The sequence below is a fragment of the Paenibacillus sp. NPDC058174 genome, from assembly GCF_042883865.1.
Classification (GTDB): Bacteria; Bacillota; Bacilli; order Paenibacillales; family Paenibacillaceae; genus Pristimantibacillus.
In genome coordinates, this window is record NZ_JBHVUY010000003.1 from 381,698 (window position 1) to 439,368 (window position 57,671).

The 57,671-nt window shown below is 51.1% G+C and carries 43 protein-coding genes (1 of these 43 cut by a window edge); 33 read left to right on the top strand and 10 right to left on the bottom strand.

Annotation, left to right across the window (positions count from 1 at the left end; all coding sequences use genetic code 11):
* Window positions 1-2,984, top strand: a 2,984-nt coding sequence (locus ACFVVF_RS17870; protein WP_387812392.1) for an S-layer homology domain-containing protein, incomplete at its 5' end; no start/stop codon positions are given.
* Between the two features lie 317 nt (window positions 2,985-3,301).
* Window positions 3,302-7,012, top strand: a complete 3,711-nt coding sequence (locus ACFVVF_RS17875; protein WP_387812395.1) for an S-layer homology domain-containing protein — start codon at window positions 3,302-3,304, stop codon at window positions 7,010-7,012.
* 117 nt (window positions 7,013-7,129) lie between these two features.
* Here ACFVVF_RS17875 and ACFVVF_RS17880 read toward each other — a convergent pair whose 3' ends face one another.
* Both ACFVVF_RS17880 and ACFVVF_RS17885 read right to left on the bottom strand, forming a co-directional pair.
* Window positions 7,130-8,023, bottom strand: coding sequence for an alpha/beta fold hydrolase (locus ACFVVF_RS17880; protein ID WP_387812397.1), 894 nt, complete (start codon window positions 8,021-8,023; stop codon window positions 7,130-7,132).
* Window positions 8,024-8,108: 85 nt separating this feature from the next.
* On the bottom strand, window positions 8,109-8,708 hold the full coding sequence (locus tag ACFVVF_RS17885) for a DUF2239 family protein (protein WP_387812399.1): 600 nt from the start codon (window positions 8,706-8,708) through the stop codon (window positions 8,109-8,111).
* A gap of 150 nt (window positions 8,709-8,858) precedes the next feature.
* On the opposite strand from ACFVVF_RS17885, the gene ACFVVF_RS17890 reads away from it, so the two are divergent.
* The 10 genes from ACFVVF_RS17890 (at window position 8,859) to ACFVVF_RS17935 (ending at window position 26,841) form a co-directional block, all read left to right on the top strand.
* Window positions 8,859-9,956 (top strand): GntR family transcriptional regulator, encoded by a 1,098-nt coding sequence (locus tag ACFVVF_RS17890; protein WP_387812402.1) that lies wholly within the window; start codon window positions 8,859-8,861, stop codon window positions 9,954-9,956.
* Between the two features lie 380 nt (window positions 9,957-10,336).
* Window positions 10,337-11,191, top strand: a complete 855-nt coding sequence (locus ACFVVF_RS17895) for an ABC transporter permease (RefSeq protein ID WP_387812405.1) — start codon at window positions 10,337-10,339, stop codon at window positions 11,189-11,191.
* 13 nt (window positions 11,192-11,204) lie between these two features.
* Window positions 11,205-12,095, top strand: a complete 891-nt coding sequence (locus ACFVVF_RS17900; RefSeq protein ID WP_387812408.1) for a carbohydrate ABC transporter permease — start codon at window positions 11,205-11,207, stop codon at window positions 12,093-12,095.
* A gap of 116 nt (window positions 12,096-12,211) precedes the next feature.
* Window positions 12,212-13,852 carry an extracellular solute-binding protein gene (locus tag ACFVVF_RS17905; protein WP_387812411.1) on the top strand — a complete coding sequence of 547 codons (1,641 nt, stop codon included), beginning with the start codon at window positions 12,212-12,214 and terminating at the stop codon, window positions 13,850-13,852.
* A gap of 77 nt (window positions 13,853-13,929) precedes the next feature.
* Window positions 13,930-16,116: a glycosyl hydrolase family 95 catalytic domain-containing protein gene (locus ACFVVF_RS17910; protein WP_387812414.1), complete on the top strand. Its 2,187-nt coding sequence runs from the start codon at window positions 13,930-13,932 to the stop codon at window positions 16,114-16,116.
* A gap of 224 nt (window positions 16,117-16,340) precedes the next feature.
* Window positions 16,341-21,848 (top strand): S-layer homology domain-containing protein, encoded by a 5,508-nt coding sequence (locus ACFVVF_RS17915; protein ID WP_387812417.1) that lies wholly within the window; start codon window positions 16,341-16,343, stop codon window positions 21,846-21,848.
* 321 nt (window positions 21,849-22,169) lie between these two features.
* Window positions 22,170-23,438 carry a hypothetical protein gene (locus tag ACFVVF_RS17920; RefSeq protein ID WP_387812420.1) on the top strand — a complete coding sequence of 423 codons (1,269 nt, stop codon included), beginning with the start codon at window positions 22,170-22,172 and terminating at the stop codon, window positions 23,436-23,438.
* 131 nt (window positions 23,439-23,569) lie between these two features.
* Window positions 23,570-24,196 (top strand): type 1 glutamine amidotransferase family protein, encoded by a 627-nt coding sequence (locus tag ACFVVF_RS17925; RefSeq protein WP_387812423.1) that lies wholly within the window; start codon window positions 23,570-23,572, stop codon window positions 24,194-24,196.
* 189 nt (window positions 24,197-24,385) lie between these two features.
* Window positions 24,386-26,200, top strand: coding sequence for a flagellin (locus tag ACFVVF_RS17930; protein WP_387812426.1), 1,815 nt, complete (start codon window positions 24,386-24,388; stop codon window positions 26,198-26,200).
* Window positions 26,201-26,307: 107 nt separating this feature from the next.
* A complete protein-coding gene (locus ACFVVF_RS17935; RefSeq protein WP_387812429.1) occupies window positions 26,308-26,841 on the top strand; it encodes a GNAT family N-acetyltransferase in 534 nt (177 codons plus the stop codon).
* Here the strand turns inward: ACFVVF_RS17935 and ACFVVF_RS17940 are convergent, their stop codons facing one another.
* Window positions 26,842-27,396: a histidine phosphatase family protein gene (locus ACFVVF_RS17940; RefSeq protein ID WP_387813139.1), complete on the bottom strand. Its 555-nt coding sequence runs from the start codon at window positions 27,394-27,396 to the stop codon at window positions 26,842-26,844. It abuts the gene before it with no gap.
* 237 nt (window positions 27,397-27,633) lie between these two features.
* Between ACFVVF_RS17940 and ACFVVF_RS17945 the strand changes: the two genes are divergently transcribed.
* From ACFVVF_RS17945 to ACFVVF_RS17985, 9 genes are all read left to right on the top strand, one after another.
* Window positions 27,634-28,326: a response regulator transcription factor gene (locus ACFVVF_RS17945; RefSeq protein ID WP_387812432.1), complete on the top strand. Its 693-nt coding sequence runs from the start codon at window positions 27,634-27,636 to the stop codon at window positions 28,324-28,326.
* The gene (locus tag ACFVVF_RS17950; RefSeq protein ID WP_387812435.1) at window positions 28,323-29,714 is read left to right on the top strand and encodes a sensor histidine kinase; all 1,392 of its coding nucleotides are present in this window, start codon (window positions 28,323-28,325) and stop codon (window positions 29,712-29,714) included. Before ACFVVF_RS17945 ends, ACFVVF_RS17950 begins: the two co-directional genes overlap by 4 nt.
* Window positions 29,715-29,821: 107 nt before the next feature.
* Window positions 29,822-31,006, top strand: a complete 1,185-nt coding sequence (locus tag ACFVVF_RS17955) for a polysaccharide deacetylase family protein (protein ID WP_387812438.1) — start codon at window positions 29,822-29,824, stop codon at window positions 31,004-31,006.
* Between the two features lie 101 nt (window positions 31,007-31,107).
* On the top strand, window positions 31,108-31,674 hold the full coding sequence (locus ACFVVF_RS17960; RefSeq protein ID WP_387812441.1) for a CatB-related O-acetyltransferase: 567 nt from the start codon (window positions 31,108-31,110) through the stop codon (window positions 31,672-31,674).
* A gap of 396 nt (window positions 31,675-32,070) precedes the next feature.
* Complete coding sequence (locus tag ACFVVF_RS17965) at window positions 32,071-33,120, top strand: LacI family DNA-binding transcriptional regulator (RefSeq protein WP_387812444.1); 1,050 nt, start codon at window positions 32,071-32,073, stop codon at window positions 33,118-33,120.
* 78 nt (window positions 33,121-33,198) lie between these two features.
* A complete protein-coding gene (locus ACFVVF_RS17970) occupies window positions 33,199-33,927 on the top strand; it encodes an ABC transporter ATP-binding protein (RefSeq protein ID WP_387813142.1) in 729 nt (242 codons plus the stop codon).
* Window positions 33,905-34,930, top strand: coding sequence for an efflux RND transporter periplasmic adaptor subunit (locus ACFVVF_RS17975; protein ID WP_387812447.1), 1,026 nt, complete (start codon window positions 33,905-33,907; stop codon window positions 34,928-34,930). The genes ACFVVF_RS17970 and ACFVVF_RS17975 overlap by 23 nt, the downstream gene beginning before the upstream one ends.
* Window positions 34,931-35,006: 76 nt before the next feature.
* Window positions 35,007-37,841, top strand: coding sequence for an ABC transporter permease (locus ACFVVF_RS17980; protein WP_387812450.1), 2,835 nt, complete (start codon window positions 35,007-35,009; stop codon window positions 37,839-37,841).
* Window positions 37,842-37,844: 3 nt separating this feature from the next.
* Window positions 37,845-38,726 (top strand): ABC transporter ATP-binding protein, encoded by an 882-nt coding sequence (locus tag ACFVVF_RS17985; RefSeq protein ID WP_387812453.1) that lies wholly within the window; start codon window positions 37,845-37,847, stop codon window positions 38,724-38,726.
* 10 nt (window positions 38,727-38,736) lie between these two features.
* Here the strand turns inward: ACFVVF_RS17985 and ACFVVF_RS17990 are convergent, their stop codons facing one another.
* Together ACFVVF_RS17990 and ACFVVF_RS17995 are read right to left on the bottom strand one after the other, a co-directional pair.
* A complete protein-coding gene (locus ACFVVF_RS17990) occupies window positions 38,737-41,025 on the bottom strand; it encodes an ATP-binding protein (protein ID WP_387812456.1) in 2,289 nt (762 codons plus the stop codon).
* Between the two features lie 226 nt (window positions 41,026-41,251).
* Window positions 41,252-41,758 carry a hypothetical protein gene (locus ACFVVF_RS17995; RefSeq protein WP_387812459.1) on the bottom strand — a complete coding sequence of 169 codons (507 nt, stop codon included), beginning with the start codon at window positions 41,756-41,758 and terminating at the stop codon, window positions 41,252-41,254.
* Between the two features lie 316 nt (window positions 41,759-42,074).
* Here ACFVVF_RS17995 and ACFVVF_RS18000 point away from each other — a divergent pair, with 316 nt between their 5' ends.
* The 5 genes from ACFVVF_RS18000 (at window position 42,075) to ACFVVF_RS18020 (ending at window position 45,945) form a co-directional block, all read left to right on the top strand.
* Window positions 42,075-42,290: a hypothetical protein gene (locus tag ACFVVF_RS18000; RefSeq protein ID WP_387812462.1), complete on the top strand. Its 216-nt coding sequence runs from the start codon at window positions 42,075-42,077 to the stop codon at window positions 42,288-42,290.
* A 139-nt stretch (window positions 42,291-42,429) separates the two neighbouring features.
* On the top strand, window positions 42,430-42,858 hold the full coding sequence (locus tag ACFVVF_RS18005; protein ID WP_387812465.1) for a zinc-ribbon domain-containing protein: 429 nt from the start codon (window positions 42,430-42,432) through the stop codon (window positions 42,856-42,858).
* Window positions 42,859-42,997: 139 nt separating this feature from the next.
* Window positions 42,998-43,744 carry a type I methionyl aminopeptidase gene (gene map / locus ACFVVF_RS18010; protein ID WP_387812468.1) on the top strand — a complete coding sequence of 249 codons (747 nt, stop codon included), beginning with the start codon at window positions 42,998-43,000 and terminating at the stop codon, window positions 43,742-43,744.
* Window positions 43,745-43,804: 60 nt separating this feature from the next.
* The gene (locus ACFVVF_RS18015) at window positions 43,805-43,975 is read left to right on the top strand and encodes a hypothetical protein (protein ID WP_387812471.1); all 171 of its coding nucleotides are present in this window, start codon (window positions 43,805-43,807) and stop codon (window positions 43,973-43,975) included.
* On the top strand, window positions 43,972-45,945 hold the full coding sequence (locus ACFVVF_RS18020; RefSeq protein WP_387812474.1) for a GTP-binding protein: 1,974 nt from the start codon (window positions 43,972-43,974) through the stop codon (window positions 45,943-45,945). The genes ACFVVF_RS18015 and ACFVVF_RS18020 overlap by 4 nt, the downstream gene beginning before the upstream one ends.
* Before the next feature lie 14 nt (window positions 45,946-45,959).
* On the opposite strand, the gene ACFVVF_RS18025 is transcribed toward ACFVVF_RS18020, so the two are convergent.
* Complete coding sequence (locus ACFVVF_RS18025; RefSeq protein ID WP_387812477.1) at window positions 45,960-47,027, bottom strand: YeiH family protein; 1,068 nt, start codon at window positions 47,025-47,027, stop codon at window positions 45,960-45,962.
* Window positions 47,028-47,184: 157 nt separating this feature from the next.
* On the opposite strand from ACFVVF_RS18025, the gene ACFVVF_RS18030 reads away from it, so the two are divergent.
* On the top strand, window positions 47,185-48,090 hold the full coding sequence (locus ACFVVF_RS18030) for a LysR family transcriptional regulator (protein WP_387812480.1): 906 nt from the start codon (window positions 47,185-47,187) through the stop codon (window positions 48,088-48,090).
* Window positions 48,091-48,125: 35 nt separating this feature from the next.
* Here ACFVVF_RS18030 and ACFVVF_RS18035 read toward each other — a convergent pair whose 3' ends face one another.
* Window positions 48,126-49,106 carry an aldo/keto reductase gene (locus ACFVVF_RS18035; RefSeq protein ID WP_387812483.1) on the bottom strand — a complete coding sequence of 327 codons (981 nt, stop codon included), beginning with the start codon at window positions 49,104-49,106 and terminating at the stop codon, window positions 48,126-48,128.
* A gap of 171 nt (window positions 49,107-49,277) precedes the next feature.
* Window positions 49,278-50,147, bottom strand: a complete 870-nt coding sequence (dapA, locus tag ACFVVF_RS18040) for a 4-hydroxy-tetrahydrodipicolinate synthase (protein ID WP_387812486.1) — start codon at window positions 50,145-50,147, stop codon at window positions 49,278-49,280.
* A 145-nt stretch (window positions 50,148-50,292) separates the two neighbouring features.
* On the opposite strand from dapA, the gene ACFVVF_RS18045 reads away from it, so the two are divergent.
* Window positions 50,293-51,180, top strand: a complete 888-nt coding sequence (locus tag ACFVVF_RS18045; protein ID WP_387813145.1) for a LysR family transcriptional regulator — start codon at window positions 50,293-50,295, stop codon at window positions 51,178-51,180.
* A gap of 1,075 nt (window positions 51,181-52,255) precedes the next feature.
* Here the strand turns inward: ACFVVF_RS18045 and ACFVVF_RS18050 are convergent.
* Window positions 52,256-54,247 carry a multicopper oxidase family protein gene (locus ACFVVF_RS18050; RefSeq protein ID WP_387812489.1) on the bottom strand — a complete coding sequence of 664 codons (1,992 nt, stop codon included), beginning with the start codon at window positions 54,245-54,247 and terminating at the stop codon, window positions 52,256-52,258.
* Window positions 54,248-54,548: 301 nt separating this feature from the next.
* On the opposite strand from ACFVVF_RS18050, the gene ACFVVF_RS18055 reads away from it, so the two are divergent.
* Together ACFVVF_RS18055 and yidC are read left to right on the top strand one after the other, a co-directional pair.
* The gene (locus ACFVVF_RS18055; protein WP_387812492.1) at window positions 54,549-54,896 is read left to right on the top strand and encodes a hypothetical protein; all 348 of its coding nucleotides are present in this window, start codon (window positions 54,549-54,551) and stop codon (window positions 54,894-54,896) included.
* On the top strand, window positions 54,842-55,663 hold the full coding sequence (gene yidC, locus ACFVVF_RS18060; RefSeq protein ID WP_387812495.1) for a membrane protein insertase YidC: 822 nt from the start codon (window positions 54,842-54,844) through the stop codon (window positions 55,661-55,663). Before ACFVVF_RS18055 ends, yidC begins: the two co-directional genes overlap by 55 nt.
* Window positions 55,664-55,955: 292 nt before the next feature.
* Here the strand turns inward: yidC and ACFVVF_RS18065 are convergent, their stop codons facing one another.
* Window positions 55,956-56,123, bottom strand: coding sequence for a hypothetical protein (locus tag ACFVVF_RS18065; protein ID WP_387812498.1), 168 nt, complete (start codon window positions 56,121-56,123; stop codon window positions 55,956-55,958).
* A 61-nt stretch (window positions 56,124-56,184) separates the two neighbouring features.
* On the opposite strand from ACFVVF_RS18065, the gene ACFVVF_RS18070 reads away from it, so the two are divergent.
* From ACFVVF_RS18070 to ACFVVF_RS18080, 3 genes are all read left to right on the top strand, one after another.
* Window positions 56,185-56,886: a pirin family protein gene (locus ACFVVF_RS18070; RefSeq protein WP_387812501.1), complete on the top strand. Its 702-nt coding sequence runs from the start codon at window positions 56,185-56,187 to the stop codon at window positions 56,884-56,886.
* A gap of 34 nt (window positions 56,887-56,920) precedes the next feature.
* Window positions 56,921-57,259: a hypothetical protein gene (locus tag ACFVVF_RS18075; RefSeq protein WP_387812504.1), complete on the top strand. Its 339-nt coding sequence runs from the start codon at window positions 56,921-56,923 to the stop codon at window positions 57,257-57,259.
* A gap of 177 nt (window positions 57,260-57,436) precedes the next feature.
* Window positions 57,437-57,671: the 5' portion of a cold-shock protein gene (locus ACFVVF_RS18080; RefSeq protein WP_387812507.1), read on the top strand. 29 nt of this gene lie beyond the right edge of the window; 235 of the gene's 264 nt are visible here — the first part of the coding sequence; the start codon lies at window positions 57,437-57,439; the stop codon falls past the right edge of the window.

Below are 57,671 nucleotides of genomic sequence, written 5' to 3' on the forward strand. Positions count from 1 at the left end.
CTCCTGCAATCACCAGCGTGGACATCAGTCCGAACAGCGCGAGCGTGATGCAAGGAGAAAGCAAGCAGCTGACGGCAACGGTAGTTGCGGTTGGCGGCGCAGCGACAACGGTAACGTGGACGAGCAGCGACAGCAGCAATGTGGCGGTGGACGGCACAGGAAATGTGACGGCAGCAGCGGATGCAGAGCCAGGTGACTACACGATTACGGCAACGTCAACCGTAAACAACAGCAAAAAAGCAACAGCGACAATCACGGTGACAGCAGCGCCTGCAATCACCAGCGTGGACGTCAGCCCGAACAGCGCGAGCGTGATGCAAGGAGAAAGCAAGCAGCTGACGGCAACGGTAGTTGCGGTTGGCGGAGCGGCGACGACGGTAACGTGGACGAGCAGCGACAGCAGCAGTGTGGCGGTGGACGGCACAGGAAACGTGACGGCAGCAGCGGATGCAGAGCCAGGCGACTATACGATCACGGCAACTTCAACCGCTAATAGCAGCAAAAAAGGAACAGCAACGATCACGGTTACGGCAGCCCCGGCAATTACCAGCGTGAGCGTGAGCCCAAGCACCTCAAGTGTAGTTCAAGGAGGCAGCAGGCAGCTCACGGCAACGGTAGCTGCGGTTGGCGGAGCAGCGACGACGGTAACATGGACGAGCAGCGACAGTGCCAATGTGGCGGTGAACAGCACAGGCCATGTGACTGTCGCAGCAGATGCGGAGCCAGGTGATTATACCATTACAGCAACATCGACAGTGAACAGCAGCAAAAAAGGAACGGCGACAATTACGGTTACGGCAGCGCCGACCTACACAATTGCTGCTCTCACGAATCAAACGTTAACAGCGCTTATCGAGGAATATGCACCGGGTACGCAAGAAGTCAGATCGATTCCTGTCTTGAATACGGGCTCAGGAGATTTGACAAACCTGTCCGTAACGATAAGCGGCGTAAATGCTACTGATTTTGTGATCACACAGCCAGATTCTGCCTTAGACAGCGGTGAATCCACAAGCTTTACGGTTGCAGTGAAGGACGGCTTGCCGGTAGGCACGTACAAGGCAACAGTTACGATATCGGCGGATCATATGATCCCTGTAACCTTTGCTGTTAAGCAAGCTGTCAGCTTGCCGAATACGCCTGTTAATCCGCAAAGCCTGACAGCTGCGGGAGGCGACCGTCAGGTTGCGCTCAATTGGAGTACAGTAGAAGGAGCGGCGTATTACAACATTTATATGGCGACGGCTTCAGGCCAATATGCTGAAGATGAGATTGCTACGGTTACTTCTTCTACTTACAACGTTCAAAACCTGATAAACGGCAAGACGTATTACTTTGTAGTGAAGGCTGGCAATGCAGGCGGCTTAGGCGAGATGTCTAATGAGGCAAGCGCAACGCCAGCAACCGTATCGGCAGCACCATCGAATGTGACGGCGACCGTGGGAGATGGACAAGTGACCATTACGTTTACGCCTCCAACAGACAACGGCGGAAGCCCGATTACACGATATGAGGTGACGGTGTCTCCGGGAAATATCGTTGTATCCGGAACGTCGAGCCCGATTGTTATTACGGGTCTAAATAACGGAACGAGCTACACCTTTACGTTAAAAGCGGTTAATGCAGCCGGATCGAGCACATCCTCTGCACAATCAAATGCTGTTGTGCCAGTATCAAGCGGGGGGAACGGTACTCCTTCGCCTGGCAATTCTACGCCGCCAGAGAAACCTGCCAATAGTGTAGATGTTCTTATTAACGGAAAAGTAGAAAATGCGGGAACAGCGACAACAAGCAAGCGGGATGGCCAGAATGTCCTAACCATTTCCGTCGATCAGAAGAAACTGGAGGAGAAGCTTGCGGCAGAAGGTAAAGGGGCTGTAGTTACAATTCCGGTTAATACGAAGTCGGACGTTGTGATAGGCCAGCTCAACGGACAGATGGTTAAGGGCATGGAAAGCCAGCAGGCCGTTGTAGTAATCAAGACAGACAATGCGACGTACACGATTCCTGCTGCACAGATCCAAATTGGAGCTTTAGCGGATAAACTGGGCAAGTCGGTTGCTCTTCAAGACATCAAAGTGCAAATCGAAATCGCCGCTCCTACGGCGGACACGTTGAAGGTTGTTGAGAACGCAGCAGCGAATGGCACATTCACGCTCGTGGTTCCGCCGGTTGATTTTACGATCAGAGCCACTTACGGGAATGCAAGCGTGGAAGTATCGCAGTTCAGCGCATATATGGAAAGAACGATCGCTATTCCGAACGGAGTAGATCCGAAGAAGATTACGACCGGCGTCGTAGTGGAGCCGGATGGAACGTTACGCCACGTACCGACTAAGATCGTTCTGATCGAAGGCAAGTATTATGCTCAGATTAACAGCTTAACCAACAGCACGTACTCTGTGGTCTGGCATCCGATTGAATTCGCGGATGTCGCGAAGCACTGGGCGAAAGCTGCGGTAAACGACATGGGATCGCGAATGATTATTGGCGGTACAGGCAACGGTCTGTTCAGCCCTGACCGCGATATTACCCGAGCTGAGTTTGCAGCGATTCTTGTACGCGGATTGGGACTGAAGCTGGATAAAGGAGCAGCGTCCTTCTCGGATGTGAAGGCGTCGGACTGGTTCAGCAGCGCAGTCAACACAGCTTATGAGTATCAGCTGATTAAAGGATTTGAGGACGGCACATTCCGGCCAAACGACAAAATTACTCGAGAAGAGGCCATGATGATTCTCTCGAGAGCAATGGCGATTACCGGACTGAAGGCTAAGCTGTCCGAACAATCGGTTGAGGCAATACTGCGTCCGTTTGGGGATGCATCCAAACTATCTGTATGGGCACACAGCGGCGTTGCGGACAGCGTGCAAGCTGGTCTTGTATCTGGACGAAGTACAGCAGAGCTTGCGCCTAAGGCGTTCATTACGCGGGCTGAGGTCGCAACCATTGTACAAAGACTTTTGCAGCAATCTGATCTAATTTAAGCTAGATATTTACAAGCAGTGGACTATCATTAAAAGAACCCTTTCCAGCAGCCTATTTCGTTGCTGGGAAGGAATTTTTTTTATGCGCCTGTTCCTTCCTGTATAATGGAATTGATTGAATAAATCAGACCATGGATTACGGCGTGAATGCAAGTAATGGTGAAGTAATCGCTTTAAAAGACTTATAGTTTTGTTAAAGTACCGCGAAGCCTTGATGCTGCGCGGTTTTTCGTGTTTTTTCGCTAAAATTTTTTATTATTCTTTTATCGCCTCCCGCTACAATCAGAGTGATAAGCGAGTAAACGGGAGGCTGTAACATGAATAATAGAAGGTTGAACAAAGCGACAGCGATGCTCATCGTAATCAGTATGATCGCAGGCATCATATTTGGAACCGGCATGCCGTCCGCGGTACATGCAGAAGAAGATTTGACGAACTTCTCAGGCGGGGAGGGTACGCTTGCGAACCCCTATAAAGTATCAAGTGAAAGGGAATTTCGCAATGTGACGATACCGGGCCCGGGCGCGTATTTCGAGCAGACGGGAAATATTGAGCTGTCGGGCAACTGGACGCCGCTTGCGAGCTTTAGCGGCAGCTATGACGGTAACGGATTTGGCATTTACAACATGACAATCAACTCCGGGGATCAATACCTCGGTTTGTTTTCCGCTTTAGCAAGCGGAGCAGAACTGAGAAATGTCAGCTTGATTGATTTCAATACGACTTCAACAGGCATGAATGCATTTGTTGGCGGTCTAACGGGACATGTAAATGCAAATGCAAAGGTGATAGATAGCTACAGCAAAGGCTCGGTTCAAGCAGCATCAGCTAACTATGCTGGCGGATTGGCTGGTGTAAACGAAGGAATTATTGAGGGCAGTTCCAGTCAAGCGGTGATCACTGGGGGCGGTAATGATGTGATTGCCGGCGGTTTAGCAGGAGCTAATACCGGATTGATAACGAACAGCAATGCGAGCGGTTCATTGGAAACTTATTATTACCGTTCTTATGCCGGCGGCCTTACGGGAACCAATACCGGAACGATATCGGGCAGCGGGAGCGGCAGTACAGTAACGGGCGGGGATGCCTTTTCCGGTGGCGGTTTGACCGCCTCCAATCTGGCCAGCGGGGTTATCAATGACAGCTACAGCACGGGCAAGGTGGCGGGTATCAGTGGCGGTGTTGTAGGCGGTTTGGCGGGCAGGAATACTGGCAATATCAGCAGAAGCTTTAGTACAAGCGATGTGAACATCGGAGCAGGAGGAATTGCCGGCGGTCTAGCGGGCTACAAATTTGGCGGGCTGATTAGCAACAGTTACAGCACAGGCAATGTGCTGGGCAGTGGATCTGTCTTCACTGGCGGTCTGGTCGGCATCAATCAAGGTGGAGATGTAACGAACAGCTATAGCACAGGGAGCGCAAGCGGCGGGACGGATGCCAACGGCGGTCTGATCGGGTATAAGCCAGTCGGCAGCGTCTCAAACAGCTTTTATTATAGTGAGGGGGGAGTTGTGTCAGAAGGGGGCACTCCTAAAGATGCGAATGCTTTCATGCAGCAATCCACCTTCACCTCTTGGGATTTCAGCAATGTGTGGAGAATTGCCGAAGGATATGCGTATCCATCCCTTCAATGGCAGCCTTATACCGCGAAGGAATCGACTTATTATGATTACGAGAGCTTGACTTGGGACTCCATTAAAGGGGCGAACAACGTCGCAAATAACGTCACGGAAAATCTTCAGTTGCCGGTTAGAGGAGCCGCAGGCTCATCAATTACGTGGAGCGTATCGCAGAGCGGCTTGATTAATCCTGCGACTGGTACGGTGACGAGAGCGTCGGATGACGACCACGAGGTCACCTTGACAGCGACGATAAGCCGATCAGGAGGTCAGACTCGGATTAAGGATTTTGTAGTAACCGTAATTGAAGCACCAAATAACAAGCCTAATCGCAAAGCATCAGTCAGCGCGTCGGCGAGCGCTAAAGTTACGAAAAATACGGCCTATTCATTGGATTTGTCTACGATCTTTGAAGATGCCGATGGAGATCCATTAAGCTACAACGTATCGGTTAACGGTGCGGCAGCTGCAGCGGCGAATAGAGCATATACCTATACGCCGACGGCTGCAGGTGTGGTTACACTCGCCTTTACTGCAGATGATGGCGAAGATGAGTCGGACGATACGTATACCGTTCAGATTACAGTGAACAATGCTCCCGTTCGGGAATCGAACACAGGGGCTATGACAGAAGCGGTTGTCATGGTGAATACACCTTACATGTTGAACTTGCTTCCGATTTTCGAAGATGAGGATGGCGATGGGCTAACCTACGAGGTGTCCATTAATGATGCAGCGGGAGTAACAGCAGCTGCAAATTATTCGTATACGCCAACGACGGCAGGAGTTGTGACACTCGTTTTTACAGCTAATGATGGAATGGCGGCTTCTACGGACAGCTACACGGTTGAGTTAACGGTCAATACGCTGCCTGTACGCAAGGCTGATGTGAACGCTACGGTACAAGCAGTCGTGACGGTGGACACACCGTATACGTTGGACTTGTCCACGATATTCGAGGATTTGGATGGCGATGACTTAACCTATGCAGTATCGATAAATGGTGCCACAGCAGTTGCTGCGGCAGCAGCCTACACGTATACACCAACAACGGCTGGCACTATAACGCTGGTCTTCACCGCTAATGACGGATTCGTGGGTTCCGCAGATCATTATACGGTTACGCTAACCGTGTCTCAGCCAAACAACGGTAACGGTAACGGTAATGGTAATGGTAATGGAGGCAGCGGCAATGGCGGAGGCACCGGAAGCGGAGCGGGGAGCGGGAGTACAGCCATCGACTATAAGGTTACGGTATCAGGCGATGCAGGAACGACGCTGCCGGTAAAGGTCGATCAAGCGGCAGGCCGTGCAACGGTAGCGATTGGAGCGCTGGCGGACAGCATTTTCACAGGTAAAAAGAAGACCGTATTGACGGTGCCGGATATTCCCGGCGTAAGTATCTATACCATTGAAATCACTGCGCAATCTCTTTCCAGTAATCAGTTGGAGGGTGAACTAATCTTTGCCACTCATGCAGGCAGCATTGCCATTCCATCCAACATGCTGCAAGGCGTGGCGGGTACTGAGGGGAAAGTTGCAGCCATTACGGTACGTACGGGTGATAAAAGCGGCTTATCCGCTTCAACCGCGGCGACCATAGGCAGCCGGCCATTACTGGAGCTCACGCTGACGCTCGATGGAACAAAAATAAACTGGAATAACCCGGCTTCACCGGTGAAGGTCTCGATTCCATACACGCCGACTGCTGAAGAATTGAGAGACTCTGAGCATATTGTCGTGTGGTATATCGACGGCCAAGGCAACGTCATCTCCATCCCTAGCGGCCGATACGACGCGAAGAGCGGAACTGTCACATTTGTGGCGACGCATTTTAGCTCATATGCCGTGGCTTATGTGCATAAATCCTTCGAGGATTTGGACAGCGTAAAATGGGCTAAGCATCCGATTGAGGTTATGGCCTCCAAAGGAATCATTAACGGCACATCGGCAGGGGTCTTCTCACCGGATGCCCGTATCACGCGAGCAGATTTTCTTGTCCTGCTTGTGAACACATTGGGACTGACGTCAAAGTTTGACGGCAACTTCTCGGATGCAGATTCGAATGCCTATTATTATGAAGCGCTGGGTATTGCGAAGCAGCTCGGGCTGGCGACGGGAAGCGGCAACAATGAATTCTATCCGAAGGAGAACATTTCGCGGCAGGATATGATGGTGTTGACGGCCCGTGCCCTGGAGAAATTCAAGGGATTGCCGCCTATGCAAACTTCCGCCGGTCTGGACGTCTACAGCGACCGGAAGGCGATTGCTCCATATGCGGAGCTGAGTCTGGCAGGTTTGGCAGAGGCAGGCCTGATCAACGGTTCAGGAGATAAGCTTAACCCGAGAGGGCTGACTACACGAGCGGAAGCGGCGGTTTTCTTGTACCGGATTTATAACCAATACTAATTGACTAATGTAACCACAAAGCAGACCTGTCCGATACTTGGGCAGGTCTGCTTTGTGGTTTAATTGTCCCGAAGAGAACCGCGGGACTTTGGTGGGTTGCTGTTCGGGAAGTAGATGTTAATTGTGACGGCGAGCTGTCCGCTCTATCCCATCGGCAGTCAATTCGTACAGTTGGTGCGGCAGGTCATGTCCCATGCCTTCAACCAGCATTAGCTCAGCGCCCGGGATAGCAGAAGCTGTATCCTCGCCACACGCCGGGACGAACAGCGGGTCATCCATCCCATGAATGACAAGTGCTGGCACTTTAATGGTCGCCAGCCGCGGACGACGGTCACCAGAGACGGCGATAGCAGCAATTTGTCGTCCGACGCTGCCTGGATCGTAGGATCGCCGGACTTCTTCTAGAATAAGCGCGTGATAAGCGTCCTCTTCAAAAGGATAGCCAGTTCCGGCGACGCGTTTGGCAAAAGCAGTGCTATGCGCCAAATATCCTGCTTCATCCTCAAAGGGGTTCGGAGCCGGTGAAGTCATCATGCCCATGACTTCTTGGGAAGCCTGCGGAAGAGCAGGATTACCGGAACTGGACATAATGGAGGTGAGTGACAATACCCGCTCAGGGTAACCGCTCGCTGCAACCTGAGCAATCATTCCGCCCATCGACCTGCCAACGAAATGTGCCCGGTCAATTGAAAGGGCGTCAAGCAGCCCGATAGCATCGTTTGCCATGTCGTCGAGCGTATAAGGGATGTCCGGCTGCTTCCCCGACATGAGCGCAGCTTCCAGCGCTTCGAAATCCAGCGTCGGATAATGGTTGAAATGCGTCGAGCAGCCGACGTCCCGATTGTCAAAGCGAATGACACGAAAGCCCCGCGCTGCTAATAGCTCACAGAACGGAACTGTCCACCGGATCATTTGGGTTCCAAGACCTGCGATTAGGATAATGGCCTCGTCATTGTCGTTACCGAAACTGTCATAGGCCAATTCAACACCGTTAACTTTCAAAATGTTCATAATCATATTCTCCTTTAATTGCTAGATCGTCATGATGACTCTGTTCACAATTCTTTTTTTTAATTCTTTGCGCCCTTATATGCTTTCATTCATTTTCAGGAAATGCATTAGCGGCTAATTTCTTGACATGGTGTCTAATATCAGGTGCCCAGTCATCGATGAAGTGATAAAAACGAACCCTATCACCGGCATATAGAGCCCGCAGAGCTTCTTCATATTGATGGAAGTCTCCGGCCATCGCTGTCATAAAGTTATAGGCTGCTTCTTGAGATGCTCGGATTGAGCTCTGTTGTTCTCCGGCATGGCGAGCCTCATCAATGAGTTTTCGTAATGTTACTGACGCACCTCCAGGCTGACTCTTGAGCCATTCCCAGTGCCGGGGCAATAACGTAACCTCACCAGATACAACTCCGAGCTTGGGCCGGCCGACCCGTCGTGCAGACTGTTGATTCCATTCTGTACCGGCTGAGCTGCCAAAATGTTCTTCTAGTCTTTGGAGCACATCCTCTGTTTTCCCGCGAAAATCAACATCTATTGGCTTCCCTGTGGAATCGTCAAATATAAGCAGCTGCGTAAGGTCTCTATCATTCAGAGCATCCTTCACTGTAGTAACAACGTGCTGTAATGAACCGCTGGCGACGACTTCTACACCCAAAAATGCCGTGCAGTATAGGGTATTACTCAAATACAGACCTCCTTTCTGGTTGTTTGTCTAATTATACCCGGATAAAAATAAATTATCAATATTACCCGGGTAAAATACACTGTATCACAGAACTTGACACAGTTTGAATGAAAAGTTAAGGTGAAAGAAAAAACGAGGAGATTTCATTTTGTGGCCAAGTACAGTGTTGTTAAACGAGATATTCATAACAGGCTGATAAATGGGGATTGGGCGGAGGGTTTTAGACTGCCATCCAGCAGAGAATTTGCCGAATATTATAATTCCAGTGTAAATACGGTGGAGAAGGCGATTAAAGAGTTGGTCCATGAAGGGTGGCTAATCAGAGATAGCCGAAGAGGGACTTTCATCGATAAACGGAAATTTGCGGTTCAGCAAGACAGTACGAATCTGGTAGCTGCATTGGTTTTTAGCATCGAAAATCCGCTGTGGGCGGCTGCATTAAGAGGAATTGAAGATGTATTGTATATAAAGGGATATCATCTATTAAGTTCAAGTAATGATCGAAATTTGGAAAAGCTGGAGACGCTTGTGAAGGGTGTAGTGGCAAGAAAAGTTGAAGGCGTCATCTTATGCCCCATCTCCGGTCAAGGACATGAAGAGATCAACAATCGCATCTTCTCCCTTCTTCAGGATAACGGAATTAAAGCCGTCTGCCTCGATCGAACGGAACATAACAGCACTATTCCATATGTAACAAGCGACAATATTTCCGGCGCTTATCAATTAACGAAGTTATTAATTGATCAGGGTCATCGTCGTATATTATTTATCCGAAATTCGAACGTTAGTACAATGGATGAGCGGCTGTTCGGATTTAAACAGGCGATGAGCGATTCCAATCTGGAATATTCCGAAGAGTTCGATATGATTATACCGACTCGAATGGAGGACTTTGCTGACGAATTCGACTGGTATTGTGAAGCTCTGGAACAGAAAATGAAAAAATTGAGCTTTACGGCTGTAGTGACAGCAAATGATCAGATCGGGGAAGCAGTCATTCATTCGTTCAAAAAGTTAAATTACAGCATACCTGCAGACGTATCGCTTGTTACCTACGATGCCGATAATTTATCCCGGAAACTCAATATTAATGTGACAGGAATTTCACAGCCTTTTTATGAAATGGGACAATGTGCCGCCGAGCTGCTGCTCAATTTGCTTGACAGAAAAGGCGATTCCTATGATATCGGTATCGTATGCAAATCGAAAATCAATATTGGCGAGTCGGTCAAAAAAATTATGCTCTGATCCAATTCAACACACTTTCAAATAGGCCAAAAAGGTACAGACCTCTCAAATAGAGAGGATCTGTACCTTTTTTTATATTTTAAAATCAAACAAATTCGAAGTCCGAAATGCTCGACTTTAACCCTCTCAAATTACGCAGGTTTACATTTTCTTTTTATCATCTGTATTAAAATATTTAATATATATATAACACAACTAATTATTATAATTGACACAGTTGTCTAAATATTATAACATCCAATTTACCGAAGTGAAATAATGCGCTTACATAGAGCGCTGTTTTGGTGAGCAGAGGCACATTTCTAGAGGGGGAGTGGAGCGGATTGGCAAGTCTGCGTAGTTTTTGGGGGAAATCATGGAATCAGAGATACTTGTTTTTAATGGTCCTGCCCGGTTTTCTCATTGTGCTGGTGTTCAGTTATTTTCCGATGTACGGAATACTGATGGCATTCAAAAAATATAGTGCGACGCAAGGAATATGGGGCAGCGAGTGGGTTGGCTTTAAATATTTCATCCTGTTTTTTAACGATCCAACCGCGTTAAGGGTCCTTAAAAACACGCTGCTGCTGGGGCTTTATTCTTTGCTATGGGGATTCCCGGCCCCAATCATTCTGGCTTTGCTGTTTAACGAAATCAAAAACTCCGTGTTCAAAAAAGTAGTGCAGACGATTTCCTATTTGCCTCACTTTATTTCCACAGTAATCATCGTAGGGATTATTAGGACGTTTACCGAGCGAGAAGGACTGTTTAATAAGATTGTCTCGTTATTCGGATCAGACGCCATCGTATTTCTCTCAGAGCCGAGCTGGTTCAGAACGATATTTATTAGCTCGAATATATGGCAGGGAATCGGATTCGGCACCATCCTATACTTGGCCGCACTAAGCAGCGTGGATCCTACCCTGTACGATGTCGCGAATATTGATGGGGCAAGCCGCTGGAAAAAAGTGTTGAATATCAACTGGCCGCACATCAAATCGACGACGATTATATTGCTGATATTTGCTGTGAGCGGTATTTTGGGTACTGACTTCCAGAAGGTGCTGCTGATGTACAGCCCGGACACCTACGAAGTCGCCGATGTGATCGGTACGTATCTGTACCGGGAAGGCATAATGGGGGCAAGGATTGAATACACGACGGCAATCGGGCTTTTCCAGTCGTTAGTTGCTTTTATATTGCTTGTCGGGGCTAACCTGATAAGCCGGAAGGTTTCAAATACAAGTCTTTGGTAGGGGGCACTTAGAGATGGTTGGCAAAGAGAGTGTCGGTTCGAGAATATTTGACCTCTTCAATATTATGATCATGTTGCTTCTATGTGTGGTTATGCTTTATCCGTTCTTGAACGTCATCGCAGTGTCATTGAGCAGCTCCGAGCACATCCTTCGAGGCGATATTACGATTTTTCCAAAAGGATTTAATTTAGGCGGGTACAGCTACATTTTCAAAGACCCGTTTCTCTATTCGGGATATCTCCATTCGATTATCTATGCGGCAGGATCTACATTGTGTATGTTGACCTTTACTTCGCTTATGGCGTACCCGCTTACCATTCATGAATTTGTCGCCAAGAAGTTTTTTGCAGTCTTCCTGGTCATCACGATGTTCTTTAGCGGCGGTATGATTCCATCGTACATGCTTATTCGCAGCCTTCACCTGCTTGATACTTACTGGGTCATGATTATCCCGGGCTGTATATCTGCCTTTAATGTCTTGTTGTTCAGGTCGTTCTATCAATCCATACCGAATGATTTGCGTGAGTCTGCGGTTATTGACGGCGCCAATGATGTTCAGATTTTATCCAAAATCTATTTGCCGCTTTCAAAGCCGTTGTTTGCGACCTTTGCACTGTTTGGAATCGTGGGGAGCTGGAACGGATGGTTTGAGGCGCTCATCTATCTGAACGACGAGAACAAATATCCGCTGCAATTAATTCTCAGAAAATATTTATTTACACTGTCCTTCGAAGCCGGAAGCGGATCGGCGGCTATGCAAGCGATGCTGGCGCAAATGCAGATGGACCCGAAAAATATTCAAATGGCGATTGTCGTCATCGCAATGTTTCCAATTATGATGATCTATCCATTTCTCCAAAAGTATTTTGTCAAAGGCGTCATGATCGGGGCTGTAAAAGGGTAATCGCTACCCTGTATCAAGTCGCCGAAGGGAGGTGATTCCCTGTAAGCAAGCATAGAAGGGCATTTAAGCAACTGTAGGGCAAACAAAGGGGAGTCTAAAAAATTGGAGGGGTAAGTATGAAGCAGCGTAAACGGGTTTTATCCGTTCTTCTCACCATCGTATTAGCATCAGTCACCATATTGGCAGGCTGCAGCTCCGGCAAAGAATCCGGGGCAGCAAATGAATCGGAAAGCGGCACTCTAAGCTTATCGGTTACATTGCCTTCCTTCGGCAAAAAAATCGAAGATGCCATGGTGCAAAAAGAATGGCTGACCCAAATGGAGGCCTTGACCGGGAAAAAGCTTAACATCAAGTATAACTATATACCGATCAGCGAGTATAACGATAAGACGAAAATTTTGCTCGCAAGCGGCAATGTGACAGATCTGGTATTGATCATGGACAAGAACTTGTTTAATCAATATGAAACAGAAGGCATGTTTGCCGATCTGAGCCAATACAAGGATCAGCTGCCTAATTATTTGAATCTGGTTAGCCAGGCGACGGACGGCGAGATCAAAGCGATCCGCTCCGACGGCAAATATTATGGCTTGTGGAATATGAATTTGCCGAGACAAGCCAAGGATAAAGGCATGGGCGTATATACGCCGGCAACTTACCGTTACGACATTTTGGAGAAGAATGGACTAAAGATTCCAACGACGCTGGACGAGCTGTACGAAACTGCCAAGAAGCTGAAGGAGCTTTATCCGAAATCATTCCCGGTAAGTACAGTATGGAGCTCCTTTGATCCGGTATTCTTTGCTAACCACAACGGCGGAGCTAAAGTATACTGGAACGGCGAGAAATATGTATTCGGACCAACGGAAGAGTCCTATAAGGAAGCTCTTCAATATGCGCACAAGCTGTATGCCGAGAAATTGCTGGATCCGGAAGTGTTCTCGGATAAAGATGACGCCATTAAGAAGAAGATCATGAACGGAACGAATATGATTTTGCTGAACAGTTGGTTTAACTCTGCTGCAGATTGGAACCGTACGGCAACAGGCGGAGAGAAGTTTATCATCTCGCTTTTCCCGGATAACCCGAAATACGGTACAGCATGGCAAGGCATTACTGATTTCAGCACGGTAGGTGTGGATCAGGGCGCAGTTATGGTTGTTAACGCCAAGTCCAAAAATGCCAAAGAACTAGTTCAGCTGATGGATTTGCAATACAAGCCGGAAATCATCGAACTGGTAACATGGGGTATTGAAGGGACGACCTTTACTAGAGGCGCTGATGGCAAGCCGACATTTGTCGATTCGATCAAGACAGCAGCCAACGCCTGGGAAGAAGGCGACAAGTACGGCATGAGAGCAAGCAGCTCGTATCGTCCGGGATTGCAAATGGCAATTGATACGAAAGCATTCGTCGATTTTGCTCCGAACGACCTTGGTTATGTGGATGGCAAGGTCTTGGAAACGCCGTGGGAAACGGCTTTCGCTGAGATGCCTTTCCCTAATAAATATACGGCTCCTATGGTGAGTGAGCCTTTCCTTGAGTTTACCGATGACGAACGGGAGCAAATGACTTCGGCCATGTCGCCGATCAACACTTACGTAGCGGAAATGCAAAACAAATTTATTTATGGCAAAGAGAGCTTCGACAACTGGGCGGCGTTCCAGGAAAAAATTAAAAAAACGGGCGATATTGATAAAGTGCTGCAAATCTATGCCGATGCTCTGAAAAGATATCACGAAAGAGCAAATAAATAGCATTAAGAATGGACCCGCAATATTCCTTACAGGGTATTGCGGGTTTTCAAACTACTCAGGATCAGGAGTGACAGCAGTTGAATAGAGAATTGGCATGGAAAGAACGGATGGCAAGGTATAAAGGTGTCTTCACAGAAGCGGCTCGGCACATACCTACGGATAAAGTGGTGGACGGCCCTTTAACTGGAAATGGCGACGTCGGTATTGTCGTCAGCGGACCGCCGGAGCGGCAGCGTCTATGGATATCCAAGAATGACTTCTGGAAAGCGAAGCGGGTGTATCCGAACGGCAGTCCATGCGTGCTCGGAGGAATCGATATTCATATTCCTGCGCTGGCAGAAGCTTCATATTATAGTGAACAACGGCTGCTTGAGGCGGAGGTTGCATCGGTATTCCGCAAGGAAGCAGCATCGGTCTCCATTAACTATTGGGTTGCCGCAGACGAGAACGCAGTCATAATTGAGCTTTCCTGTGAAGGCGATGCCGTACAGGTCGAGGTTGACTTATGGGCAGGGAAGGGGAATGAATCGGAGACCGAACTTGGTCAGCAGGACAACGTGGTATGGGCGTCTCGAAAGTTTAACGGCGCTGATCTTGATTGGCCGACAGAAGGTGCAATTGCCATGCGTTGCCTAAATGGCGGGGGCGGTTCATTCCAGCTGCAGCCGGGCGGAAAAACACTTATCGCGGCCTATGTGTTGACGAATCATGATCGGGAGGACTACCTGCCCGAGTCGATCAGAAGAACCGAGCTTCTGGATGCAGCCCGAATTGAAACGCTTCGCTCGGAGCACCAGCAGTGGTGGAGCCAGTTCTGGGCAAAGTCTGCGATTGAGATCGGTGACGAGGTGCTGGAGAAGTTCTGGTACGGCTCTCACTATATTATGGCTTGCTGCAGCCGCAATAAGGCGTTTGCGCCTGGCTTGTTCGGCAACTGGATTACGACGGACGATTCGGAGTGGGCAGGGGATTATCACCTGAATTACAATTACCAGGCCCCATGGTGGGGAGTCTATTCTTCGAATCATATCGAATTGAGCGAGCCCTATGATACCCCGCTGCTGGAATATGTGCCGAACGGACGCAAGTATGCCGAGCAATATTTGGGCTGCAGAGGCATCTATTTCGATGTAGGTATTGGACCCAAAGGGTTGCCGACTGCCTTGTCCACTACGGAGACAAGCAAGAAATATGAGCACGGCCACTTATTTTTGGGGCAAAAAAGCAATGCCGCGTACAGCGCAATCAATATGCTGATGCGTTATTACTATTCGTATGATATGGAATACGCGAGTGAGAAGGCGTATCCCTTCCTGCTTGAGGTCGCCGACTTCTGGGAGGACTACTTGAAGTTCGAAGGAGACCGTTACGTCATCTATCGGGACGGGGTTCATGAGGTTCCCACCTATACCGACGATCATCATAACGATGAATGGCTGAAGGAGTTCGAGGACAAAAATCCGATACTCTCGTTAGCGCTGCTCCGGGCCGTATTCCAGGGCTTGCTGGATATGTCCCGCGAATTGAAGCTTGACGCTGGCCGGCAGGAGAAATGGTCGCATATTCTGGAGCATCTCAGCGGCTTCTCCACGTTCGAGCGTGATGGGAAGACGATATTCCGCTTAACGGAGGAAGGGCGGGACTGGTGGAATGATAATACGCTGGCCATCCAGCATATATGGCCTGCCGGAGCGATCGGACTGGACTCAGATCCGAAGCTGCTTGAAATCGCGAAAGATACGATTACGGTTATTAACCGGTGGACCGATTATAACGGTTTTCCGACGATATTTACCGCAGCGGCTCGTGTCGGATATGATCCGGAGGTTATTTTGCGCGAGCTGCGCCGTCAGTGTCTTGAGCATAGCTATCCTAACTTGTTTATTTTCTTCGGCGGAGGCGGCATAGAGTGCTGCAGCGCTGTTCCTTCGGCGATCAATGAGATGCTTCTGCAAAGTCATGAGAAGGCGATTAAGCTGTTCCCTGTTTGGCCTCGTGAGAAAGATGCCAGTTTTACAAGCTTAAGGGCCGTCGGAGCCTTTACGGTATCGAGTGAATTGACTGGCGGGAATGTAGCTTATGTAGACATTGTAAGCGAGAAAGGCAGAGCATGCAGCATCGTCAACCCGTGGCCGGCGAAAGAAGTCGCTGTTGTGGAGAAATCCGGAGACGGTACCAAGGAAATTGAGTGGCAGTTATCCGGAGACATCCTTTCTTTTGCTACGGAAGCGGGTAAGAGCTATGTTGTAAGCGCGAAAAACTGAATCTTTAACTAAAAGGCAGACCTGTCCCGTACTTGGGCAGGTCTTTTTTTGTTGAAAAAAAGCGGCGATTTACTGCTATTTTACCGCTATTTAACCGCAGGGATTTAGTATTTTATCGAATGGTTTCAGTAACGGCGGAATGGACTCCATAAGACAATCATTTCTAGAACGGATATCCATCCGGCAGGTTTGTCCGTAAAATCTTGAAAAGAGGAAGTGCTACGTTGAAAAAATCCGTAAAGCGGTTCATCGTTGTTGTATTGGCGGGCATATGTTTATTCCAGTCATCAGGACTGGCTCTTGCGAAGGTTCCTTCGGATATCGCAAACAGCTGGGCGAAGGAGACAATCCTCTCGTGGATTGAGAAAGGGCTGGTCAACGGGTATGAGGATGGCAGCTTTAAGCCGAATAAGACGATTACCCGGGCAGAGATCGTCGCTCTCATTAATCGCGCCTTCGAAATTAAGGGCGGTTCGGCGTCCAAATTCACGGATGTCCGAAAGAGCGACTGGTTTTATCAAGACGTTGCTGCCGCGACGGCAGCAGGTTATCTGTCGGGATACCAAGACGGAACCTTTAAGCCGAAAGCGGCAGTTACCCGTCAAGAGCTGGCGGTCATTACGGCGAAGCTGTTAAAGCTCGCGGCTTCAGACTCTTATCTTAACTTCAAGGATACGAAGAACAGCCCGGAATGGAGCAAAGGCGCAATCGGCGCGGTGATCGACGCCAAGGTGATGGGCGGGTTTCCCGACGGGACATTTCAGCCGCTGAAGCCTGCGACCCGCGCGGAAGTGATCGTCATTTTGGACAAGGCTCTCAAGCTGAAGGGAAATGACGTTCCCGTTACGGCTTATGATAAGCCGGGGACTTATGGTCCGGCTCAAGGGATAGAAGCGATCGACGGGAATGTGGTCATCAAGGTTGCGGGAGTTACGCTGCGAAATCTTTCAATTAAGGGGGATTTGCTGCTGGGGGCCGGGATCGGCGAAGGGGATGTTTTCCTTCAAGGCGTAACCGTGGCCGGCACGACGAACGTAGAAGGCGGGGGCGCTAACAGCGTCCATTTTGAAAATTCGGTATTGGCGAACATAATCGTAGACAAGAAGAACGGCAGCATCCGCATCGTTGTAGAGGACGGCGCGACGACGATCCGGGAGATTGAGCTGCGATCCGCCGCGAAGGTGGAATATAAGGGTGCCAAGGGCAGCGGTATTAAGACGGTTACACTGTCGAAATTGCTGCCAGTTGGCAGTGAAGTTGTTCTGACAGGCGCATTCGAAACCGTCGATATTTTATCGCAAAGCATTCGTATTTCGATTCCGGAAGGTTCGGTTCAACAATTGCATGTTGCGCCGTTGGCTGCCAATACGAATTTGACGCTTGGCAAGGACGCAAGCATCGTTGATTTGGTACTCGATGCGCTCACGAAAGTTGCAGGGCAAGGCAAAATCGGGCATGCGGCCATTAATGCGGACGGAACATCCCTGGAAAACAAGCCGGCCACTTTGAAAATTAAGGACGGGATTACGGCAACCGTAGGAGGAGAACAGATCGGCTCGGCACAGGCATCAGGCCCTGCTGGTCCTGCCGGTCCGACTGGGCCGGTCACGACGCCGCCAACCGCGGAAGAAGTCGCGGCAACGACTGCCGTCGTGTCGGCGGAGACCTCTGCAAATGGATTGGTTGGCGACGGAACGGACACGCAAGAAGCCATTGCTGCAGCTCAATCGAAGCAAGCAGCGGCATCGGTCTTGGTGACGGCGTTGCCAAGCAGCACGGCGAAGACAGCCTTGGCAACAAGACTGGCGGTTGTACAAGCTAAAATCGACGACGCGCAATCCGATCTGGATGCCGTTATCGCGGCGGCCGCTTCGGTTACGGCGGCCGAGACGGCAGCCCGCGGTCTTGCAGGCGACGGAATCGATGAGCAAGAGGCTATTGATGCGGCCCAGTCGAAGCAAGCAGCGGCATCGGTCCTGGTGACGGCGCTGCCAAGCAGCACGGCGAAGACGGGATTGGCGGCAAGATTGACCGCTGTACAGACTATCATTAACGATGCGCAGTCCGATCTGACTGCCGTTACTGCGGCAACGGCTTCGGTAACGGCTGCCGAGACGGCGGCTAACGGTCTGTTGGGAGACGGAAGCGATGTGCAAAGCGCCATCGACGCGGCTCAGGCGAAGCGGGATACGGCATCGGGCTTGGCTGCGGCGTTGCCTGGCAGCACGGCGAAGACAGAGCTTGAGAATAGGCTGGCAGCGGTACAAGACGTCATCAACGATGCGCAGGAAGCCGTGGATGCGGTATTTACGGCGGCTCAATCCGTTGCCGCCGCTGAGACAGCGGCAGATGAATTGACGGGTGACGGAACGGATGCGCAAACTGCGATCGATGCGGTGCAGACAAAACAGGATACGGCAACCGGTTTGGTCGCCGCTTTGCCGGACAGCACGGCGAAGACGGCACTGGAAGCGAGACTTACAGCGGTGCAATCTTCTATTGATAATGCCCAGAATGTTGGGGATGCCGTTACTGCTGCGGCTGCTTCGGTAACGGCTGCCGAGACGACAGCCGGTGGACTTGCAGATGACGGCACCGACGAGCAAGAGGCCATCGATGCGGCGCAATCGGATCAAGCAGCGGCATCAGACTTAGTGACGGATTTGCCAAGCAGCACGGCGAAGACGGCATTAGCCGCTAGAATAACTGCGGTGCAGGCGACGATTAACGTTGCGCAGTCCAATTTGGATGCCGTCACTGCAGCAACGGCTGCGACAGCGGCTGCCGAGACGGCGGCTAACGGTTTACTGGGAGACGGAAGCGATACGCAAGGCGCTGTCGATACCGTGCAATCGAAGCAGAGTACGGCATCGGGACTGGTGACCGCATTGCCGAGCAGCACAGTGAAGACGGCATTAGCCGCAAGAATAGCTGCGGTACAAGCAACGATTAACGATGCGCAGGACGTCGTGAATACGGTAGCTGCGGCAACGGCATCGGTGGTCGCCGCGGAGACTGCTGCAGACGGGCTGGCGGGCAACGGAACCGATACGCAAAGCGGGATTGACGCAGTGCAGACGAAGCAGAGTGCGGCATCAGGCTTGGTGACAGCATTGCAAGACAGTACGGCGAAAACAGCGCTAGCAGACAGACTGCTTGCGGTGCAGTCGGCAATCGACAGTGCCCAGGATGTTCTTGATGCTGTTGTCGCGGCAACGGCGTCGGCAGCAGCAGCCGAGGCGGCTGCTGGCGGATTAGCGGGTGACGGAACCGACGTTCAGAGCGTGATCAATACGGTGCAAACGAAGCAGAGTACAGCATCGGACTTGGTAGATGCATTGCCAGACAGTACGGCAAAGACGGCATTGGCTGCCAGATTAGCGGCTGTGCAAGCAGCGATCTACGTTGCGCAGTCGAATTTGGAAGATGTAATCGAAGCTACGGCATCGGTAGTAACAGCTGAGACGGCGGCTAATGGCCTTGCCGGCGATGGAACCGACGCGCAAGATGCGATTGATACGGTGCAGACGAAGCAAAGTGCGGCATCGGACTTGGTGACGGCATTGCCGAGCAGCACGGCCAAGACAGCATTAGCTGCTAGAGTTGCCGCCGTGCAAACGAAAATTAACGGTGCGAAGACCGGCCTGAATGCCGTTGTTGCGGCTACGGCATCGGTTGTCATTGCCGAAGGGGAGTCTGCGGATCTGATCGGCGATGGAACCGACACACAAGACACCATCGACATGGTGCAGGCGAAAAACGATGCGGCAGCACTCTTGGTAACAGCGTTGCCGGGCAGCACAGCGAAGACGGCATTGGCCGCGAGACTGTCAGCGGTGCAAACGAAGATCAATAATGCGCAGTCGAGTCTGGATGCGGTTATCGCGGCTACGGCATCGGTTGTCGCGGCCGAGACGGCAGCAAACGGTTTGCTGGGTGACGGCAGCGATACGCAAGGCGCCGTCGATGCGGCGCAAGCGAAGCATAACACCGCATCGGGCTTGGCGGCGGCATTGCCAGGCAGTACGGCGAAGACAGCGCTGCAAACTAGGCTGTCGACCGTTCAAACGACAATCGACGATGCCCAGGATGCAGTGGATCTTGTAGCTGCGGCGACAGCATCGGTCGTGACCGCGGAGACAGCAGCGAACGGACTAGCTGGCAACGGAACCGACACGCAAGGCGCGATTGATGCGGCGCAAACGAAGAAGGACACTGCATCGGGTTTAGTGACCGATCTGCCGAGCAGTACAGCAAAGACGGCATTGGTCGCTAGATTAGCTGCGGTGCAAGCGGCGATCGATGCCGCACAGTCGAATCTGAACGAAGTCATCGCGGCGACGGCATCGGTCGTGACCGCCGAGACGACAGCTAACGGACTCGCCGGTGATGGAACGGATACCCAAGGCGCAATTATTGCGGCGCAGACGAAGCAGAGTGCGGCATCGGGTCTGGTGGAAGCCTTGCCGAGCAGCACGGTGAAGACAGCGTTGGCGGGCAGAATCACCGCCGTGCAAGCGAAGATCACTGGCGCGCAGAGTAATCTGGATGCGGTCATTGCAGCGACGGCATCGGCCGTCGCGGCCGAGGCGGCAGCGAACGGTTTACTGGGAGACGGCAGTGATACGCAGGAGGCAGTCGATGCAGTTCAAGCGAAGCAGAATGCGGCATCGGTTTTGGCGGCGGCTCTGCCGGGCAGCACGGCGAAGACGGCATTGCAAGCTAGGCTGTCGACCGTTCAAGCGACAATCGACAATGCCCAGTATGCGGTGGATCTCGTAACCGCGGCGACAGTATTAGTTGTGGCCGCCGAGACGACAGCGAATGGACTCGCGAGCGATGGAACGGATACGCAAGGTGCGATTGATACGGTGCAAGTGAAGCGAAATATGGCATTGGGTTCGGTGGCGACCTTGCCGAGCAGTACAGCGCAGACGGCATTGGCTGCAAGATTAGCGGTTGTACAAGGCGCGATCAACGGTGCACAGACCAAGCTGAACGCCGTCATTGCGGCGACAGCATCGGTCGTCGCGGTTGAGGCGGCAGCAGCGGCAATGATAGGCGACGGTACTGATGCACAAGAAGACATCGACTCGGTGCAATCCGATCAAGATACGGCATCGGTTTTGGTGACGGCGCTGCCGAGCAGTACGGTAAAAACGGCATTAGTCAATAGACTGGCGGCATCGCAAGTGCTTATCGACAATGCGCAAGGCGCGCTGGATATCGTCGTTGCGCTGCAAGAAGCGCTTGACGCGGCGAGCCCGCTGGTGGAAGTCAAATACACAGCTTCCAGTTGGAGTACATTGCAAACGGCGCTGGCCCTGCCGCAAACGACGCTGGGCGAGAAGGCGACCAAGGTCGTTGCCCTTAACGACGCGCTGAATAATTTGGTAGTCAGAATCGTAACGAGCATCGACGTCAACATTATCTCAGGAAGAGACCAGTATATACTTCCGGGATTCACGGGGCCGGGGTCGCATATCACGATGCAGGCTGTAGTAAAAGACCAATTCGGTGTGGAAATGAAGACAGAAGGAATTACTTGGAGCCATGACAGTATCGGCGTCAATGATAGGCTGACGGATGCCAACTTCGGCAATAGATATAATATTTACGATTTTAATGTCTATAATGACCTGATCGCGCGGGTTGTTACGATTACGGTGACTTCCGTATCGACACCAGACGTGAAAGGAATTTGTGTCATTAATATCATCCGCGGCAGATAGAGCCCAGCAGATTTTCCATGTACGCAACGGACCCCCTCATTGATTGAGGGGGTCCGTTGCGCTTTAGGCATCGGCCGCTCCGATCGGCAAACCGAGTTAAGCTCCGCCCAAGATCCGTTTTCAATTAACATGTAAACTTTTATAATGCCACATTCCGTCTAATTACAATGTCCATATATACTTAAATTATTGCCTTTTCGAGCAGCAGCTACAAGGTGATGAAGCATATTACTATTGCTATTGTCCAATATAATTGCAGTGTTCCTGGTACAGCACAACAGAATTTGTTTATAAATCTATGAAGAAATGGAGAGGTATCCGATGGATTTCTTTTTTGACGGATTTATATCAAGAGAGGTTTTGAATAACTATCTGTCACGTGCAGTGACGCATTGCGGCATTGGTGAGGATAACAGCCTGGCTTCTTCAACCTTTGAGGACGATATTCGGATGTTGAAGAATGAAGGCGCGAAGTTTATCGGACGGGCTTCCTATGTATGGGACAGCACGGATGATGAGCGGCATTTCCGGATTGCGAAGGAACGTGCAGACCGCGCACATGAGGTGGATCCGGACTTTATTTTACAGGCCTGTGTATTCGAATGTATTCAAAAAAGCTTCGTAACCTCAGTAAAAGTACCCGCATGGGTGTTTGAAGCTTTTGGACTTGATCCTGAGGACCGGTATTTTTCCTATGAGAATATGGTTTTTGAGAATGGCAGGTATATCAACCAATGGGGCAAGGACTCCTCAGTAGAGGATATCAACCGTCTGGAATCCCGTCTATGGATTTATTACCGAGCATGTTCTTATATCCTTGCAGGATTTGAAGGCATTCATTTCGGACAGGTGCATTTGATCGGTGCGGAGGATGAAGGCTTCCGTTATTTCAAAGAAGTAATAGGTATGATCCGGGATTATGCCAAGCAGCATGCCCGCCGCCATTATGTATTATGTGATGCGCATACACACGGCATCAGCGTAGACGGAGTCAGCCTGTTTGATTATAATTGCTTTCCAATCCGCTTAAAGGAAGTCATGGATAAGCCAATGGCATGTATCTGTGAAGAGGGATATTTGGACAGCTTGTTCGCGCGCAGTGCACCAGGCGTATCCCCAAGCGGCTGGGCGGCTGATTCGATGCCCTTTATCGTAGAGTTTGATAACTTCGGCCGGGACCGTGCTCGCGGGGTCCCTAACCATGAAAGCCATTTTGCCTGGGGCTACGACGAAATCACTTGGTTTGCCCTTCTCCGGGACGATGCCCGTGTCGAGTTTCTGCGCTATATCGATCAATGGGTCAATGAGCGTTATCCAGAAGGATGGGTTCAGATGCCATCCCGCCGGATCATGACGGAAAGCATCAAGATGACTTATGCTTCGAAAACGCTGACCGCAGAAAGAGTGGCAGAGCTTGCTCCAGTAGAATATATAACTGCTTACGCAAAATATGAGGACTCCTATGATATTTACCGTTGGTACTACAGTGCCAATAATCCTTCTGATGATTGTCCCTATGGATTTGGCGATGAGGATGTCATAAAGGAATTGTTTGCCTCAAGGGGCAGTACCCTTTTATTGCAAGAGTAAGCAATTGAATATTACCTGGTGTAACAACTTCACTGACAGCAGCTGTCAGTGAAGTTGTTTTATTATGAACCTAACCGCTCATTACAATGAACGGTTGCTGTTATTAATGAATTTGATGAGGAGCGTTCGAGATGAATAATACGGTATATCTTTACGTGTTTGATACGATGTCTGATTGGGAAGCAGGGTACTTAACTGCTGAGTTGAACACGGGAAGATACTTCAGGCAGGGGGTGGCGCCCGCAAAAATAGTCACTGTGGGAATAGAAAAGACTCCAGTTACGACAATGGGTGGACTGAAAATAATTCCAGACGTTAAGGTGGAGGAGTGCAGCATTAAAGACATAGATGCATTGATTTTGCCTGGTGGAAATACATGGACAGAAGCTATTCATGAGCCTATTTTAAAAATTGCTGCGATGTGCATAGAGGAAGGAGTAGTAGTTGGAGCAATTTGTGGTGCAACCTTGGGACTTGCTGGAGCAGGATTGTTAGATTCACGTCCGCATACAAGCAATGATTTGGCCTATCTTAAAATGATTTGTCATTCTTATAGCGGTGAGAAGCACTACAAACCGGAATGTTCTGTAACGGACGGGAAATTAATCACTGCATCAGGAGTAGCGCCTTTAGAATTTACTGTTCATGTTTTAAAAGCGTTGGATGTATTTTCTCCAGAAACATTAGACGCTTGGTATGGGCTAAATAAAACGCATGAATCCAGGTATTTCTATGATTTGATGAACACCATCCAATGAGCTATAACCGGATAGTGATCTAAAAGAACATAAAGATGACATCAGAGAAATCTGAGCGTCATCTTTATTCCATAATAAGGGTCGATAGGTTTTTTAGTATCATATATTATTGTCGGTTTTTAGGAGATTATGTTATGGTAGTAGTGGGTAATCATTACAATCATTAATTTCTTTTACAAGGAGCCGATTATGAGAATCACCCATAACATATCCGCATTAAATGCTGACAATATATTGAAGAAAAATAATGAGAAATTGTCCAAATCATCGGAAAAGCTGGCTTCAGGCTTGCGTATTAATAGAGCTGCTGATGATGCGGCGGGACTATCGATTTCGGAGTCGATGAGAGGGCAGATTCGAGGGCTGCAGCAGGCAGAACGGAACGTACAGGATGGCATATCTGTCGTTCAGACCGCCGATGGCGGTATGCAGGAAATTTCGAACATTATTGCGCGGCAGAAGGAGCTGCTCGTTCAAGGGATGAACGGCACTTATTCCGATCAGGACAAGCGGATGATCGAACTGGAAATACGCCAGCTTAATGAGGCCATTGATAATATTGCAGAGTCGAACACATTCAACACAATCAATCTTCTGGCTCGCAGCGATTACCAAATCTATGCGGACCGTTCGAGTACCGATACGACAATGAACATCAGCGATCCGCCGACTGATATTTACATATCAAAAAGCCCAATTTATGCACCTGCAGGAACGCCGGGCACACCGCGTCAAAAAACAAGGGACACAGATACGACCACGACGACCCAGACCTACTCCAGCACAAGTCAAACGACGCCTAAAGTATTTCCGGATGGAAGAGAAGGCTATAACGATTATAAGGTCGATACCCAGACGACTACCAAAACAGATACAAATACGAAGGTTTATGAAACGACGGCCCCTACAACGAACCCCGTTTATACGGACCCGGCTTATTGGTATACCGTAGGAAGAAATGATACCTATTTTGGCTCAGCGCATCATTCGCAATTGTATGGGAATATGGTTGAGAACATTGAAGTTGACGGAGTTTCAAGAGCGTTGGAATATGGGAGCAGAACAAATCCCGGAACGGTTCCGGCAGTTGATCATTTTGTTTTTCCCAATACAGATATATCCGTAACCAGATACCGGACGATAAATGCAGACAATTCGATCGAAATCAGATATGAAATGAAAAATAACGGGACAACAGATTCAACCATTAATATGAGCAACAGCTTGAATCCGCCTAAAAACGCAGTGATGATTGACGATACAGGAAATCCGCTCCCGCCAGGCAATCATGTAATCTCACCGGTGTCCGGTAACGTCTTCCATATGGAAGGTGAAGAAGCGAATGCGAGTGTTGAATTTGATGATGGACTCGGACTTGCAGCGCCAACAGGGCTCACCATTAATAATACGGTGCCAGGGGAGCCGCAAATTAATTTCAATTGGGAGTACAATTTGGCACAAGGCCAGAGTATGACCATTGGATTTAAGTACGGCCCGCTATCGCTGTCGCCAAATATTGAGGTCCTCGAGCATACAACGGAAACTGAGGTCACCAGGCATATTGAATCCGAGGTAGTGACGGACATTACAGATATCGACTATGCCCCTCCGCAGCTTGTCATTCAGGCGGGAGAGAAAGCGCACGAGACCATCGAGATCCCTTTATTCAACGTCAAAGCTAGCGGTCTGGGACTATCGAACATCGGAATACTGCCGCCATCGAACCCTTCGCAATCCCTTGCTCAAACAGAAGGGGCTCTGGCTAAAGTAACAAATGTCCGGGCGATCCATGGTTCCTTGCAAAATCGTATGGAGCATACGATGAACAATGTAGGAAATTATCAAGAAAACTTAGCAGCTGCGGAGTCGAGAATTCGGGATACGGACATAGCTAAAGAAATGGTCAATATCACGCTGTCCAACATTGTATCTCAATCCGCGCAAGCCATGCTGGCTCAAGCGAATAACAATCCGCAAGCCGTTCTGCAATTAATGAAAAGCTGAGACTGACCTGAACCTGCCTGATGGGGCAGGTTTTTTGGTAGTCACTCCGTTTATAGTGCTTTATGCTTTATGGACATTATTAATCTAATATTGCTAGGGGAGATAAAATGCTATTTCAAAATGGTAAGTTGCTCGTTCGTAAATTGGAATTGAAGGATAACTATTTATTAGCTAAATGGCTTTCTGACCCTATCGTTCTTGAATATTATGAAGGAAGAGACAATCCTTTTGATTTGGAAAAGGTGAATAAGAAATTTTACCAGCGTGATGAAATCGGATGTATTGTAGTATTTGAAAATGTGGAAATTGGATATATTCAGTATTATCAATTGGATAAAGAATCAAAAGAATTATATGGGTATGCAGAAGTCCCTGATATTATTTATGGAATGGACCAATTTATAGGGAAAACTGAATATTGGAATAGGGGTATTGGCACCCTTCTTGTTAAATCTATGGTGGAGTTTTTAGTTAAACAGAAACAAGCAGATCGAGTAGTTATGGACCCTCAAACACGGAATGAGAGAGCGCTTCGTTGTTATGAGAAGTGTGGGTTTGAGAAGGTTAAACTGTTACCCCAAAATGAACTTCATGAAGGGGAATATCGAGATTGTTGGTTGATTGAGTATACAAATATCTAATTACTCCCACATGCGTGTCACTTCAATAAGGTTTAGCCCGTCGAAGCTTAACTTATAAATATCAGGCATCTCCAGCTGTCTCCAGAATGCGAAATCGAATCTTGTATCCAAGGCATTCATGATCAAAACCATAATATTGCCATGCGTTCCGATTGCGATATTTTCACCTTCATATCGTTGCAAGACTCTATGTAGCGCTCCAACTCCTCTTTCTTGTGCAATGAGGTTGGACTCCCCTCCCTCCCAGGAGAAAGAAGGCTCGGTCCATACCTTTTCAATGGCATGGTTAAAATCATCTACGGGTTCAGCCGCTAATAATCGTTCTCTAAAGTCCTCTTCTAAGACGATTTTAAGGCTATGGATTTCAGCTAACCCTTCGACCGTTTGGATGGCTCTCTTATAGGGGCTTGAAAGAACGGCAGTAATCTTTTCGTTTTTCAGTCTATCCGCAACTTTAAGGGCGTCTTCTGTTCCGCGCTCTGACAAGGGTCTGTTCCATTCATCAGAAGAATAAACAGAATGAGCATGCCGGACCAAATAAAGAGTTGTAATCAATGCATTCACCAGCCTATCGATTTGGTAAGTACCCATATTTTACTCGATTTATAAAAGTATTGTATGACTAGTTGAAAATAAACATTTTTATCATAGATAGAGTTTTGTATAATAAACAATACAGGTCTAGCTTAATAGCTCCCTGTTGCTGCGCAAATACATAACAAGCCATTGAAGGCTTGTTTTTTTATGCCTATGATTTTACAAATTTGCTGATAGAAAGAGGTACGGTTGCAGATGGAAACGATCCTGTTGGTAGATGATGAGCAGGACATTATTAAGCTGATGGAGCTTTATTTGACGAATGAAGGCTACCGGCTGCTGAAGGCGTCAGATGGCTTGGAAGCGCTGGAGCAGCTCCGCCAGCATCCGGTCGATCTGATTATTCTGGACGTGATGATGCCGCGGATGGATGGCCTGGAGGCTTGTATGAAAATTCGCGAGGAGCATCACATTCCGATCATTATGCTGTCGGCCAAAAGCCAGGATATCGACAAAATCGCCGGTCTTAGCATCGGGGCCGACGATTACGTAGCCAAGCCGTTCAGCCCGCTGGTGCTGGTGGCAAGGGTGAAATCGCAGCTGCGCCGCTATAAGAGATTTAAGGGCGCTGAGGCTAAAAATGCCGATGAGATTATTATCGATGATCTCGTCATTAATACGGCTATGCATACGGTATTCGTCGATCAGCAGGAGGTAAAGCTGACACCGCGTGAATTCGCGATCCTGCATCTGCTGGCCGTGAACCGGGGCATCGTGCTTAGCATGGATAAAATCTACGAAACCGTCTGGAATGAGCCGTTCATGGAGTCAAAAAATACGGTCATGGTTCATATCCGCAAGCTGCGGGAGAAGATTGAGAAAAACGCACAAGCTCCGAAATTCATTAAGACGGTATGGGGCATCGGCTATAAAATGGAATCGCTATGAATGAAAGGGCGGCGCTTAACGTGGACGTACAGCGAAAAAGAATTTTGCTGCTTATTGGAGCTGTCGCGGCATTCCTAATCGTGCTGGCGGGGCGGTCGGTCTTGTCTGTGCTCATTCAGATTGAGCCCTATGATTACCCGCTCATTTGGTTAGTGGAGCATATCGGCTCAATCCCGCTCATGCTTGCAACAGGTCTGCTGCTCTTTGCCTTCTTTTATTTCGGGATGCGTGGCCGCATACTTAACAACACGCAAAGAAACTCCAGGGCCGAACGGGAACTGGAGCAGCTGGAAGCAAGGGGAAGCGGGATAAGGCTGTTTCGGACGCTGCGGTGGAGGTTTCTGCTCATTTTTATCTCCAGCATAGGGATAACAGGATGCCTTCTGCTTATTGGACATGCTTTCATCTCTTATCTGATTTTCAAAGACCCAAGCAATCCCGGGTTAAAATGGATCATTAACAACATCGGCTCCCCCGTCCTGATGACGATAAGCGGGATTCTGCTGTTTTTTATCGTATTTTATTTGACGACAAGCTCGATGATCGGTTATTTAAAGCAGATTACAACAGGCTTGCAGGAGATTGCCAAAGGGCAGCTGGATCATTCCATTCCGGTAAAAACGACGGATGAGCTTGGGCTGCTTGCGCATAATATCAACCGGATGAGCCGGCAGCTTAACCTTTCGATTGAAGAGGAGCGAAACGCTGAGAGGACGAAAAATGATCTGATAACCGGCGTATCCCATGACTTGCGCACTCCGCTCACTTCCATACTAGGCTTCTTGGAAGCTATCGAGGACGATCGCTACAAGGATGAGGTCGAGCTGCGTTACTACGTCAATATTGCGCATGAAAAGTCACGCGGACTGAAGCGTCTGATCGACGATCTGTTCGAATATACCAAATACAATAATCAAGATGAGCTGGATATTAGAGAGCTGGACCTCATCGGCTTTCTTCGCCAGCTGGCGGAGGAATTTGTGCCAAGCTTGGCTAAGGCGGATATGGAATGCCGCATCGATGCTCCGGATGGTGCGATATTAATTGCTGCCGATGGGGAGAGTCTCGTTCGCGCATTTGAGAATATTATGGCCAACGCTATTAACTACGGCTCGCAGGGCAAATATCTCGATATCCGCCTTTCGGTAGAAGACCGGCAGGCAGTCGTTGCTTTTGCCAATTACGGCGAGCCGATCCCGAAGCAGGAGCTGCCGCGTTTATTCGAGCGGTTCTACCGGGTGGAGCAGTCGCGTTCCAAGCATACGGGCGGAAGCGGTCTCGGGCTGGCGATTGTGAAAAGCATCGTCGAACGGCATCAGGGATCGATTTCGGTTCAAAGCAGCAAGAAGGAGACGGTATTCGAAATCCGGCTGCCGCTCCATGCTTAAGCCTCTTTAAGCGAACGTTAAGGATTTGATAAGCTTTTCCGCCAGGTGACGTTAAGAAGCCCCTTCTATACTTATCCCTATCGATAAGAAATAGAGGGGGCTTTATTTTGTTTAACATTCGTCATGTCTTATTATCGCTAGTATTGTTAGCTGGTCTTCTGAGCGCATGCCAGCAGACGGCCAACCGGTCAACGGAGGTAGGCTTCGTCGTGAATGGCGTGAAGCTGGCGGAGCCGCCAGCCGTTACGATGAAGGACGGGCAAATGCTGGTGCCTTCAGCTTTTATCGAGGAGCATTTTCAGAAAAAAATCGAAGCGGTAATCGCGCCTGAAGAAACAGGCAGCAGCACGAGCTACTATTCCAACAAGGTTGCCGTATTAATGTACCATGATATCGGAACAGAGCCGGCGCCGGGCACGAAGCAGCTTTCGAGCGAGCGGTTTGAAAGACAGATGTCGCTGCTGAAGGACAATGGCTTTCAGGTCATCGACATAGGGCAATACATAGATTTTATAAAGAACGGAGCAGCAGTACCGGACAATGCTGTGCTGCTGACGTTCGACGACGGCTATGAGAGCTTCTATAAGGTAGCTTATCCCGTGCTAAAGAAATACGAGTATCCGGCAGTAAATTTCGTGATCGTATCGGCTATCGATAAGCGAACGGGCTTGGCTAAGTTGAGCTGGGATCAGATGAGAGAGATGCAGAAGTCGGGCATGTCATTTTACAGTCATACGTATGATTTGCATCATTACGGGGAAGCCAACGCGGCGGGAGGAAACAAACCGCTTATGACTGTCCGTCTTTATAACCAAGCGACCGGAAAGACAGAAACGGATGAGGTCTACCGGAAGCGGATTGTCGACGACTTGGCGTTAGCAGAGCAACGCTTGAAGGAGGAGCTGGGAAATGAGCGGGGCGTATTGGCATTTCCGTATGGCGCGTTCAACGAGGAAGTGCTGAAGCAACTGGAGCCGCTCGGAATTGAGCTTTCGTTCACGGTGAAGGATGGACTGAATGCTCCCGGGCAGGTCAACGGCTTCCGCATTAATGGGGCGCAGGATGGCGAGACAGCGGAGCAATTGATCGATAAGCTGAAGCGCGCGGGCAAACCTGCAATGGCAGAGGGAGCGGTCGGAATTCGCATAGACGGAGAAGAAGCTGCTTTTACAGGTGTACGGTCTGCGAAAGAGGAAGAGGGTCTAATGATTCCGCTGCGGGAATTTTGCAACAGCTATCATATTGAAATTCATTGGGACAATAAGAATAAGCGGGTGTCGCTGGTATCGTAGTAAGGGAAGCGGCCTAGTCCCATTCGGTTCCTCTCTGAATATTCTACAAGGTAGAGTAGAGAAGCGTGCAAGAGAAGGAATACCGATAGGGAAGTGATGCAATGGGAATGGAGTCGCTGCTGGCGATTCATCCGCCGCGATTTTTGAATGGGAATACGTACATCGGCCCCTACACTTACGGCACGCCGGTCGTATTGTCCTATAGCTCGACCAATACTGTCGTCATCGGCAAATTTTGCTCAATTGGCGGCACGACGATTATGTTGGGAGGCAATCACCGTTATGATTGGGGGACGACCTATCCGTTCAGCGCGTTTATGCCTGAGCATGGTCACACTCCTAATGTTACCTGGTCCAAAGGCAATGTCGTGATTGGGCACGACGTATGGATTGGCATCTGCTCCACCGTAATGTCCGGTGTAACCATTGGACACGGTGCGTGTATTGGCACGGGATCGGTTGTCACCAAGGACATCCCTCCATACGCAATTGCAGCCGGCAATCCGGCCCGTGTCGTCAAGTACCGTTTCCCGCAAAATATCATCGATGGGCTGATGCGCATTCAATGGTGGGACTGGGAGCCGCATCAGATCGAGCCGGCTATTCCGCTGCTGATGTCGAATGATTTTTTCGGATTGTTCCGCTATGCGAAATCGATAGGGAAATAAGCTGTTCAGCCGCCTTTTATGGCGGTTTTTTGTTTTGCCGCTTCTGTTAATAGACAAATAGGATTCATTTCGGAAACGTTTGCAAAAAAGACATTTACAATATTTTCTTGTTGTTGTAGTATCTGAGTATATATTTATCGCAAACGTTTCCGAAAAGGGAGAAGGTTATCATGGCGCGCTGGCAGCAATAGCCCGCTGTTGCAGGGGAAGTTCTCATTAGATTGTCACTTTGAGAATGGACATGACCCGCAGACGCAGCAGGAAAGCCGAATCGGAGCAGCGAGAATTGCGATTCATGCAAACGCTTACAGACATCATCTCTTTTTTCCTATCTTGTCAGTCTGTTGAACCGACCGGCTGTCGCCGGATTTCTCCTGTGGAGCATGGAGGGCTGCTATGAGACCAACAATCAAGAACATCGCAATAGAGCTGCAGCTGGCAGTCAGCACCGTATCGCGCGCACTGAACGGCAGCTATGGCGTACACCCGAAGACGGTTGAACGCGTACAGCAGAAAGCGCGGGAGCTCGGCTATGTGCCGGATCTTGGCGCGCAGCAGCTAGCGGGCAAGCGAAGCAACTTCATCGGTGTATTCGCGCCGGAGTTTGAATTCGAGGCGACCCCGGAATTTGCCGAGCTGTTCCCTCCCATGCATAAGGCGCTTCGGCTGCTCGGCAAGGATGTGCTCGTGTTCTCAGTGCCATTCTTTGCTTATGAACCCGGCAAGCTGGAGAAATGGGTGGCTTTGCGCAATCTTTCCGGCATCATTGTGCTGCCCGGCTTTGGGGCAGATCATCCGATGCTGCAGGAGGCGCTGGAGCTGGAAATGCCATGTGTCAATTTCGGCGGGGCGTACGGCCGCCGCTGCTCAACTTTTACCGGCGGCGACTATCTTGGAGGCCGGCAGGCCGGTGCTTGTCTGGGGGAGCTTGGGCATTTGCAGATTGGCATTGTTAGCGGTCCGGAATCGCTTCGTATATGCCGGGACCGGTACTTGGGCTTTCAAGAGGGCTATGAGCAGAGCAGCGGCCATCCGCTGCCAGATACGCCAATGGCTTATGGCGATTTCAGCGGAGCCAGCGGCGGGACGGCAGCCCTGAAGCTGTGGCGCGAGAATGCCGGGATCACGGCGATTTTCTGTATGAACGACCTAATGGCGATGGGGGCCGTAGCGGCACTGAGCGAAGCCGGAGTCCGTATTCCCGAGGAAATGTCCATCATCGGTTATGACGGTGCCTTTTTTACCGCCTACACGAACCCTCCGCTGACGACGATCTGCCATCCGTATGAACGTCTTGGCGAACGAGCAGTCGAGCTGCTTACCGATCTGATTGATGGAGGTCAGGGCACCGTGTTTGACGGTCTGCCGCCGCAATTGATCAGACGGCGAACGACAGCCCCTTGCAGAGTTAAGGATGCTGCTGACAAGACGCCGGATGCTGTGTGAGTACATAGAAAACAGCGGCAGAATCAGGAGCGGATCGTACCAATTCGAATGCAAAGAAAGATGACGGGGGCTGATGAAATGGCGGTAACGCCGCAACCAGGGTTGCTGCAAAAGGAAGGAACAGATGCACTGCTTCGTGTTTCTGGTCTTAAGAGGACGTTCGGACGGGGCAGCGCGGCGACGACCGTGCTTCAGGGCGTCGATCTATCGATCGAAGCGGGAAAGCTGATTGCCTTGAAGGGACGATCGGGCTCTGGCAAGACGACGCTGCTCAATCTGCTGGCCGCACTGGATACTCCAACCGAGGGCAGCGTCCGTTTCGACGGGAAGGCGCTGAATGAGCTGTCGGACAAGGCGCGCGGCGATGTCCGGCGCAGACGGATGGGACTTATCTTCCAGTCCTTCGCCTTGTTTCCGCTAATGTCAGCTTACGAGAATGTCGAGTTCGCGATGCGGATTGCAGGCGTAACGGCAAGCGGCAGAAAAGAGGCGGCGGAGCAGGCGCTTGATTTCGTCGGCTTGAAGCCGCGCATGCATCATCGGCCCTTTGAAATGTCGGGCGGAGAGCAGCAGCGGACCGCCATCGCACGGGCTATTGCGCACAAGCCGAAGCTGCTGCTGGCCGATGAGCCGACAGCGGAGCTGGACAGCCGGACGGGCTTGCATATTTTGAGCGTGCTGCGGGGGCTCGTTAAAGAAGCCGGGATGACCGTCATTATGACCACTCACGACCCGGCTATTATGGAGGTTGTTGACGAGGTATATGAATTGGAGGATGGGATCATTGTTCAAGCTGCAAAACTCTAGCCGAGCGGCGCTGGCGCTGCTCACAAGCCTGTCTCTATTATCCGGCTGCTCGCTGCTTCCGAAGGAGGAAGCGCCGATTAAGCCGCCGCTCGTCAAGCCGGCGGAACAGAATTACTCTACTGTACTCGTGGAGAAAGGCGATATTCGCACTGAAATCCGGGGCGCCGGTTTTTTCGAGTCCACGGAAACCGATAATGCGCAATTCATCTCGCAGGGCGGGCGCATCGAGAAGGTCAGCGTCAAATCCGGCGATACGGTGAAAAAGGGCGACTTATTGCTGAAGCTTGGAGTGGACGGAATGGATCTGCAGATACTGGAGCAGAGGCTGGCGCTTCAAAAAGCGGAATATGCGCTGAAGCAGCTGAAGCGAAATGCGGATGACCCCGATGCGATGCGCCTGGCAGAACTGCAGCTGGATATCGAGAAGCTGAAGTATGACAAATTGCAAGGCACAATCGAACGCAGTGAGCTGCGCGCTTCTATGGATGGTCTCGTTGTTTTCGTTGAGGATTTGGAGCCGGGCGATACGGTACAGCCTTACCAGACGCTCGTAACTGTAGTGAATCCTAGCAAGCTGCGCTTTTCCTACCAATCTTCGGATACGGCTCTTATCCGTGAAGCTTCGGTCGGAATGAAGGCTGAGATTTCTACCGGCAGCACGAAGACGCTGGGCAAGGTTGTGCAGACGCCATCCACTGCCCCGGAGACAACGAATGAGGGTCTGGCTGAAAAATACAAAAAAACGCTCTACGTAGACATAGACAAACTGCCAGAAGGGGCGAAGCTGGGCATGAGCGGCGATTTGGTCATCATATTGACTGAGCACAAGGATACGCTGGTCATTCCGAAAAGCGGCCTCCGCACCTACATGGGGCGTACTTTCGTCCGCGTGCTCGACGATAAAGCGCTGCGGGAGATCGATGTGGAGACCGGACTGATCTCGACGACGCTGGTCGAAATTACGAAAGGCTTGGATGAAGGGCAAAAGATCGTTATGAATTGATGGCAGTTGCCAAGATCCAAGGCTGAAATGCAACTCATTTGACAGGAGCGGAGGCTTGCAGGTGGCTTTGTTGTCCATGATTTTTCGCAAAATGACGCAAAACAAGTGGCTGGAGGCCAGTCTGCTGATGGGGCTTATTATTACGGTCGGCCTCGTATCCAGCATTCCGATGTATACGGAAGCGATTCTCTCCCGCATGCTGATCAAAGAGCTGGAGACCTCGCAGGGCAGCAGCACTACCTATCCAGGCACGCTGTCAGCCCGTTTCGTCTACTCGTCCAGCGATGCGGACGGAAGGCTGCGGCAGAAGAACGCCAATGACAGCTTCGTACGCAAACAGGTTATTCCGTCTATTCCCGTTCCATTGCTCGCATCGACATACGATGTGCAATCATTGACGTATACGATGAAGCCTGACAGCAGGCAGCAGCAGTCGAGCAAGAAAACGTCGGACATTCGTTCCAAGCTGGTTGGCGTCGAAGGACTGGAGCAGCATATTAAGCTTATTGACGGGCGGATGCCGGAGAAGAAGTCGGTCAATGGCGTTTACGAGGTGCTTGTGACCGAGAAGGGTCTGAACCATTTGCGCACCGTACTGGGGTCGGAATTTACGCTCGAGGACAAGACGTTGACGGAGACGATCAAGATCAAGCCCGTAGGCGTATTTACAAAGCTTAATGACGACGATCTGTTTTTCCAATCGACTGATTTGGGCAATTATACAAGCTCCGTACTCATCAACCGGGAACTGTTGGAGAAAGAGTTGCTTGATACGAAGAGGCTTCAGACAGGTGCCAGCGGCTGGCATTTGGTGCCGGATTACTCCAAGCTGGAGCTGCGCACGGTCGATCAATATTTGCATGCGGCAGCGGAGCTGAAAAAGCTCGTAGAAACAAGCTACAACTATTCGATGGATGCCAAGTATTTGAATGTCATCGACGCTTATTTCGAGCGCTCCAGCAGCTTGCGTATTCTAATGTGGTCGCTGAACGTGCCGGTGCTGTCCATGCTCGCTTTATACGTCTTTATGGTATCTAATCTCATTACGAACCGGCAGCGGACGGAAATCGCCGTCATTCGCAGCCGGGGCGCTTCACGCTTGCAGATCATGTTGTCCTATATGGCCGAATATGGCTTGCTCAGCTTGCTGGCGGTGGCGGCAGGTCCGCCGCTAGGTTTATTTCTTACTAAGGTGCTAGGTTCCTCCAACGGTTTCATGTCCTTCGTTCAACGAACCGGCATCCGCGTTCATCTGAACAGCGAGGTCTATACGTATGCGATTATTACAGCATTAGCTGTATTCGTTATTATGCTGCTGCCGGCGCTGCAGGCGACCAGGGCGACAATCGTCGGTCATAAGCAGCAGATGGCCCGCATGGGCGGAACACCTTTCTGGCATAAGCTGTTTCTGGATGTTATTGCACTGGCCATCGCGCTATATGGCTTGAGAGTGTTTCATACGCGCATGAAGTCGCTGCAAACGTTAGGCTTGGCTGGAACTGACCTGCATATTGATCCGCTGCAGTTCGCGGTTCCTGCATTGTTCATTTTGGGCGGCGGCATGCTGCTGCTGCGAATCTATCCTTATTTTCTGCGGCTGGTTTATTGGTCAGGGAAGAAATGGTGGCCTCCTTCCATCTATGCCACGCTAATTCAAGTTGGACGCTCAAGTACCGGCTATCAGTTTCTGATGATTTTTCTTATGATGACGATAGCCACGGGAATGTTCAGCGCAAGCGCGGCTAGGACGATCAACAGCAACAGTGAGGACCGGGTCCAATATGCTGCGGGCGCAGATGTCGTGCTGCGGGCGTTGTGGCCGAATGACAAGCCTTCCGATCAAGGGGGCGGAGCGGCAGGCCCGGGACAATCGTCTAAGCCGGTTCCGGATGTCATTCATTACGTAGAGCCTCCCTTTGAGCCTTATACGAAGCTGGCTGGGGTAGAGCATACAGCGAGGGTGTTCATCAAGAATAATGCTGCTTTCTCCAGCAATGGCGGCAGCGGAACTGCCAGGCTGATGGGGATTGATACGGATGAATTCGGCATGACGTCATGGTTCCGGAATGGCTTGCTGCCGTATCCGTTCTATGAGTACTTGAATGTGCTGGCAACAGAGCCGAATGCAGTTCTGATCTCCAAAACGCTGGCAGAAAAAAGAAGCCTGAAGCAGGGCGACACGATCTATGTCGGCTGGGAAGGCGTTAATCAGCAGCCGTTTATCGTCTATGCCATCGTAGATTACTTCCCGACATTTAGTCCGGTTGCGGATGGAAGCAATGATCCTCCTATGCTGATTGTAGGCCATCGTCAGCAAATTCAGACCGTACTGTCCATGGAACCTTACGAAGTCTGGCTGAAGCTGAAGCCGAATGCCTCCGTAAGCGAACTGTATCATAGCATCGAGAACAGCAAGCTGTCTTTGACGACGATCGACAACACGGGAGAAGCGATAAGCAAGGCGAAGAGCGATCCGTTTCTAATGGCGGTGAACGGAGCGCTAACGTTAGGTTTCCTTATTTCGTTAGGGATCAGCTTCGTGGGCTTCTTGCTTTATTGGCTGCTTGTGCTGCGCGGTAGGATGCTGCAGAACGGCATCATGCGGGCGATGGGCCTGTCCCTGCGCCAATTGCTTGGTATGCTGACCGTCGAGCAGCTGCTGACGTCTGGTGCAGCTGTTGGCATCGGTCTGCTGACGGGTTATATAACAAGCCGTCTATTCGTTCCGGTGTTCCAGAATGCATTCGATGCGAAGACGCTTGTTCCGCCGTTTATCGTAACGGTAGACCCGACAGACTCCATCCGGATTTATATTTTTGTTGGCGCCATGCTCATTATTGGGCTGGGTATTCTGGGCGTTATGCTGTCTCGGTTGAAAATACATCAGGCCATCAAGCTGGGGGAGGACTAACCGTTGATTCACTGCGAAGGACTGGTCAAAATATACAAGGCGGCGGATCTGGAAGTGTTCGCGCTCCAGGGGCTGGATCTTCATGTGGAGGCCGGCGAGCTGATGGCGATTATCGGCAACAGCGGCAGCGGCAAGTCGACGCTGCTCAATATGCTGGGAGGGCTTGACCGGCCTACTGCCGGGAGCCTCGTCGTTGACGGCAAAGATATGCTCAAATTCAGCGAGCGTGATTACGTCCGCTACAAACGGGAAAGCGTCGGCTTTGTATGGCAGAACAATGGCCGCAACTTGATTCCGTATTTAACGGCCCAGCAGAATGTAGAGCTGCCGATTCTGCTGCAGGGGCGCCGCAAGAAGGAGCGTGCGCGCGAGCTGCTGGAAGCGGTCGGCCTCAGCCACCGGGCCCATAATAAGCTGCAGCAGCTGTCGGGCGGCGAGCAGCAGCGGGTTGCAATCGCTATTGCGCTGGCTAATCAGCCGCGCTTGCTTCTGGCCGATGAGCCGACAGGCTCGGTAGACAGCCGAATGGCGACGCAAATTTTGGAGCTGTTCCGGGAGCTCAACCGGACGCTGGGTCTAACTGTTGTTATCGTCACGCATGATCCCGAGCTTGCGCGCAAGGTGGACCGGGTAGTGGCGATTCGCGACGGCAAAATCTCATCGGAGATGCTGCGGAAGGGATCGTACTTGCAGGAGCTGGAGGCAATGGCGGAAGATGAAGCGGCTGCCCGGGAGACGCATGTGGAGTATGCCGTGCTCGACAAAGCCGGCCGCCTCCAGGTGCCTGCGGGCTACCTGGAAACGGCCGGCTTCAAAGATAAACGTAAAGTTCGGGTAGAGCTCGAGGACGGGCGCATCGTGCTGTCGCCGCCGGAGGATGCTTAGCTGAACGGTACTATTTCGTAATTGCCGTTGCCGCCGCTGGCGGCAGCGGCAATTTGATTTCGACAATGGTTCCGACATCCAGCTGGCTTTTGAAATGCATGCTGCCCTTGTGATTGTCGATAATTTGCTGGCTTACCATCAGCCCGAGTCCTGTGCCCTCTTCTTTGCGGGTGAAGAATGGCTCGCACAGCCGGCTCAAATCCGGCTCGGCTATGCCGCTTCCTTGATCTGTAATTCGAATGAGAATACCTTCAGGAGGCGCGTAGCGCAGCTCGATCGTCAATTCCCCGCCATTTGACATGGACTCGATGCCGTTCTTCATGACATTCAGAAATACTTGCTTCAACTGATTGACCTCGCCCATCACTAGAGGAACTTGCTCGTCCAGGTAGGTGACAAGCCGAACATTGTTGAAATTGGCTTCGGAATCGAGCAGCATGACGATATCACGCAGCGTATCGCGGACATTAATCAATTGGAAATGGACGGCCTGCGGTTTGGCGACGACAAGAAACTCGCTGATGATAAAGTTGATCCGGTCAAGCTCCGCCAGCATGATGTCGAAGTAAGCGGGGGTCAGCTTCTCATTCTGCTGCAGCAATTGGACGAAGCCCCGCAGTGTCGTTAGCGGGTTGCGCACCTCGTGGGCGACGCCCGCCGCAAGTTGGCCGACGACGGAGAGCTTCTCCGAGCGGCGCAGCACCTCTTCTGTGTGCTTTCTCGCCGTAATATTCCGGGAAATGGTGGCAATCGCAACGATGTCTCCGGATTCATTCCGTATTGGCGAGATCGTCAGACTGACATCGATGGGATTGCCATTTTTGCTATAGCGGACGGTTTCCTGATCCGTAATCGACCCGCCATTTTTCACAATATCGAGAAGTTCCTCAAACTCCTTGCGGTATTCCTCCGGGATGTTGTCCAGCTTCGTGCCCAATGCTTCCTGTTCGCTCCAGCCATAAATGGTCTCAAACGCTGTGTTGATCTGGATGAGATAGCCGGATAAGTCTGATACGTGAATAGCATCTGAGGTATGGTTGACGAATGATTCCAAATATTGCTTCGTATGGCGGATTTCCTCGTTCGCATCTTTAAGCTGCGTCGTGTACGTCTGCAGATTATGGCTCATTGTGTTGACTCGCGAAGCGAGAAGTCCAAGCTCGTCACTGCTGGTCACAGCTACCTGGACGCCGAAATTGCCCTGCGCAATTTCGTTGACTTTGCTGAGTATCTGGTTCAATGAGCGAATAATAAAGGCGGCTAAAAAAGAACTGGCAGCTGCCGTGAATAGGATTAGTCCAAGCGAGATTAACGCCTGTACGGATAATTGACGCAGCAGCGTTTTCTGAATCGTCCCTAGATCAAAGGTGATGCCGATGACAGTCGTGCTTTGGCCAACGATGGGAACGAAGCTTTTCAGCACTTCATGTCCGTTAATATGATCTCTGGCTGTCACCACCTCCCCAGTGGACTCCGCCAGCATAATATTTTCATTGTCATTGCGGCCGATATAGTCGTTATTGCCAAAAATTACGCTGCGGACGTCAAGGTTATAGATAGGCATTCCCTTTTTAATTTTAATAATTGGTTTTTTGCCGACGAATTCAGTATTGAAGCCGGTCACTTCAAGAATCGAAGAATTGTCCTTCAGCACCTGGGCTGCGATTGCTTCGCTGCCGCTCGTCTCTTCAAATTTCATAAACAAATCAGCGTTAATAAACGGGTTAATCATATAGTTGGTCGTGCCGTCATAGTAACTGCCCCATTTATTAATATGAGAAGGGTTGGAGGTTGCATAGTTAATAGGACCGGACCAGAAGTGGCTGAGCTTCTGCCCTTCTTTTATCGTGACAGGCTCAAGGTCAAACAGCTGGTTGAATGCCGTGTACCAATATCCCCAGGTTTTCGAGCTGATATTGAGCTCTGCCGGGTCGGATGATTTTACCGCAACGATATCATCCCGGGTTCTTACCCATAGCGTAATATCATCGACACCGAGCTGCTTGCTGAGCGTCTCGAGCTCCTCATTGCTTACATTGGCGATATCCGGATCAAGCTGATTCTGAGCGGCAATCGCAGCGAGTCGCAGCTTCTCGCCCAGACCGCTCTCGATGAGACGCCGGGATTGCTGGGCTGTATCCATCGATTGTCCGATTTGCTTGGCGATGACGAGCATTTGCTGCTCGGCACTTGATTGCAGCTCGACCTTGGAGTTGAAATAGTAGATAGATATATTAAGAAGCAGAACGACGGTTACCGTTAAAGAGATAAACCATGCTAGCTTAGCTTTGATCGACAAAAGGCTTCCCTCCCGGATGTTCATATTCGTGATCGCTTCTTCAATTTATTTGACGTCACAGGCTGGAAATCCTTGTTGTAAGGGTAATTTATAGGCAGGCACGATAGATCAATCCAATCGGTCTGAAATCGAGGAAACGCAAAGAAGCGCATCCTGCGGCGAGATAGCCTGCTGGATGCGCTTCTTTGCGATATGAACCTGTACAGGCAGCTTCTTTTACAGCGAATTATTCCTCTCTTCGATTGCGAACGATGAGGATGAGAGCTCCGATTGCGACGAATGCGATAGCTAAGAAAGGCCGGAGATGCGTCAAGCTGTTCAGGAATGCGCCTAGCGAGAATACGGCGAAGAAGAGCAGCGAGAGCACCGTTAAAATGTTGATTGGGATGAGCAGCCATTTGTTGCGGTTGCCGAACCAATAAAATTCAAAGAGTCCCACCGCAACGGCCAGAATGAAACCCGGCCACATGTACTTCCAGTTATCGAATAGCATGGCGATCTGGGAGACGAAGCCGGCCATGAACAGTATGCCGCCTGGAATGAGCATGCCGACGCCTCTGCGGCCCGTCATCGAGAAGTACATCCAATGGAAAAACAAGCCAAGCGGAATGACGAACATCGTGGGCCAGAAATAAGCGAATAGATTTCCCGGACCGAAGGAAGTGCCTTGATTGAGAAAAAGATAAGCGCCGAACAAAATAAGTACGGGACCGAGTATCGTCCTTTTAGTCATGCCAGGTAGACTCCTTTGCTTCATTAGTGTGCATTGTTGTTTTTTATTCATCGTGCTGTTCTGCTGTTGAATTAAGCATAACATAGCCGTCTTGGCGCTGTCCTCGTCCTCTGGGTATTCGTTGAACTAGACTAAAGTCTAGCTTTGCGGATGTCGAAAAAAGCCCCTTATTGTCAAATGAGTGAGGAGGCTCTCACAATTTACAAATAAGAGCGTTCATTAGGCAAAAGCTCTTACATTCCGACAATTTACACCTCTTGTTATCTACTATGAAAGCGCTACAATTATAAGTAATCAAGACTAGGAGGTGATAACGATGAGCCAAGAGGAAGAAGTTGTACAAGCGGTGGAAGAGACAGCTGCTGAAGCTGCTGCAGAGGCAGTAGAAGCTGCTGCAGAAGAGGCTGTTGAAGAAGCAGCGGAAGAAGCTGCGGTAGAGGAAGAAGTGGAAGCGGCTGCCGAAGAAGCGGCGGTTGCAGAAGAAGAATCGGCAGCGGCAGCTGACGAAGCATCTGAGGGAGAAACGGAATAATGATTGCGGTCATTTTAAATAGTAATAATACCCGTCCCCTTCGATCTGAAGGGGATTATTTTCGTCTCTCAAGGGAAAAAGAGGAAAATCACGCGCCGAGCCGTATATATATCAGAACCTATATGAGGAGGCGGCTGGCATGAAAAGCATTAAACCGGGCAGAGGCCCGTCGGCTATGGGAGCAGCAGGCAGCATTGGCTCCGTTATTTTCGGAATTTTATGGACGATCATCGCATTTTCGATGACGAGGAATGCGCCGTTTCCGCTGGTCGGCATTATTTTTCCGTTGTTTGGCGTTGTTTTCGTCATCACGGGAATATTCCAAGCAGTTGTTCATTATAAAAATGCGACGGGAGAAAACCGGATGTCGATTGTAGACATCGTTGATGCCGAGGAGGAGCCCGATCCGCTTGATCGCCACTACCGGAAGGCTCGCAAGGAGGGCCGCGATTCGCTCGCCGCAGCAGACTCGGATGGCGTCAAGAAATTTTGCCCCTATTGCGGAACCCGTCTGGCATCGGCCGACTATGAATATTGTCCGCAATGCGGCAAACCGTTGCAGGGATGAAATTTTGTCCGCATGCGGCAAACCGTTGGAATAATCGAGCTGTCACCGATGCGGGTTGCAAGCAGGCTTGTCGCTGATGTATGCTCTTTAATAAATATAAGAACAGATAAGTTTGTTTGAGAAGAAGGAGAACCACCAGATGATTACAATAAAGACAGCTGCAGAAATTAACCGGATGCATGAAGCGGGAAAAATATTGGCGGAATGCCACCGTCAAATCGCCAATCTCATTGAGCCGGGCATCACCTCTCAAGAAATCGACCAATTTGTAGAAAAGCTGCTGAAGCAGCATGGCGCTACGCCAGAGCAAAAGGGCTACAAAGGTTATCCTTATGCAACATGCGCATCAGTTAACGATGTCATTTGCCACGGCTTTCCGAAAAAGGAGAAGCTGAACGCCGGCGACATCGTTACCATTGATATGGTCGTGAACCTGAACGGCTGGCTGGCGGACTCCGCTTGGTCATACGCAGTCGGCGAAGTATCGGAGGAGGCAGACCGCCTTCTGCGCGTAACGAAGGAATCGCTTTACAAGGGCATTGAGCAGGCTGTTGCAGGCAACCGGATTGGCGACGTCTCGCATGCGATTCAAGTGTATGCCGAATCGGAAGGCTTCTCCGTCGTTCGCGACTTCATCGGACACGGCATTGGCCAAGTGATGCATGAGGACCCGCAGGTTCCGCATTACGGCCCGCCGAATAAAGGCCCGCGCATTAAAGAAGGAATGGTGTTCACGATCGAGCCGATGCTTAACGTCGGCACCTATTTGACGAAGATTGATTCGGACGGTTGGACTGCCCGGACGAGAGACGGCAAGCTTTCGGCGCAATACGAGCATACAATTGCGATTACGGCAGACGGTCCGATTATTCTGACCGCTCAATAAAAAAGAAGAAAAACCGCCTCACGGCTTTGTAAATGATCGGAATGACCGATCGTTGGCCGTGTGGCGGTTTTTTTTAGCGAGGATACCGGTTTGACGGGAATAGGCGGAGCGAGTTACGCTATCGGTACAATCAAGCAAGCGCATTCATTCTACATTGTTACTGAACGCCGGACAGGCGGTGCAAAGTCGGGTGAAGGGTACGGGCGGATGAACAGGGGAGCGGGAGCATGACGGAACGAGGCATAGCAAGCCGCCGCAATGTGGGCATATTTGCGCATGTAGACGCGGGCAAGACGACAACGACGGAGCATATGCTATATTTGAGCGGGCGAACCCGTGCACTGGGCAGTGTCGATGCGGGGACAGCGCTGACAGATTGGATGGAGGTCGAGCGGGAGCGCGGAATCTCGGTACGTGCTGCGACTACTTCCTGCACCTGGAGAGGCGCAAGCATCAACATCGTCGATACGCCGGGGCACGTCGATTTTCTATCCGAGGTGGAGCGCTCTCTGCGGGTGATGGACGGGGCGGTGCTTATCGTGTCCGCCGTGGAAGGCGTGCAGGCACAGACGGAAATGATCTGGAACGCACTGCGCAAGCTGCGGATTCCGACAGTCATCTATGTGAATAAAATGGACCGAATCGGCGCGGACCGTGAAGCGGTGCTGCACAGCATTCACAGCTATTTGACGAGGGATGCGGTCGAGGTGCAGACGCCGCTGGGCAGCGAGCAGCAGTTTGCGGGCGGCGCAGATTCGTGGACCGCCTCTGAGATGGAGCGGACAGCGCTTATAGAAGCGGTCGCCGAACGCGACGAGGAGCTGCTGCTTCGCTATGTGGCGGGGGAGAACGTGCCGCTTGAGGAGTGGAAGGAGCAGGCGGCAGGGCTATCGAGACAAGGCCAGCTGTTCCCTGTGTTATATGGAGCGTCGGGCAAGGGGATCGGGATCGAGGCTCTGCTGGATGCAATTCTGCATTATTTGCCGGAGCCGGGCGGTGACCGGAACGCGCCGTTGTCCGGTATTGTGTTCAAGATCGAACGGGACAAAACGATGGGACGGATGGCATATGTCCGCCTCTACGACGGGGCGATGAGCAATCGCGATGTCGTTCGCAACGCCACGCAAAACGTCGACGAGAAGGTGACGCAAATCCGTAAGGTCGAAGGCGGCCGTTCGGAGGATCTGGGTATGCTGGAGGCGGGAGACATTGCTGCGGTATGCGGCATGTCGCATGTTCGGATCGGTGACATATTGGGCGTGGCAGATGCAGTGCCGGAGGAAGTGCGGCTGGCAGTGCCGCTGTTGACTGTGCAGGCGCATTGGCCGGATGAGCAGCAATATCCGGCGGTCGTGAGCGCGCTGCAGGAGCTGTCTGACGAAGATCCGCTGCTCGACGTGCAGTGGCTGCAGGATGAACGGGAGCTCCATGTGAAGGTAATGGGCCCGATCCAGCTGGAAATTTTAACGACGGTGCTGGCTGCCCGTTACGGCCTGGACGTGCGGTTCGGACAGCCGTCGATCATTTATAAGGAAACGCCGCGTCAAGCGGGAGAGGGCTATGTCGCTTATTTGATGCCGAAGCCATGCTGGGCCATATTGCGGTTCCGCTTGGAGCCCGGGGAGCGAGGCAGCGGAGTGAAGTACGAAGCATTTGTACGCTCCGAGGAACTGCAGCCGCAGTATCAGAATGAGGTGGCACGCCGGGTTCCGGAGGCGCTGCAGCAGGGGCTCCGCGGCTGGGAGGTCGTCGATCTGAAGGTGACGCTAATCGAAGGCCAGCATCATGTATGGCATACGCATCCGCTTGATTTTGCAGTAGCGACTCCTATGGGCATTATGAACGGTCTTGCCTCTGCCGGGACTAAGCTGCTTGAGCCTGTGCTGCATTTTCGGATCGTAGTACCTGAAGAAAACGGCGGGCGTGTCATGAATGATCTGTCGATGATGCGGGGAAGCTTTGACGCGCCCGTATTGCAAGGCGACCGTATGCTTATAGAGGGCAAAGTTCCTGCGGCTACGTCGCTGTCCTATTCGGTGGAACTGAATTCGCTGACGAAGGGCAGAGGGACGATGGCTACCTTTTTCGCCGGATATGAGGAATGTCCTCCGGATGTTGAAGCCGAACGGGTGCGCAGAGGCGTGAACCCGCTCGACCAGTCGAAATATATTTTGAGCGTACGCAAGGCTTTGCAGGGCTAACTGCTGTTTTCTGCTTAGAGGAATAATTGGACAAGCAGCGTGCCGGCAGACAGGAGTACGGTCGTAATGGCTGCGGCGGTTAATGGCCGGATCGCTTTTGCCCGAACCGCTTTCAGATCGACGTTGAGGCCAAGCCCGACCATAGCCATTGCCAGAAGGAAGGTTGCCGCCTGCGCGAGAAACTTCAGAACAGAATCGGGAACCGCGAAAGCCGTATGGGCGGAAAAGGTGCCAAAGGCGCTCATCGCCATAAAGCCGATCAGAAACCAAGGGAACGTGATTTTGGCTTCGGTATCGCCCTTGCCTTTGTCTTTGCGTTTCATAATGAGAATCAGCGCGAAGCTGAGCGGAATCAGCATGAACACGCGGGCAAGCTTGGCGAGCAGGCCCATCACAACGGCATCTTCGCCTGCCGGCTGAGCCGCTAAGGCGACATGGGCGATCTCATGCAGGCTGATGCCGGCCCAAGCGCCGTATTGTTCCGTACTTAGCGGCAGCAGCGGCTGGAGCAGTGTATAGCCTACAGCAGTAATGGTGCCGATGAGGGCGATGAGCCCGGCTCCAATGGCGGTGTCGCTGTCGCGTGACTTCAGAATGGGCGATACGGCGGCAATAGCTGCGGCGCCGCAAATACCGGTGCCGATGCCAAGCAGCAGCGAAAGGGAGAAGTCGGCTTTCAGCCGCCGTGCAAGCCATACGGTAAGTCCAATCGCAAAGACGGCGACGATTGCCGCCTGCAGCAGCAGTCCCCAGCCTTGCTGGAGCACAGTGCCGATGTTGAGCCGAAGACCGAATAAAATGATGGCAAACCGAAGCAACTGCTTGGAGGCAAGCTGAATGCCCCTTCGCCATTGCTCGGGGTAACCGAATAACTGGCGGTAAATGACGGCTCCGCCGATGGCTAGCGCCATCTGGCCTAACCGGCTAAAGCCTGGCAGCAGGGAAAGGCCATAAGCGGCCGCGGCAATGATAACGGTAAAAGCGAGACCGCCTAGCCATTCTTTTAGATGGAGCATGCTGCCGTGATGGCGGCTCTTTTTGTCTTGCCGATATGGAAGGGCATTGTCAGATAGTGTCCGCATGAGCTGTTCACCTCTTGTTGTTGTAAACGATGGAGTGTCGTTTTGTTTGTATGGATTAAGCTTAATTGAATAGCTATCATAAGAAAAATAAATAGTTCTAATTGTTATAATAATGATATGGTTATTATAAATATTTGAATGTCGGGGGGCGCGAGGATTGGATCAATCTTTGCTCGTATTTATAACGGTTGCGGAGAAAATGAACTTCACGAGGGCTGCTGAGGCGCTTCATATGACGCAGCCTGCAGTGAGCCAGCATATTCAAGCGCTGGAGAGCGAGATGGGTACGAAGCTGCTGGAGCGCAGCAACAAGTATGTCCGGCTGAACGAAGCGGGGAGAATCGTCTACCGGCACGGGAAAGAGATTGCCGGGCTGTACACAAGCATGCAAAGTCTGGTCAATGACTTGATGAATGAGGCAAGCGGGACCTTGGCGATCGGGGCCAGCTATACGTTTGGCGAATATGCGCTTCCCCATACCATTGCCTATTTGCAGCGCCATTATCCGGAAATCAAACCGACGATTACGATCGGCAATACGAAGGAGATTGCCGAGCTGGTCGCGGGCAGGCAGCTTGATATCGGCATCGTGGAGGGCGAGCTTCACCATGGAAATGGAAGGCTGCATGTAGAGCCTTTTGCGAAGGATCGGATGTATATTATGGCTTCCTCCGCTCATCCCTCTCTGGGAGAGGCGGAGGATGTAACGGCAGCCCAGCTTCAAGATCAGACATGGATCGTTCGGGAAGAAGGCTCGGGCACTCGCGAGGCTACGGAAAGAATGTTCAGTGATATCGGGCTGCAATTCCCGGCAACGATGGAATTTGGCAGTACACAAATCATTAAGGAGTCGGTAGAAGCGGGATTGGGCATCACGCTGCTGTCTCATTGGGCTGTGCGTAAGGAGCTTAAGCTAGGCACGCTAAACAGGCTGACCTTGGAGGGTCAGCCTGTAGAAAGAGAGTTTTCGCTTGTTCGCATCGACGATCAGCTGCAGACGAAAGCACTGCAGATATTTTTAGAAATATTGCGCGCGCATCAGGGTCTGCCTGATCTGGAATAAGGCGAGGCGGTTCGGCGCAGTTTCTCTAGCTTGAATTAAGCCTGCGGCAGGCGATACAGCGCGAAGGGCTCGCCATTGCGGAAGGACCGGCTGATTTGATCCAGTTCCTTCAGGCTTTCCGGTTGGAGAGCCAGCGAGACGCTTTGCAAATTGTTTTCGAGCTGCTGGGCACTTGTCGCACCTACGATGACGGTTGAGACGGCTGGCTGATGCATGAGCCAAGCGAGCGATAATGCGCTTGCCGTTGTGTCCAGCTGCTGCGCTGCTGCGCTCACATTCCGCCCCAACTCCAGATTCCGCTCGCCGAAGAAGTTTAAGAAGCTAGGGTTTGTTTGGGCTCTGGAGCCTTCCGGCGCGGAGCCGTCTGTGCCGTACTTGCCGGTAAGAATGCCTCCCGCTAGCGGGAAGTAAGGAATAATGCCAAGCCCTTGATCGAGGCAGAGCGGTACGAGCTCACGCTCCGGCGTCCGGTCTGCAAGCGAATAGCTTGTCTGCATCGACAGGAAGCGGTTCAGACCAAGATGATCGCTAATGCCCAGCGCCTTCATCAGCTCCCAGGCTGCATAGTTGGAGGCGCCGATATAACGGACCTTGCCGGAGCGGACCATGTCATCCAGCGTGCGAAGCGTTTCTTCAAGCGGTGTGTAAGGATCGAAGGTATGAATTTGATAGAGATCGACATAATCCGTTTTCAGCCGTTTCAGGCTGCCCTCCAGCTCCGACTGCAAATGAAAGCGGGAGGAGCCTCTCGCATTGGGACCTTCTCCCCGCGGCAGTCCGGCTTTCGTTGCAAGGACAACCTCGCTCCGTCTGCCTGCAATTGCAGAGCCGATAATCGTCTCTGACGCCGTAGCCGAATAGATGTTGGCCGTATCGATGAAGTTAATGCCTTGATCCAGTGCAACGTTAATAATCCGTTCGGATGTCTGCTGATCCGCTCTGGAACCGAAAGAGTTGGTGCCGATACCTAGTGCGGACACGCGAAGTCCGCTGTTGCCGAGTCGATTGTATTTCATGCTTTGTCACTCCTTTAGCTTCATTGAGTCGGGCTGTTTGCTTTTGTACGCTCATTATACCAAAACCATCCACCTCAAGCCTAGCGACAGGGTAACTAGGACCGGCAGTCAGCTAGGCTTATTCGTTTGCGATTAACTATTCATTGGGCAGCCAGAATCATGAACAACTAACTAGATCCACTTGGTTAGCAGGCTTTTTAGCTCATCGGTAATTCCGGTCAATGGCAGCCGTACCTCGTCTGAGGCGATAAGGCCTTGTTCGGCCAGCAGCCATTTAATTGGAGCAGGGTTCGGCTCTTGGAATAACAGCCTAACGAGCGGCAGCAGTCGTCCGAATGCCTCTCTCGCTTCAGTCAGCTTGCCGTTTTGGAATAGGGCATATACTTCGAGAAAAGACTCGGTATGAACGCTGGCAGATGCCATCATGCCGCCTTGGGCTCCGCTGCTAAGCATCGCGAGAAAACTCTCGTCCTCTCCGCTAAGCACCGGTTTCGTTGTATGGCGGGCAAGCTCTGTCATCAGGGCGACCCCGCCGGAGCTGTCTTTTAAGCCAATGACGCCTTCCAGTGAAAGTATGCTCAAAATAGTCTCAGCCGTGGAGCGGACGCCAGTGCGCTGCGGAATTTCGTAGGCGATCACCGGAACGCCAGTGTCTGCCGCGCGGCGGTAGTGTTCGATAATGCCTTTTTGGGAAGGGCGGTTATAGTAAGGAACAACGACGAGTGCGGCATCAGCGCCAAGCTCTCCAGCCAGCCGGGTGCGGCTGACGGTGGAGGCAGTAACGTTGGTTCCAGTACCGAGTACAATAGGAATGTGCAGCCGAGAGCCTCTCACCCGCAATGCTGCCTCCATCAGGATGGGAAGCTCCGCTGTCGTTACGGCAGGAGACTCTCCAGTTGTGCCATTCACGACGATTCCATTCACGCCGCGCTGCAGCAGGGTGTCGATGTAACGCTCGAAAGAAGGGATATCCAGCTCGCCGTCAGGCTGAAACGGGGTAATGACCGGGACGAAAATACCTTTTAACTGATGTTCATTCATTATGGTCAACTCCTTTTGTCATATAGGAAAAAATGGGGCTTGAATGATTATCTATACTGTAGCATGATCGGAGTATCATCATTATCGATACTTATTAATGGGTATCATCGATAAACGTAATAGTATAAGGAGGTGGCGAGAAATGCTGGATCTCGTCTATTTGCATACTTTTCGCGAGGTGGCCAGAAGAAGGAGCATTACCCGGGCGGCAGAGGAGCTGGGCTATGCGCAGTCGAGCGTAACCGTTCAAATTCAGAAGCTGGAAAAGCATTATGGCGTGCCTCTCCTTGAACGGTACGGCCGTTATATGCGCTTAACGCCTCCCGGAGAGGCGCTGTTGAAGCTGGCCTCTCAAATGCTGGATCTATACGACCAATCCCGGGAAACGGTAGCGGGTTCTGCGGGAGGAACGCTCGTTATCGGAGCGATCGATTCCTTAGCGGCGTATTTCTTGCCGCCTTACTTACAGCGTTTGCGGCGGATGTTTCCGGGGCTGAACATTCAGCTTCAGCCGGAGCGGGAGTCCAATATTGTGAGCAAGGTAAAAGAAGGCGAGTTCGACATCGGTCTGCTGCTGGACGTAAAGCCAGCCGATACCTCGCTCCTATGTACGGCCGTGCGGGAAGAGCCGCTTGTGCTCGTTGCGCTGCCGGATCACCCTCTCGGGCTTCTCCCAAAGGTAGGGCTGAGTGACTTGAATGGCGCTGAGCTGATCATTTCCGAGGAGAGCTGCATCTATCGCGGAATGTTCGAGAAAGTGCTGAGAGAAGGAGGGATTGCCTTCACCAGCTTATTCGAGCTGGGCAATCCGGAGGCGATCAAGCAATGTGTAGTCAACGGATTGGGCATTGCCCTGCTGCCGCAAATGGTTGTGGCCAGTGAGCTGGCGGCGGGCAAGCTGGTCGCGCTCCCGTTCCAACATCCCGACATTCGCTTTGACCTGCAGCACCTCATCCATCCGAAAAAATGGATGTCCGGCCCGCTTCAGGCCTTCATCGATATGCTGGGAGGCAGCGAAGAGGAGATTGGCTGATACTCTGGGGTGGGGCTAATGAGGGTTGACCGCCGACGTGCGACCGTTTACCGGGTGCGTGCCTTGATGGCACCGCGCATGGAGCGGAAATTATCATGGGAAAGTTCGGGCCGATTTATCCAGTTCATCGCTGCTGGACAGATGCGATTTGAAGACACATTTGGTCTACAACGAAGCAGCTTCGCAAATTAGCGAAGAGAACTTCGTTGCAGAAGTTGGTGCGAGGCCGTGACTGTGGCGGAACGAAGCAAATTTCGCTGTTGGCGAACCTAAGTTCACGAAAAGCGAAATTTGCTTCGCTAATTGAACTACGCCCCCCCAACTTTAGGTGTACAGCGAAGTTAGCTTCGCTAAACAGCGAGTCTGCTTCGCTGTAGCCCCTGGTCTGTGCGGATGATCGCCCCCTTCTAAATATTCCTCGTCATCTTCAAACGTGGTCGCCAATAAGTAAACTAACTTTGCAATCATCCAGCCAATCGCCCGAAAATGGCGCATGACCTGGCTGTTAAAGCCCTGCGAGGGACTTAACGCCCCAGCATTTGAGCCAAAGCAAAAGTGTAAGACCCCTATAGGGTCTTAACTCGCAAAATCAGCCAGCCAACCGCCCCGAAATGGCGCATAAACTGGCTTTTAAGGCCCTGGGAGGGTCTTAAAAGCCCCAGCATCGGGCCAAAAGAAAGAGTGTAAGACCCCTATAGGGTCTTAACTTGCAAAATCAGCCAGCCATTCGCTCGAAAATGGCGTATGAACTGGCTGTAAGGCCCTGCTAGGGACGTAACGCCCCGGCATCGGGCCAAAAGAAAGAGTGTAAGACCCCTATAGGGTCTTAACTTGCAAAGTCAGCCAGCCAATCGCCCGACAATGGCGTATGAGCTGGCTGTTAAAGCCCTGTGGGGGTCTTAAACCCCCAGCATTGGGCCAAAAACAAGAGCATAAGCCCGCCGCAGGGTCTTATGCTCGCAAACCCAGCCAGCCAACGCCAAGAATAAGCGTGCTGGCTGGCTGACAGGCCCCTGTCGGGCACGCACCGCGGCATGAGCCAAGCTCCGCGAGGAGCGAACCGCATCCCGCCCGCCTACTCCGGGCGGTTAACCGTGCCGCTGCCGATCTTGTAAGGGGAGTCGACTCCCTCGTACATGAGGTGCATGGACATTCCAGCGGCGGCATGGTCCAGGTTGTGGCAGTGGTCCATCCATATTCCCGGGTTGTCGGCGATGAAGCCAACCTCGTATACGTCCCCGGGCGTAACGTCAAGCGTGTCGGACCACCATGGGCTGCCGGTTGCCTGCACTCCGTTGCGCGACAGCACGAGCATGTGGTGGCCATGCAGATGCATGGGGTGGTCAACGGAGCCGCGGTTAACGATCGTCATTTTGACAAGCTCGCCTTCCTTCACCATGAACATCGGCGTGTCCGGGAACAGCTTGCCGTTCATTGTGTAATGAAAGCCAAGCTCCCCATTGTAAAAGCCTAGTTTGTTATCCAGCACCAGCTTGAACTCCCGGTCGAATAAGCTGTTCGCATCAAACGGCGTCTCTGCAGGCTTGCCGTAGTGGAGCGGATCGAACTCGGCTGCTAGCGGAAAGCTGCTTTTTAGTGTGGGAACAGCTGCTGCGCCGCTTGCGCTCATAAGCAGGCCAAGTTTGTCACCTGCCTTACCAGCGCCAACTGCCAAATAAACGGGTGTCTCCGGCATGATGAACGTTACGTCGTATCGTCCTCCGGTTGTCAGCTTCAAGCTTACATTGCTTAAATCACCCGGTTGAATGACCTCCGTTCCGTCGATTGCAGCCACTTTAAATTTGGTTCCAACCAGCCGATAGGTCTGGCGCACCCAGTCATCGGTATTGATGAGCCGCAGCCGCACTGGCGTTCCTGGCGCAATTCGAACCGGTTCAATGCCGTCGTTGATGCCGATTGCGAGATCTGTGAAGTCCGCTCCCTGCCATACGTGACTGATCACATTAATATCTTTCGTTCCAGACGGAAGTCCCTCGGCGGGCTCAACGATCAAGGGACCGAACAAGCCTCTTTGCACAGCTTTCATCGACTCCTGATGGGAGTGATACCAGTATGTTCCCGCTTGCTTGGCGACAAAACGATAAGTATAGCTTTCTCCCGGCATGACGGCATTTTGCGTAACACCGGCTATGCCGTCTTCCGCATTGGGTACGTCCAACCCATGCCAATGCAGGGTTGCTCCGTTTTTGATGTTTTTATTAATAAGTGTAACCTCAACCAGCTGGCCTTGGCGTACGCGCAGTTCCGGGCCGGGAGTCTGTCCGTTAAACGTCCAAGCCTCTACTTTTTTGCCGGAGCTAAGCGTTACGGTCTTTGTTTCTGCTGTCAGCGTGAACCGCACATCCGGCTCCCCGTCTGCCGGTCCTGTTAAGGTATCCACGGACACCTTCGGCTGGATCCCAGCATGAGTATGCGCCGTTTCTCCTTCATGATCATGTGCAACCATTTTGGAGCCGATGCCATAATCGATTGTGCCGGAAGACATAGCGAGCGTCACCGGAAGCAGACTGTCGTTTTTGAGTGACAGAAACGGAAAGTATGCAATCGCCGCTGCGGCAAAAACGATGGCAGAACGGCCCATCAAGCGTCTCCAAGGGCGATTCACAGGTTCGATGCCGGTGAGACCGATGCGCGAGCTGCGGTTCAAATGCGACATCCATAACCCAAGTGCTGCTACGGCAAGCACAAGGAGGGGGATGACAATCCCGAACAGACTGGATGGCATCGTAGAAGTCAGCAGCAAATATAAGCCGGTCAGCGAACAAAGTGTCGACAGCTGATAAGGCAGGACAACTGCAGGCTGAGCCGCACGTCCCCGGAGTCTTACATCAAGCGGACTGTGCCGTTTGCGGCCTGTAGCCTGCCGGATCCGGCGCAGCCGGGGAATAGTCATGATCCATAGCATGAACGGAGGAACGGCGGCCAGCGGCAGCAAGAGCAATCGGTCTGCCCAAAATATCGGCTTGCTGGAAGCAAGCATTAGAATGACTGCAGCGATAACCCCGGCGGCAGGCACGGATAAGACAACGGCCCACCCTTTTAGCATGCGGGCATTTCGATTAAGATGCTCCTCTGAGCGGCTGTATAGTAAAGTGGATGCTTTGTTTCCGGCAATCCATGAGAGTATAATGGACAGGAATAAACTTACTTGGGCGATAATCATCGCAGCGATATACAAAACCGTGTCCTCCCCGTATAATAGGCTTAGTCCATTTTACTCTTGTAAAGACTGTGCTTAACACAGCCCGAGGATGGGGTTGCAACTGGACTTAAGGCGGGTTTATCCGCCGATAAGCCGTACAGAAAATCAAGTTATGTCACTCATTATACTAAAGGAGGTGAATGCTTTGGTAATTGAACTTCATGAGGTCATTCCCTATCTGCTCTCGATCAGTATTATCTGCTCATTTGCGTATGCGGCCTATTTCACTCGCCAGTCTATTGAGGACAACGGCGGGTGGTCGCCGGAACGGTTCATCTGGGTGCCGCTTATTCTGCTAGTACACCAAGTCAGCAGCCCGGACCGCACCCAGCACTGGCTCGTTCGAAAAGTAAAAAGGAAAGAATCCCCCGACGGTGAATCCGCGGATTGCAGCTCCTCGTTGCGAAATCAACAACACACACAACGAGGAGGATTTTTATGGAGACAACTTCAAACCAAGCATTCGCCTTTCTTAAAAAATATCGCTTTTTAGCCGTTATTGCCATTCTGCTCATCGTGAGCGGCTGCGGCGCACCCAACGGTACGGTTGACGCGAACACGCCAGGCTTTTTCAACCATTACGTCGTGTTCCCATTTTCGTACCTCATTCAACATATCGCTTCGTTCTTCGGCGACAGCTACGGAATGGCGATTATTGCAATGACGTTGCTTGTGCGTCTGGTACTGATGCCGATTATGCTTCGCCAGCACAAGAGCCAGCAGAAGATGAAACAGAAGATGGCGATTATGCAGCCGGAACTGAACAAGCTGAAGGAAAAGTACAAGGACAAAACGCCAGAGTCGCAAGCGAAGATGAACAAGGAAATGATGGAGCTGTACAGCAAGCATCAGTTCAACCCGCTAGCGATCGGCTGTCTGCCGATGCTGCTGCAAATTCCGATTCTTACCGGATTGTATTACGCGATCAAAATGACACCGGAGCTTGCACAGCATTCCTTCCTGTGGTTCCAATTGGGCGTTCCCGACCATGTGCTTCCGTTTCTCGCAGGCATTATCTATTACATTCAATTCCGCACCTCACAGGTGGGAGTTGATCCTGCGCAGGCGAAGCAAATGGCCTTTATGGGCTATATTTCGCCCGTCATGATGGCGATATTCTCTTTCTCTGCACCGGCAGCTGTACCGTTATATTGGGTAGTCGGCGGGACATTTATGATTTTGCAGACGATGCTGGCCAAACGTTTGTATCCCGTGCTGAAGCCGGATCAACTGCCTGCAACAAGCGTTTCGAACAAATAACAACAAGACGCATCTCCAGAAGGGGGGTGCGTTTTTTTCTGGTTTTCTGTCTTTTCTCCGGCGATAGACCTATAACTTGCTCGCTATTTGCTTTATACCTAAGATTTTAAGTGGTATACTGTAGATATTGTATAATTCAGACAACTTCACACTGCCTCCGATAGCTTCCTTCCGCAGCTTCCGGATTAAATAGGCGAACACACACGGTTGGCCAGTCCAGCAGGGCGCAATATGCCTGCCAGACTAAGCAACGGCTCCGCGCGCTTCTTTTTCATCGCTCATTCATTATCGCTTAATCCTGCTTTTTCAAGGCTGACTGCCGGGGATACGCTGCCGTCAGTCTTTCGCTGGCATTCGGCAGTACATGGCTTTGCGGCTCTTCCGTGAACAAGCCGAACTTGTCGTCAATATCTTTCTCCGTCACCAGATCTTCTTCTGAATTTCTCTCTTTGTTATCCATCGTCGTCCCATCACACTCCCTGAGTTATGATCGTTAGAATGCCCCAAAGGAGGAATTTCATATGATAAAACTATTTCCGGCAAATGAACGGAACTCGGTTGACTTAGGGTGGCTGCGCAGCGCGCGAAGCTTCTCCTTCGGCGATTACTTCGACCAGGATAATTACGGCTTTGGCGTTATGCGCGTACTTAATGATGACGTTGTTGCCCCGGGACGCGGCTTCGGAGCCCACCCGCACAGCGATATGGAGATCGTGACGATCCCATTGGCCGGAAAATTGAAGCATGAGGACAATTTGGGCAATATCGAAGTCACCTCCGCAGGCGAGGTGCAGCGGATGACTGCAGGCAGCGGCATTATTCACGCCGAGTACAATGCTTCCGATACGGAAGAATGCCAGTTTTTTCAACTGTGGTTTATGCCGCAGGAGAAAGGTCTGGAGCCGTCCTATGAGATGGTAAGCTACGACAACGACAAGCTGACCAATGCGTTTGTCCCGATCGTTACACCGGATGGCGCAAACGGCACGGCAAGCATCCATCAGGATCTGACGATCTATCTGGGCCGTCTGGAGCCTGGCAAGAAGCTCTATCATAACCAGCAGCCCGGCAGAAGGGTATTTGCCATGGTTATTGAAGGCAGCGTAGATATTAACGGATTCAGCATGGGGCCGAAGGATTCCATTCGCGCGCAGTTTGAGCCCGATATTTTGCTGCGGACGGGTGAAGAGAGCGCATTCGTATTGTTCATCGACTTGCCTTGATATACAGACAAAGAGAAGGATGGGAGGGCTTTACGTGCACGAAACGTTACTGATTAAGCATGCTGTGGGAGGAAGGACATTTGTCGATTCCGATCGGCAGCCGGTTACCTATCAGGCGGAGCAGGCCGAAGGAAGCCAGTGGTCATTTGAGGTTCAGAATCCTCCGGAGGAAGATGTGGAGGAGCTGCTGAAATGGCGCAGCGAGCTGAACGTATTTCTATTCCGTCATTATGGAGAAGAGAAGCCGACGGAGAAAATTTGGTTCTACGCCCAGGAAGATACGGTAAAATATGATAAGGCCAGTCACATCCTTACCTTTTCTGCGAAATCCAGCATTACGTATATTCCACAGGAGTTTGGCTACAAACTTTAAACGGTTGGATTATGAAATATCAGGTTGGGAATGAAGGATTTAGTTTACTAATCATATGACCAAGTTTACAATATACATGTTGCAAGCCGGATAAACATACTTGGCGATAAAAAAATTTTTATTAGGATGAATGGAATTTTTTAAAAAAGAAACGATAAAATAGTCAGTCAGCATATTGTGGAATTTGATTTCAGGAAGGGGGCGTTACCGATCTATAACCGGAAAAAGATTCAAGAGGAAATTCCAGAGGTCAACACAAAGATCTGGTCCTGCGCAAGTGACGACTGCAACGGTTGGATGCGCGAGAACTTTTCGTTCGAACAGGCTCCAACTTGCTTGCTCTGCAATTCTCCGATGGTGAGTGGAGAGCGGATGCTGCCCATGCTTGTAAATGCTAATGACAACTTGAAGC

Excerpts from the sequence above, each read along its gene's own strand:
- ACFVVF_RS17875 (WP_387812395.1), top strand. The coding sequence starts at position 3,302 with ATGAATAATAGAAGGTTGAACAAAGCGACAGCGATGCTCATCGTAATC.
- ACFVVF_RS17880 (WP_387812397.1), bottom strand. The coding sequence starts at position 8,023 with ATGAACATTTTGAAAGTTAACGGTGTTGAATTGGCCTATGACAGTTTC.
- ACFVVF_RS17895 (WP_387812405.1), top strand. The coding sequence starts at position 10,337 with ATGGTCCTGCCCGGTTTTCTCATTGTGCTGGTGTTCAGTTATTTTCCG.
- ACFVVF_RS17900 (WP_387812408.1), top strand. The coding sequence starts at position 11,205 with ATGGTTGGCAAAGAGAGTGTCGGTTCGAGAATATTTGACCTCTTCAAT.
- ACFVVF_RS17905 (WP_387812411.1), top strand. The coding sequence starts at position 12,212 with ATGAAGCAGCGTAAACGGGTTTTATCCGTTCTTCTCACCATCGTATTA.
- ACFVVF_RS17920 (WP_387812420.1), top strand. The coding sequence starts at position 22,170 with ATGGATTTCTTTTTTGACGGATTTATATCAAGAGAGGTTTTGAATAAC.
- ACFVVF_RS17925 (WP_387812423.1), top strand. The coding sequence starts at position 23,570 with ATGAATAATACGGTATATCTTTACGTGTTTGATACGATGTCTGATTGG.
- ACFVVF_RS17930 (WP_387812426.1), top strand. The coding sequence starts at position 24,386 with ATGAGAATCACCCATAACATATCCGCATTAAATGCTGACAATATATTG.
- ACFVVF_RS17935 (WP_387812429.1), top strand. The coding sequence starts at position 26,308 with ATGCTATTTCAAAATGGTAAGTTGCTCGTTCGTAAATTGGAATTGAAG.
- ACFVVF_RS17945 (WP_387812432.1), top strand. The coding sequence starts at position 27,634 with ATGGAAACGATCCTGTTGGTAGATGATGAGCAGGACATTATTAAGCTG.
- ACFVVF_RS17950 (WP_387812435.1), top strand. The coding sequence starts at position 28,323 with ATGAATGAAAGGGCGGCGCTTAACGTGGACGTACAGCGAAAAAGAATT.
- ACFVVF_RS17960 (WP_387812441.1), top strand. The coding sequence starts at position 31,108 with ATGGGAATGGAGTCGCTGCTGGCGATTCATCCGCCGCGATTTTTGAAT.
- ACFVVF_RS17965 (WP_387812444.1), top strand. The coding sequence starts at position 32,071 with ATGAGACCAACAATCAAGAACATCGCAATAGAGCTGCAGCTGGCAGTC.
- ACFVVF_RS17970 (WP_387813142.1), top strand. The coding sequence starts at position 33,199 with ATGGCGGTAACGCCGCAACCAGGGTTGCTGCAAAAGGAAGGAACAGAT.
- ACFVVF_RS17980 (WP_387812450.1), top strand. The coding sequence starts at position 35,007 with ATGATTTTTCGCAAAATGACGCAAAACAAGTGGCTGGAGGCCAGTCTG.
- ACFVVF_RS17995 (WP_387812459.1), bottom strand. The coding sequence starts at position 41,758 with ATGACTAAAAGGACGATACTCGGTCCCGTACTTATTTTGTTCGGCGCT.
- ACFVVF_RS18000 (WP_387812462.1), top strand. The coding sequence starts at position 42,075 with ATGAGCCAAGAGGAAGAAGTTGTACAAGCGGTGGAAGAGACAGCTGCT.
- ACFVVF_RS18005 (WP_387812465.1), top strand. The coding sequence starts at position 42,430 with ATGAAAAGCATTAAACCGGGCAGAGGCCCGTCGGCTATGGGAGCAGCA.
- map (WP_387812468.1), top strand. The coding sequence starts at position 42,998 with ATGATTACAATAAAGACAGCTGCAGAAATTAACCGGATGCATGAAGCG.
- ACFVVF_RS18020 (WP_387812474.1), top strand. The coding sequence starts at position 43,972 with ATGACGGAACGAGGCATAGCAAGCCGCCGCAATGTGGGCATATTTGCG.
- ACFVVF_RS18025 (WP_387812477.1), bottom strand. The coding sequence starts at position 47,027 with ATGCGGACACTATCTGACAATGCCCTTCCATATCGGCAAGACAAAAAG.
- ACFVVF_RS18035 (WP_387812483.1), bottom strand. The coding sequence starts at position 49,106 with ATGAAATACAATCGACTCGGCAACAGCGGACTTCGCGTGTCCGCACTA.
- dapA (WP_387812486.1), bottom strand. The coding sequence starts at position 50,147 with ATGAATGAACATCAGTTAAAAGGTATTTTCGTCCCGGTCATTACCCCG.
- ACFVVF_RS18050 (WP_387812489.1), bottom strand. The coding sequence starts at position 54,247 with ATGCTAAAAGGGTGGGCCGTTGTCTTATCCGTGCCTGCCGCCGGGGTT.
- yidC (WP_387812495.1), top strand. The coding sequence starts at position 54,842 with ATGGAGACAACTTCAAACCAAGCATTCGCCTTTCTTAAAAAATATCGC.
- ACFVVF_RS18065 (WP_387812498.1), bottom strand. The coding sequence starts at position 56,123 with ATGGATAACAAAGAGAGAAATTCAGAAGAAGATCTGGTGACGGAGAAA.
- ACFVVF_RS18070 (WP_387812501.1), top strand. The coding sequence starts at position 56,185 with ATGATAAAACTATTTCCGGCAAATGAACGGAACTCGGTTGACTTAGGG.